This window comes from Streptomyces sp. NPDC037421, from assembly GCF_055602105.1.
This window is the reverse complement of record NZ_JBVJWV010000042.1, coordinates 1-53,658: the sequence shown is the minus strand read 5'-3', so window position 1 is coordinate 53,658 and position 53,658 is coordinate 1. Positions and strand designations below refer to the sequence as shown.

Genomic DNA, 53,658 nt, shown 5'->3' with positions numbered 1-53,658 from the left:
GGTATTGTCGGCAACTACCTCACTGCTTGGGGCCGGAGGGCTCCACCCCAGCGAACCCCCCCCCCCCCCCCGGGCCCTTCACGCGTCCTGCCGCGGCCCTACTGGCGGGGGAGCGGCTTGCCCGACGTGGCGTCGACCACCTTGCGGTCGCCCAGCGGCTGCTGGAGCGTCGCCGTCAGCGCCATCTCCTGCGCGATCATGATGCAGGCCTGGCCGGGCTTGTTCGGGGTGTCCGTGATCTTCACCAGGACCGAAGCCGCCTCCTCCCGCGCCTCCAGGGCGTAGGTGCTGCACACCCCGCCCCAGAAGTTCACCGTCAGGGTCCGGTCGGCCTGGGCGTACGAGAACCCGGGCACGGTGTGCGGCTTCGGGGGCACCGCGGTGCCGGCGTCGTCCGCCGCGGCCGGCTGGACCACCGTGCGGCCCGGCTTGCCCTGCGAGCCCGCCACCTCGAACAGCCAGGCCGGTACGAGGCCCCGCCCGCCGTCGACCGTCCCCGCGACCAGCCCCAGTACGGCCCCCCGCACGCTCTCGGTCCGCGGCGGCTTCATCGGCCGCGGCTCCGGGTTGCAGGGCAGGGTGTCCGTCGCGCCCGTCGGGGTGTCCGGGGTCAGCGGCACCGAGGTCGCGCAGCCGCTCGGCCCCGGGCCGGTGCCGTCGCCGCCGCCCTTCGCCGCCGCGTTGAGCCGCTCCAGGGCCTCGGCGGCCCCGACCACGGCCTGCTCGCCCGCGCGGACCGGGGCCTTCAGCTCCCCGCTGCCCGCCACCACCGCGCCGTCGGCCCCGACGCTGATCTTGCTGGACCACCCCTGGGTCGGGAGCCCGCCCACCACCGGGTCGGCGCTGACCACCCGGACGGAGCCCTGGGTGAGGCGGGCGTCCACCTTGGCGTCGCCCTGCCCGGCGGCCGCGAGCACCGGGGCCGCGGCGGCCTTCGCGGCCTGCTCGGAAACGGGCTTCGCCGCGCCCGCGCCCTCCTGGGGGAGGGTGGCCGGGCCGCAGGTGTCCTTGCCGCGCACGCAGTCGTCCCCGACGCCGCCGCCGGCCTGGTAGCGGGAGAAGGTCCAGGTGCCGGGGGCCTTGCGGGTCACCGTGAGCCGGGGCCCGGAGCCGTCGGCGGCCTCACCGGCCTGCCAGGTGTCGCCGACCAGCCGGGGCACGCCGGAGACGCCGAGCGCCTTCGCGAGCCGGGCCACCTCGTCGGAGGCGACCTCCCCGGACGCGGCGAAGGCGGGCGCGGTGCCCGGCCCGTCGGGCAGCTTCACGTCCGCCCGGTACGTCACCGGCCCGCCGGAGGGGTCCGGCTCCCCGGGGGCGATGCCGGGGCCCGTCGGGGACCCGGCCGAGCGCGGCGCGACGGCCGCGCTGTCAGCCGTACGGGCACCGCTTCCCGAGGCGTCGCCGTACGCCGTCGAAGCCCAGTACGCCGTACCACCGCCGGCCAGCAGGACGGCGGCCGCGATCGAGCCGACGGCCCAGGCGGGCCGCCGTCGTGTGGCGCGTGATGTGTCGGGTTGTTCGCTGGTCACCGCATCGCTCCTTAGCGTGTCCCGCCGTACGTGATGCGGGTGTGACGCGGCGGCCGCGAAACCGGTTCCCCGGGTTCCCCCGGTCGGCCGGTCCGTCTCCTGCGGATCGTGCTCCCCCAGCCGCCGCTGGGAGGTGCCCGCAGCCCCGCGACGCCCGGCTGAACCGGCAGGATCCGAAAGAGGCGACCTCACACGGCCTAGTCGCCGTACGCGGCGGTACCCGCGATCAGCCGGGCGGAGGCGGGCGGGACGCTCACCCCGTGGATCTGCGAGGGCGCCACCCGCCCCGGCCCCGGCTCCCGCTCCACGGCCCAGTGCGGGGCCATCCGGGCGCAGTCGCCGAGCAGCCGTGCGAAGCCGGGCCGCGCGTCGGAGGCGTGGTCCGCGTACCCGAAGCCATCGGTATAGGTCATGAGGGCACCGTATGGGCGCCATCCTGGGCGAAGGAAGTCCTACTACGGGGTAGTTTCGCCGGGTCGGACCAGGGGCGCGGACCGGGTAGCGTTGAATGTCACCCGCCGTCATCCGCAGGAGCATCCACGCCGTGCGCATCGCAGTCACCGGCTCCATCGCCACCGACCACCTCATGACCTTCCCGGGCCGCTTCGCCGACCAGTTCGTCGCCGACCAGCTCCACACGGTCTCCCTCTCCTTCCTCGTCGACAACCTCGACGTGCGGCGGGGCGGCGTCGGCCCGAACATCTGCTTCGGCATGGGCCAGCTCGGCAGCCGCCCGATCCTCGTCGGCGCGGCCGGCTCGGACTTCGACGAGTACCGCGCGTGGCTGGACCGGCACGGCGTCGACACCGAGTCCGTCCGGATCTCCGAGGTGCTGCACACCGCGCGCTTCGTCTGCACCACGGACGCCGACCACAACCAGATCGGCTCCTTCTACACGGGCGCGATGAGCGAGGCCCGGCAGATCGAGCTCAAGGCCGTCGCCGACCGCGTGGGCGGCCTCGACCTCGTCCTCATCGGCGCCGACGACCCCGAGGCGATGCTCCGCCACACGGAGGAGTGCCGCACCCGCGGGATCCCCTTCGCGGCGGACTTCTCGCAGCAGATCGCCCGGATGGACGGCGAGAACATCCGCACCCTGATGGAGGGCGCGACGTACCTCTTCTCGAACGAGTACGAGAAGGGCCTCATCGAGTCGAAGTCCGGCTGGACCGACGAGGAGATCCTCTCCAAGGTCGGCACCCGCGTCACCACCCTCGGCGCGCAGGGCGTCCGCATCGAGCGCGTCGGCCACGAGCCGATCCTGGTCGGCTGCCCCGAGGAGACGGCGAAGGTCGACCCGACGGGCGTCGGCGACGCCTTCCGCGCCGGCTTCCTGACGGGCCTGGGCTGGGGCGTCGGCCTGGAGCGGGCCGCGCAGATCGGCTGCATGCTGGCCACCCTGGTCATCGAGACCCTGGGCACCCAGGAGTACACCCTGGCCCGCGCCCACTTCATGGAGCGTTTCACCAAGGCGTACGGCGAAGAGGCCGCCGCCGAGGTGCGCGCGCACCTGCCTTCCTAACGCGCCGCTCGCGCCGCCCGCTCCGCTGCGCCGGACTCCGTCCGTCGGCCTGCGGGGCGGTGCCGGTGCGTCCGGCCGGGGCCGGTGGGTGGGGTGCGGGGTGGGTGTGCCGCCGCGCGGGGCCGGAGTCCCCTACCCGCCCTTCGCCCGTTCCCCGGGGGCCGAACCGTGCCGGGACGGCACCCCATGGGTCACACGTCGCGGCGGACCCGGTACGCCACGCCCGTCCCGCGGGGGGTTTCGCCCAGGTAGGTGTGGCCGCGCATCGCGCACCACGCCGGGATGTCCAGGCGGGCCACCTCGTCGTCGGAGACGACCGTGACGGTCCCGCCGACCGGGACCGTGGAGATGGCCCGGGCCAGTTCGATCACCGGCTGCGGGCAGCGCAGCCCCAGCGCGTCGACCTCCACCGCGTCCGCCACCGGGGCGGCGGCAGCGGCCGGGTCCGGGACGCCGAGCTTCTCCCGTACGCCCGCCACCGCGCCCGGCAGTACCTCCAGGAAGCCGTTGACCTCGTCGGCGGAGGTGCCCGGCGGCAGGGAGACGCGTACGTTCCCCTCCGACAGCACCCCCATCGCCCGCAGCACGTGACTGGGGGTCAGCGTGGAGCTGGTGCAGGAGGAGCCGGAGGAGACGGAGTAGCCGGCGCGGTCCAGCTCGTGCAGCAGGGTCTCGCCGTCGACGTAGAGGCAGGAGAACGTGACCAGGTGGGGCAGGCGCCGGTCGGCGTCCCCGACCACCTCGACGTCGGGCACCAGCCGGACCACCCGCCGCCGCAGCCGGTCCACCAGGATCCGCAGCCGGGCCGCCTCCGCGTCCGCCTCGGCCCGCACCGCGCGCAGCGAGGCCGCCGCCGCGACGATGGCGGGCAGGTTGGCGAAGCCGGGAGAGCGGCCCGACTCCCGTTCGTCGGCGGGGCCTTGGGGGGAGAAGCGGACCCCCTTGCGGACGGCGAGCAGCCCCACCCCGGGCGGGCCGCCCCACTTGTGGGCGCTGGCCGCGAGGGCGGACCACGCGCCCTCCACCCGCCCCCAGCCCAGCGACTGGGCGGCGTCCACGAACAGCGGTACCCCGGCGGCCCCGCAGACCTCGGCCACCTCGGCCACCGGCTGGACCGTGCCCACCTCGTGGTTGGCCGACTGGAGACAGGCCAGAGCGGTGGTGGAGCCGAGCGCGGCTTCGTACCCGGCGGCCGAGACCGCGCCGAGCCGGTCCACCGGAACCTCCGTCACCGTGCCGCCGGCCGCCGCGTGCGCGTCCGCCGCATGGAGTACGGAGCTGTGCTCCACCGCCGACACGACCAGATGGCCGCCGGTGCGCCGCCGGCCCGCGAGCACGCCCGCCATGCCCGTGTGAACCGCGTGCGTCCCCGAAGGAGTGAATACGAGCTCGTCGGCGCGGCATCCCACCGCCTCCGCCGCAGCCTCGCGCGCCGCGTCCAGCAGCAGCCTTGCCCGCCGCCCCTCCCGGTACAGCCGGGCGGGGTCCGCCCAGCCCTCGTCCAGGGCGGCCTGGAGTGCCTGCCGGGCCACGGGGTGGAGGGGAGCGGCGGACGCGGTGTCGAAGTACGGCATCCGGCCACGGTAGATGGTGGCCGGCGGCCGGGCGGGACCCCGCCCCGGGCGGATCCGGTTCAGGGACCGTCAGATGCCGTCCTGAGCCCGCCGTTCAGGGCCGTTCGGCCCGTCCCCCGTACGGCGGATCCATCCCTTCGGGGGCAGTAGCGGCGCGTTGGGCACCCTCCCCGCGCGACCCCAAATAGCGTCCAGTAGGGTTTGGTCCGCATAAACATCCAAACCCCTGCCTGCGTCAGGGCCGGCGACCGACCCGAACACGGCCGCGGCCGGCCGCGCGGGCCGAGACTCTCGGGAAGGCGCTACGTGAGTCCCTACGGCTCCGACCGCTCGCCGCGGCGCCCGATGCGGCGGAAGCTGCTGCAGGCGCTGACTGCGGGCGTGGTCCTGGCGACCGCCACTGGTTGCTCGTACACCTGGAAAGACTTCCCCCGCCTCGGAATGCCCACCCCGGTCACTGAGGAGGCGCCTCGCATCCTCTCCCTGTGGCAGGGATCCTGGGCGGCCGCTCTCATCACGGGCATCCTGGTGTGGGGCCTGATCATGTGGAGCGTCATCTTCCACCGGCGTAGCCGGACGAAGATCGAGGTCCCCGCGCAGACCCGGTACAACATGCCCATCGAGGCGCTGTACACCGTGGTCCCGCTCATCATCGTCTCGGTGCTCTTCTACTTCACCGCGCGTGATGAGTCGAAGCTGCTCTCCCTCTCCGCCAAGCCGGCGCACACGATCAACGTGATCGGCTACCAGTGGAGCTGGGGCTTCAACTACGTCGAGAACGTCGACGGCGATGCCGCGACCCCGAAGGCGGGCGAGACCCCGAAGGAGCTCGCCTCCCTGCCGGACCGCTTCATCAAGGCCTTCCCCGCGGGCGCCGAAGGCGTCTACGAGAAGGGCGTCCCCGGCGACCGGAACCCGGACACCAACAACCCGGGGCCGACCCTCTACCTGCCCAAGGGCGAGAAGGTCCGCTTCATCCTGTCGTCGAACGACGTCATCCACTCGTTCTGGGTGGTGCCCTTCCTGTTCAAGCAGGACGTGATCCCCGGTCACACCAATGTCTTCGAGGTCACCCCGACCCAGGAAGGCACCTTCATGGGCAAGTGTGCCGAGCTCTGCGGTGTCGACCACTCCCGCATGCTCTTCAACGTGAAGGTCGTCTCTCCCGCGGAGTACAAGGCGCACCTCAAGGAGCTGGCGGAGAAGGGTCAGACCGGCTTCCTGCCGGCCGGCATCAAGCAGACTGACCCGGCCCGGAATGCGGAGACGAACAAACTGTGAGCATCCTCAACGAATCCCAGGGTGCCGCCGCAGCTGACTCGTACGAGAACGAGCTGCCGGTGCGGCGCAAGCAGCCGGGCAACGTGGTCGTGAAGTGGCTCACCACCACCGACCACAAGACCATCGGCACGATGTACCTGGTCACGTCGTTCGTGTTCTTCATCATCGGCGGGATCATGGCGCTCTTCATGCGCGCCGAGCTGGCCCGTCCGGGCACGCAGATCATGTCGAACGAACAGTTCAACCAGGCGTTCACCATGCATGGCACGATCATGCTGCTGATGTTCGCGACCCCGCTGTTCGCCGGCTTCGCCAACTGGATCATGCCGCTGCAGATCGGCGCGCCCGACGTGGCGTTCCCGCGGCTGAACATGTTCGCGTACTGGCTGTACCTCTTCGGCTCGACCATCGCGGTGGCCGGCTTCGTCACCCCCTCGGGTGCCGCCGACTTCGGCTGGTTCGCCTACTCCCCGCTGTCGGACGCCGTCCGCTCGCCGGGCATCGGCGCCGACATGTGGATCATGGGTCTGGCCTTCTCCGGCTTCGGCACGATCCTCGGCTCGGTCAACTTCATCACCACGATCATCTGCATGCGCGCTCCGGGCATGACGATGTTCCGCATGCCGATCTTCACCTGGAACGTGCTGCTGACCGGTGTCCTGGTCCTGCTGGCCTTCCCGGTCCTCGCCGCCGCGCTCTTCGCGCTGGAGGCCGACCGGAAGTTCGGTGCACACGTCTTCGACGCGGCCAACGGTGGCGCACTCCTGTGGCAGCACCTCTTCTGGTTCTTCGGACACCCAGAGGTGTACATCATCGCGCTGCCGTTCTTCGGAATCATCTCCGAGGTCATCCCGGTCTTCTCGCGCAAGCCGATGTTCGGTTACATCGGTCTGATCGCCGCGACGATCGCGATCGCCGGCCTCTCGGTGACCGTGTGGGCGCACCACATGTACGTCACCGGCGGTGTGCTGCTGCCGTTCTTCTCCTTCATGACCTTCCTGATCGCGGTACCGACCGGTGTGAAGTTCTTCAACTGGATCGGCACCATGTGGAAGGGCTCGCTGTCCTTCGAGACCCCGATGCTCTGGGCCGTCGGCTTCCTGATCACCTTCACCTTCGGTGGTCTGACCGGCGTCATCCTGGCCTCGCCCCCGATGGACTTCCACGTCTCCGACTCGTACTTCGTCGTCGCGCACTTCCACTACGTCATCTTCGGCACCGTGGTCTTCGCGATGTTCTCCGGCTTCCACTTCTGGTGGCCGAAGTTCACGGGCAAGATGCTGGACGAGCGCCTCGGCAAGATCACCTTCTGGACGCTGTTCATCGGCTTCCACGGCACCTTCCTGGTGCAGCACTGGCTGGGCGCCGAGGGCATGCCGCGTCGTTACGCGGACTACCTCGCGGCCGACGGCTTCACGGCGCTGAACACGATCTCCACGATCAGCTCCTTCCTGCTGGGCCTGTCGATGCTGCCCTTCATGTACAACGTCTGGAAGACGGCGAAGTACGGCAAGAAGATCGAGGTCGACGACCCGTGGGGCTACGGCCGTTCGCTCGAGTGGGCGACGTCCTGCCCGCCGCCGCGGCACAACTTCCTCACCCTGCCGCGCATCCGCAGTGAATCGCCGGCGTTCGACCTGCACCACCCGGAGATCGCGGCCCTCGACCACCTCGAGGACCACGCCCCGGCGAAGGCCGTCACCGGTGGCAAGGAGGCCGGCAAGTGAAGATCCAGGGCAAGATGTTCCTCTGGCTCTCCGTCTTCATCCTGATCATGACCGTCGTTTACGGCGTCTGGTCGAAGGAGCCGGTCGGAACCACCGCTCTCGCGCTGGCCTTCGGCCTGAGCGCCATGATCGGCTACTACCTGGCCTTCACGGCCAAGCGCGTGGACGAGATGGCCCAGGACAACCTGGAGGCCGACGTCGCGGACGAGGCCGGCGAGCTGGGGTTCTTCTCCCCGCACAGCTGGCAGCCGCTCTCGCTGGCCATCGGTGGCGCGCTCGCGTTCATGGGCGTCATCTTCGGCTGGTGGCTCATGTACTTCTCGGCCCCGATCATCCTGATCGGCCTGTGGGGCTGGGTGTACGAGTACTACCGCGGTGAGAACCAGAACCAGTAGCACCGGCAGTAGGCATCACACCGCGGTCCGCCGCGGTGCCTGAGGGGCCCGGACACCTTTTCGGAGGAGTCCGGGCCCCTCGTTTGCAGTCACCCCGCGCGCTGGATTTGTCATATCTTCATAGCGTTGGGCGCATGAACCACTCACCGCGTCTTTGGACGGTACTCAGCTGCTCCCTGCTGGTCGCGTCCCTCGGGGCCGGCGCCACCGCATGCGGGTCCGGCGACAACAACCCGCTGTCCGCCCGCCCGTACGACGCGGGCGACCAGGTCGTCTTCAACCAGCCCCCGGGCGGCCGCCCCACCGACCCGGACAAGCCGCTGGAGGTCACCGCCAAGGGAGCCGAGGCGCGGATCACCGACGTGATGGCCGTGGACACCCACGGCCGCCGCCTGGCGGGCGAACTCTCCGCCAAGGGCGACCGCTGGCACAGCACCGTCCCTATGGCCGCGGGCGTGCGCTACACGGTCGTCGTGAGCACGGAGGACCAGCGGGGAGCCCCAGGGCAGCGCACGCTGACTTTCGAGACCACCCCGGCCAAGAAGGTCCTCAAGGTCGAATTCGGCCCGGACGAGGGCAAGTACGGCGTCGGACAGCCCCTCACGGCCGAACTCAACGAGCCCGTCAAGGACAAGGCCGCCCGCGCCATCGTCGAACGGGCCCTGGTCGTCGACGCGCCGGCCGGCGTCGAGGGCGCCTGGCACTGGGTGGACGACAAGAACCTGCACTACCGCCCGAAGGATTACTGGCCCGCCCACACCGCCGTCTCCGTACGGAGCAACCTGGAGGGCATCAAGGTCTCCGACGAGCTCCACGGAGCCGCGTCCAAGCCGCTGAAGCTGGAGATCGGCGACCGCGTCGAGGTCACCACCGACGCCGCCTCGCACTACCTCACGTTCGAGCGCAACGGCGAAGTGATCAACACCATCCCGGTGACCACCGGCAAGCCCGGCTTCTCCACCCGCAACGGGGTCAAGGTGGTGCTCGGCAAGCAGTACTTCGTCCAGATGCGCGGCGACACCGTCGGCATCGGCGGCAGCGAGTACTACAACTTGCCCGTCTACTACGCCACCCGGGTGACGTGGAGCGGTGAATACGTGCACGCCGCGCCGTGGTCGGTCGGCTCCCAGGGCTACGAGAACGTCAGCCACGGCTGCACCGGCATGAGCACCGGCAACGCCGCCTGGTTCTACGAGAACATCACCGAGGGCGACATCGTCAGGGTGATCAACAGCATCGGCGACGACATGGACACCTTCGGCAACGGCTTCGGCGACTGGAACATGGAGTGGAAGGAGTGGCGCGAGGGCAGCGCCCTCCTGAAGGGCACCCAGGAAGGCCGCAGCTCCGTCGACCAGGCGCGGCTGCGCCCCACCGTCTGAGAGCCCCGCAGAAGGCCGTACGGGCCCGCGGGCGGCCGGACAGACCGGCCCGCGGGCCCCTCGTCGTGCAACCGGCGCCTCCGGCGCCCCAGGAGCCTCAGGCGGCCGGCGACAGCCGCGACCGGAGCAGCCCCGCCAGGGTGTCGGGGAAGTCGACCGGGTCCACCGGAAGGGTGACCGCCGCGTCCGCCCGGCTCCACGTGGCCAGCCAGGCGTCCTGGGGACGCCCCATCAGCAGCAGCACCGGGGGGCACCGGAAGATCTCGTCCTTGATCTGACGGCACACACCCATGCCCCCGGCCGGAACCGCCTCGCCGTCCAGCACGCACAGGTCGATGCCGCCCGCGTCCAGCTCCTTGAGGACCGCTGGAAGCGTGGCGCACTCCAGGAACTCCACCGGCGGCAGGTCCGCGGCGGGCCTGCGCCCGGCGGCCAGCCGCACCTGCTCCCGGGTGCCCGCGTCGTCGCTGTAGACCAGAACCCGCGCAGTCGCCCGCATTTCGTCCTCCACCTGGCCGTGAATCACGCTGATGATGCGCGGGATGCTACTCCGTCCGACCCGCTGTCAACATCGGTTCCGCAAGCCTCGCGACCGGTCTTCTGATGGGCCGTTCGGGCCTTGCACACCCCCCTGACACTCCGAACGGCACCCCCCGGGGTGAGGGCGGGATAAGCGACCGACATAATGTCGGTCGTGGCGACAGCAACGACAGTAGATACCGGGCACGCGCACCCGACGGTCAACCGGCCGAACCTCGTCAGCGTCGGAACCATCATCTGGTTGAGTTCCGAGCTGATGTTCTTCGCGGCCCTCTTCGCGATGTACTTCACCCTGCGATCCGTGACGGGTGCCGAGTACTGGACAGAGCAGGCCGAGGCCTTGAATCTGCCCTTCTCGGCAACGAACACCACGATCCTGGTGCTCTCCTCCCTCACCTGCCAGCTCGGCGTATTCGCCGCCGAGCGCGGTGACGTGAAGAAGCTCCGGACGTGGTTCATCATCACGTTCGTCATGGGTGCGATCTTCATTGGCGGCCAGGTGTTCGAGTACACCGAGCTGGTCAAGCACGAGGGCATGTCCCTCTCGTCCGGCCCGTACGGAACGGTCTTCTACCTGACCACCGGCTTCCACGGTCTGCACGTGACGGGCGGTCTCATCGCCTTCCTGCTGGTCCTCGGCCGGACGTACGCGGCCAAGAGGTTCACCCACGAACAGGCCACGTCGGCCATCGTCGTGTCCTACTACTGGCACTTCGTCGATGTCGTCTGGATCGGCCTCTTCGCGACGATCTACCTGATCAAGTAGCGAACACGTTCGCCGGGTACCGCTCGGCACACCGTCCAGAAACACCGACGCAGAAGATCCTGACACCGGGGTAATCCGTGAAAAAGCTCTCCGCACGACGACGCCATCCGCTGGCGGCGGTCGTCGTTCTACTCTTCGCGCTGGCGGTCACGGGGGGGCTGTACGCCGCCTTCGCGCCCGCGGGCAAGGCGCAGGCCGATGAAACCGCCCAGTCCCTCGCCATCGAGGAGGGCAAGAAGCTCTACGCCGTGGGCTGCGCAAGCTGCCACGGAACCGGCGGTCAGGGTTCCACTGACGGCCCCAGCCTGGTCGGCGTCGGCTCCGCGGCCGTCGACTTCCAGGTGAGCACGGGCCGCATGCCCGCCCAGCAGCCCGGCGCCCAGGTGCCGAAGAAGCCGAACATCTACACCCAGCCCCAGATCGACCAGCTCGCGGCGTACATCGCGTCGCTCGGCGCCGGCCCGATCACGCCGACCGCGAAGCAGTACGACCCGGCTGGTGCCGACATCGCCGCTGGTGGCGAGCTGTTCCGCAACAACTGCGCGCAGTGCCACAACTTCACCGGCGAGGGTGGCGCGCTGACCAACGGCAAGTACGCCCCGAACCTCGAGGACGTCTCGCCGAAGCACATCTACGAGGCCATGCTCACCGGCCCGCAGAACATGCCCTCCTTCCCGGACAGCACCATGCCGGAGAAGCAGAAGAAGGACATCATCGCGTACCTCGAGAACGTCAACGGCGAGAAGTCCACCAGCCCCGGTGGCCTCAAGCTCGGCGGCCTCGGTCCCGTCTCCGAGGGTCTGTTCGGCTGGATCTTCGGCCTGGGTGCGCTGATCGCTGTTGCCGTCTGGGTCGCGGCCCACACCGCTAAGGCCAAGAAGTCATGAGTAGCCAAGACATTCCCGAAGACAAGCACCTGCCGAGCGAGCAGGGCGACGCGCACCACGGTGCCGTAGCGGTCGCGGACGACCCGTTCGCGGACCCCGGCCTCCCGGTCCACAAGCCGCGCATCCAGGACATCGACGAGCGGGCCGCCAAGCGGTCCGAGCGCACGGTCGCGATGCTGTTCACGCTGTCGATGCTGGCCACGATCGGCTTCATCGCCTCGTACGTGGCCTTCCCGGTCGACAAGATCGTTTTCATCTTCCCCATCGGGAAGGTCAGCGCGCTGAACTTCGCGCTGGGCATGACGCTGGGAACGGCGCTGTTCTGCATCGGCGCCGGCGCGGTCCACTGGGCCCGCACCCTGATGTCCGATGTCGAGGTCGCCGACGACCGCCACGAGATCGCCGCCTCCCCGGAGGTCAAGGCGAAGGTCATGCAGGACTTCGCCGACGGTGCGAACGAGTCCGGCATCGGCCGCCGCCCGCTGATCCGCAACACGATGCTCGGCGCGCTGGCCCTGCTGCCGCTCTCCGCCGTCGTGATCCTGCGCGACCTGGGCCCCCTGCCCGAGGACAAGCTGCGCAAGACCCTGTGGTCCAAGGGCAAGCTGCTCATCAACCAGAACACGATGGAGCCGCTGCGTCCCGAGGACGTCCTGGTCGGTTCGCTGACCTTCGCCATGCCGGAAGGCCTGGAGGAGGACCAGCACGACTTCCAGGTCCAGATCGCCAAGGCCGCCCTGATGATCGTCCGCATCCAGCCGGATGACATCAAGGACAAGCAGGAGCTGGAGTGGTCCCACGACGGAATCGTGGCCTTCTCCAAGATCTGCACCCACGTCGGCTGCCCGATCAGCCTGTACGAGCAGCAGACGCACCACGTGCTCTGCCCGTGCCACCAGTCCACCTTCGACCTCTCCGACGGCGCCCGTGTCATTTTCGGCCCGGCCGGTCACGCGCTTCCGCAGCTGCGGATCGGCGTGAATAGCGAAGGCTTCCTCGAGGCGCACGGCGACTTCGAAGAGCCCGTCGGTCCTGCATTCTGGGAGCGCGGATGAGCACCTCAGACAACAACGGGCGCAACGCGTCGCGCGGCGAGCGCGTAGCGGACTGGGCGGACGGCCGCCTGGGAATCTACGGCCTCGCCAAGGCGAACATGCGCAAGATCTTCCCGGACCACTGGTCCTTCATGCTGGGTGAGATCTGCCTCTACAGCTTCATCATCATCATCCTCACGGGTGTGTACCTGACGCTGTTCTTCCACCCGAGCATGAACGAGGTCGTGTACCACGGCTCGTACGTGCCGATGCAGGGCGTCATGATGTCCGAGGCCTTCGCCTCGACCCTGGACATCAGCTTCGACGTCCGCGGTGGCCTGCTGATCCGCCAGATCCACCACTGGGCGGCGCTGATCTTCGTCGCGGCCATGGTCGTGCACATGATGCGCGTCTTCTTCACCGGCGCGTTCCGCAAGCCGCGTGAGGTCAACTGGATCTTCGGCTTCCTGCTGCTGGTCCTCGGCATGTTCACCGGCTTCACCGGTTACTCGCTGCCGGACGACCTGCTCTCGGGTACCGGTGTCCGCTTCATGCAGGGCGCCATCCTGTCCGTCCCGGTCGTCGGCACCTACCTGTCGATGTTCCTCTTCGGCGGGGAGTTCCCGGGCGGCGACTTCGTCGCGCGCTTCTACTCGGTGCACATCCTGCTGCTGCCCGGCATCATGATGGGCCTGCTGGTCGCGCACCTGATCCTGGTGTTCTTCCACAAGCACACCCAGTTCGCCGGCCCCGGCAAGACGAACAACAACGTCGTCGGCATGCCGCTGCTGCCGGTCTACATGGCCAAGGCCGGAGGCTTCTTCTTCCTGGTCTTCGGTGTCATCGCGGCCATCGCGGCGATCGCCTCGATCAACCCGATCTGGGCGCTCGGCCCGTACCGCCCGGACCACGTGTCCACCGGTGCGCAGCCCGACTGGTACATGGGTATGCCGGAAGGCCTCATCCGAGCCATGCCGGGCTGGGAGATCAACCTGTGGGGTCACACGCTCGTCCTGGGCGTGTTCGTCCCGCTGCTGCTCTTCCCGCTGGTCCTCGGCGCCATCGCCGTCTGGCCGTTCATCGAGTCCTGGGTCACCGGCGACAAGCGCGAGCACCACATCCTGGACCGCCCGCGCAACGTCCCGACCCGTACGGCCTTCGGTGTCGCCTGGATCTCGGAGTACATCGTGCTCCTCATCGGCGGCGGCAACGACATGTTCGCCCAGTACTTCCACCTGTCGATCAACTCGATCACGTGGTTCGTCCGGATCGGCTTCTTCGCCGTCCCGGTCCTGGCGTTCATCGCCACCAAGCGGATCTGCCTCGGCCTCCAGCGCCGGGACCACGACAAGGTGCTGCACGGTCGCGAGACCGGCATCATCAAGCGTCTGCCGCACGGTGAGTTCGTCGAGGTCCACGAGCCGCTGTCGCAGGCCAAGCTGCACACGCTCACCGCGCACGAGCAGTACAAGCCGGTCGAGATCGGCCCGACGGTCGACGAGAACGGTGTCGAGCGCAAGGTGACGCGCGGCGAGAAGCTGCGGGCGAAGCTCAGCAAGGGCTTCTACGCGGAGAACAACCAGATTCCGAAGCCCACGGTGGAGGAGTACAAGGAGATCCAGGCCGGACACGGCCACCACTGATCTCCGGCATGACCGCTTGAGGGATCGGTTCCGTCCGATCCTGGTGTCGCCACGGCGAGAGCCCCGTCCAGTCACTGGACGGGGCTCTTTGCCGTCTCCGGGGCTGGATAGGCTGAGATCCTTCCCATCGGACGTACGACCCCCGACGAGCTAGCAGGAGCTGACCATGAACGTTGCGACCCCGGCAGGCGGCGACAGCGTGGCGGCCCGCGGCTGGCCGGGCATTCTGGAAGCACTGGTCAGCCGTCAGGACCTGGCCAGCGAGGACACCGCCTGGGCGATGGAGCGGATCATGCGCGGCGAGGCCACGGACGCGCAGATCGCGGGCTTCGCGGTGGCCCTCCGGGCCAAGGGCGAGACCGTGGCCGAGTACACGGGGCTGGTCCGGACGATGTACGCCCACGCCAACCTGATCGAGGTGCCCGGGCGGACCGTGGACATCGTCGGCACCGGCGGCGACGGCGCCAAGACGGTCAACATCTCGACCATGTCCGCCATCGTGGCCGCCGGCGCGGGCGCCAAGATCGTCAAGCACGGCAACCGGGCGGCGTCCTCCGCCAGCGGCTCCTCCGACGTCCTGGAGAAGCTCGGCGTCAACCTGGCCCTCACCCCGGAGAGGGTGGCGCAGGTCGCCGAGGAGGCCGGCATCACCTTCTGTGCCGCGGTCGTCTTCCACCCGGCCCTGCGGTACGCCGCCTCGGCCCGCCGGGACCTCGGGGTCCGCACCGCGTTCAACGGCCTCGGCCCGCTCACCAACCCGGCCCGGGTCAAGGCCCAGGCGGTCGGCGTGGCGGACGCGCGGCTGGCCCCGATCATGGCCGGGGTGCTCGCCGAGCGGAACACCTCCGCCCTGGTCTTCCGCGGCGACGACGGCCTGGACGAGCTGACCACCACCGGGACCTCCCGGGTGTGGTGGGTCCGCGACGGCGAGGTCACGGAGCACGCCTTCGACCCGCGTGACGTCGGCATCGAGACGGTCGACATCTCGGCCCTGCGCGGCGGCGACCCGTCGTACAACGCGGACGTCGCCCGCCGCCTGCTGGCGGGGGAGACGGGCCCGGTCCGCGAAGCCGTCCTGCTGAACGCGGCGTCGGCCCTGGTCGCCCTGGACCCCGGCACGGGCACGCTGGAGGAGCAGCTCGCGGCCGCCATGGCCCGCGCGGCCGAGTCCATCGACTCCGGGGCCGCCCGTGCCTCGCTGGAGCGCTGGGTGGCGGCCAGCAACGCCTGAGCCCTGGCCGGGCGGTGCGAGCACGGCGTGAAGGAGGAGACCCCGGTCCACGATGTGGACCGGGGTCTTGTGCGTGCGGGATCTTGTGGCAGGATGCTCTCCAAGGTCACGAGTGACAGCGTTTAGGCCCCGGCTTGCTGTCCGGCAACCCTCCTTCCGTGGCGGGGTGCCCCGGGTGATGACCAGGCCGTAGGCAGCGAGGTCTACGGCAAGCGCGGATCCCTCGACACCAGGGGTCCTGGTCTCTCGAGGAGCGTTTTCCGTGAGCAAGCGAATGCGATAGGGCGACTCCGCCCCTTCTTCAACCCTCGGATCAGGGTCGTTTCCGCGTACCCCCGATCAGTCCGAGGACCTTCCCGTACCCCCGACGGCCGCCGCCGCGCCGCCGTACCCGCGTACGGGCACACCGAAGCCATTCAGCCCTGCCTGCCGGGAGATACCGCCATGTCCGCATCCCTGAACGCCGCCACCGCCGCATGCGCCACCGCCGCCGAGGTCCCCGCCTGTGACGGGCCGCTGCCGGTGCTCGGCCGGGACGTCACCGTCCCCCTCGTCACCGGCGGCGAGGTCACCTACGCCGCCCTCGACTACGCGGCCAGCGCCCCCGCGCTCCAGCGGGTCTGGGACGACGTCGCCGCGTACGCCCCGTACTACGGCAGCGTCCACCGCGGCGCCGGCTACCTCTCGCAGCTGTCCACCGACCTGTTCGAACAGAGCCGCGCCACCGTCGCCGAGTTCCTCGACTGCCGACCCTCCGACCAGGTGGTCTTCACCCGGTCCACCACCGACTCCCTCAACCTGCTCGCCGCAGCGCTGCCCGCCGACTGCCGGGTCTTCGTCTTCGAGACCGAGCACCACGCCTCGCTGCTGCCCTGGGGCGACGCCCGGGTCACCTACCTCAACGCCCCCCGCACCCCCGGCGAGGCCGTCGCCACCCTGGAGCGGGCCCTCGCCGACCGCGACCCGTACGGCCCGGCGCTGGTCTGCGTCACCGGTGCCTCCAACGTCACCGGTGAGCTGTGGCCGGTGAAGGAGCTCGCCGCCGCCGCGCACGCCCACGGTGCGCGGATCGTGCTGGACGCCGCCCAGCTGGCCCCCCACCACCCCGTCTCCGTACGGGAGCTGGACGTGGACTGGGTCGCCTTCTCGGGGCACAAGCTGTACGCGCCCTTCGGCTCGGGCGTGCTCGCCGGCCGCGCCGACTGGCTCCAGGAGGCCGAGCCGTACCTCGCCGGGGGCGGCGCCTCCCGCAAGGTGGCCCGTCGTGAGGACGGCGGCGTGGACGTCGAGTGGCACACCACCGCCGCCCGCCACGAGGCCGGCTCCCCGAACGTCATCGGCGTCTACTCCATCGCCTCCGCCTGCCGCGCGCTGCGTGAGGCGGGCTTCGAGAACCTGGTCGCCCGGGAGGAGCACCTCATCGCCAAGGTCCGCGAGGGCCTGGCGGAGGTCCCGGCCGTGCGGGTGCTGTCCCTGTTCGGGGACGACGCCCCGCGCGTCGGCGTCATCTCGTTCGTGGTCGACGGCTGGAACAGCTCGCACTTCGCGGCCGCGCTGTCCGCCGAGTACGGGATCGGGGTGCGGGACGGGCTCTTCTGCGCCCACCCGCTGGTACGGACCCTGCTGGGCAGCGAGCCGCAGGCCCAGGGGGAGTGCGGGGCGCCGGAGGCGGCGCCGGGGGAGCGGTCGCTGAACGCGATCCGGGTCAGCTTCGGGGCCGGTACCCCCGACGAGCACGTCGAGCGCTTCGTCCGCGCGGTCCGGGAGCTGGTCGAGGACGGCGCGAAGTGGCAGTACCGCACGGAAGAGGGCCGCTGCGTCCCGGCCGTGTAGCGCCGCTGAGGGAGCGCCGCCCGGGGCGGGGAGAGGTCCCGCGCGGCGGCGTCCCCGTACCGGCCAGGAGAGAGGGCTACGCGTCGAGGCCGATGGCGAAGGCGGCTTCGAGGTCGTGCTGGGAGTACGTGCGGAACGCGACGTGGGTGTCGGTGGCCTCGACGCCCGGGATCTTGCTGATGCGGCCCGGGATGATGTCCGCGAGGTTCTCGTGGCGGGCCACGCGGACCAGGGCGATGAGGTCGTACGTACCGGTGACGGAGTAGACCTCGCTGACGCTGTCCAGCTGCGCGATGGACTCGGCGATCTCGGGAATGCGGTCCACGCTGGTCTTGATGAGCACGATCGCGGTGATCACGGTTGGCTGTCTCCCTCGCCGGCAGTCACTGGTCTCCTCACTCTAGTCGTACGGCGATAACGGGCCCACGCGTAACAGAAGCCGAGCGAGAAGCCCACCACGTGGGCCAGGTAGGCCACTCCGGGACCGCTCTCCGCGCGGTGCGCCGCCAGCCACTGGAGGCCGAACCAGAACAGCAGCACGATCCACGCCGGGAAGCGCAGCGGCAGGAAGAGCAGGAACGGGAACAGGCTCGTCACCCGGGCCCGCGGGAAGAGGCACAGGAAGGCCCCCAGCGCCGCCGAGATCGCCCCGGACGCCCCCACCAGGGTCTGGTCCGAGGAGGCGTTGGCCGCCGCGTAGGCCGCCAGCGCGAGGTATCCCGTACAGACGTAGAACACGAGGAACGGCGTCCGGCCCATCCGCTCCTCCGTCATCGTGCCGAAGACGTAGAGGAACAGCATGTTCCCGAGCAGGTGCAGCCAGCTGCCGTGGACGAAGAGCGCCGTCAGCGGGGTCAGCAGCGGACGCCCGGCCCCCGAGAACAGCTCGTCCGGGACGACGCCCCAGTGCCGGAAGTACGCCGTCCCCGTCTCGATCAGCAGATCGCCCGTCCCGTAGGCCGGGTTCAGGCCAGAAGCCGGGCCGAGGACGAACACCGCGCAGCAGGCGGCGATCAGCGCGTACGTGACCACGGGGCCCCGGGCGGCATCGCACAGGGTCCGCCACTTTACGATCATGCGACAGAGCATGACGCAGGCGGACCCACCTGAGGGTGGTGCCAGGCCGTAGGGTTACGTGCTGCGGTCCGCCGACCGCGGTGTAGGGCTTTAATTGAATGAGCTACGAAGGAGAGAGCGGCCTGATGACGGTTCCCCTGCCGACCGACACCACCCGGTGGCGCTGCACCCTGTGCGGCAACCTCACGCGGTTCGATGTCACCCGATCGTCGAAGGTCGTGGAGTACGTCCACCTCGATCTTGCCGGGGAGCCCAAGGTCGAGGAGCGCGAGGTGGTCAGTGAGACCATCGACTCGGTCCGCTGCCGCTGGTGCAACGCGGTGGACCAGATCGAGCTCGTGGACAGGCCGGGCGCCGGCTCCTGACGGAGCCGGGCCCACAGTAGATCACGGTAGGGGTGACGGATTGTGGAGCCAGCAAGCGGCGCGAGGCCGGCCGACGCGGCCGGCGACGCCGCGGAGGTCCTCGACCGCCCGCTGCCGGAAGGCGTGCGGCGCCGGGTCGTCGCGATCGTCTCGGACGCCTTCGGCGGTCTGACGGTCGGGGACCTCCCGGCGCAGCTGCGCCAGTACGCCCGGTTCACCCCGACCCGGCGCGCCAAGTTCGCGGGCAACGCCATGGCCGCGGCCGTGGAGACCGACGGTGTCTTCCGCAGCCGGATCGCGGAGAAGCTGCGCGAGGCGCAGCCGGAGCTGGCCGGGGCCCTGGAGTCCGGGGCCCCGCCCGCCGCGGCGGACCCGCTGGACGTGGCGGCCGCCGCGTACGTGCTGCGCCCGGTCGGCTGGGTCAAGCTGGTGGCGTCCGCCGGTGAGGAGGCGCAGCGCGCCGACGCCGAGCGGGTCGGCGACGAGACCCGGCGGGAGCTGGAGCGGCTGCGCGAGGAGCTGGCCCACCTGAAGGAGGCCCAGCGCTCCGGGGGCGAGCAGGTGCGGGCCGAGCTGGAGGCCGCCCGCAAGGAAGCGGAATCGCTTCAGCGCAAGCTGCGCAGTGCCCTGAGCGACGTCAAGCGGGGCGAGGCCGCCCTGCGCAAGCTGGGCGGCGAGATCGACGGGATCCGCGGTGAGGCGGCGGCGCAGGTGGCCGCAGCCGAGAGCGAGTCCCGGCGCCTGAAGTCCCGCCTCGCGGAGGTGGAGTCGGCGCTGGAGACCTCGCGCCGGGCCACCCGGGAGGGGCGCAGCATCGAGGACATGCGGCTGCGGCTGCTGCTGGACACCGTGCTGGACGCGGCGGCGGGGCTGCGCCGCGAGCTGGCGCTGCCGCCGGTCTCGACGCGGCCGGCCGACACCGTGGACGCGGTGGAGCCGGGCCGGATGACCCCGAAGGACATCGCGGCGCGCGCCCTGTCGGAGACCGATCCGGCGCTGCTGGACCAGCTGTTGGCGCTCCCTCAGGCGCATCTGGTGGTCGACGGCTACAACGTGACGAAGACCGGGTATCCGACGATGCCGCTGGAGAAGCAGCGGCTGCGGTTGCTGGGCGGGCTGTCCATGCTGGCCGCGCAGACGGGTGCCGAGATGACGTGCGTCTTCGACGGCGCGGAACTGGCGGCGCCGGTGCTGCTCGCACCCCCGCGCGGGGTGCGCGTGCTGTTCTCCAAGGCGGGTGTGACGGCCGACGAGTTGATCCGCCAGCTGGTGCGGGCCGAGCCGCCCGGCCGGCCGGTGGTGGTGGTCTCCACCGACCGCGAGGTGGCCGACGGCGTGGCGAAGGCGGGCGCCCGGCCGGTGACGTCCGCATTGCTGCTCAAGCGGCTTTCACGCGTTTCGTGACCGCTGGGGCCGATGCCGGGATCGACGGCATAAGCGGAAGACGTACCGTCAGCTCCTCGGCACGCAGCGTGGGGTCTGGGTAAAGGAAGCGGAACGGCCGCGGGATTTTGCCGCCGGGGGTTTGAAGTGATCACGGGCGTGTCGCTAGGGTCCGCTCAAACCTTCGTGCGGTAGCGCACCCATTCGGGTGCGGGCGGAGGTGCCGCCGAGTGCGCCCGCACCGGTTTCCGGCGGCCCTAGGAAGAAGGAGCTCGCCCCCGTGGCGTCCCACCGTCGACCCAAGCAGCCGGCCCGCACCCGCGTGACCGTGCTCACCGCCACCGCCGCCGCGGCGGTCGCCCTCTCCTCGCAGTCCGCCACGGCCGCCCCCGGCGGACCGGACAAGGACGAGGTCAAGACCAAGGTCGACGCCCTCTACGAGGAGGCCGAGCAGGCCACCGAGAAGTTCAACGGGGCCCGCGAGCACCAGGAGCGGCTCGAAAAGGAGATCGCGCAGCTCCAGGACGCCGTGGCCCGCGACCAGGGCGAGCTCAACGACCTGCGCAACACGCTCGGTTCGCTGGCCGCCGCCCAGTACCGCGGCGGCGGCGTCGACCCCTCCGTCGCGCTCCTGCTCTCGGGCGACCCCGAGACCTACCTCGACAAGGCCTCCACGCTCCAGCAGTTGAGCGGCAGGCAGCTGGAGGCGATAGCCAGGATCCAGGCCAAGCAGCGCGCCCTCGCCCAGCAGCGCCAGGAGGCCGCCGGCAAGCTCGCCGACCTCGACGCCACCCGCAAGGAGCTCGGCGAGAAGAAGAAGGCGGCCCAGGACAAGCTCGCCGAGGCCCAGGCCCTCCTCAACACGCTGAGCGCGCAGGAGCGCGGCCGGCTCAGGGAGGAGGAGGCCAAGCAGAGCAGGGCCGGGGAGAAGGCCGCCCCCGCCGTGAGCGCCTCCGGCCGCGCCGGGGCCGCGCTGGCAGCGGCGAAGACCAAGCTGGGCAGCGCGTACATCATGGGCGCCACCGGCCCCAGCGCCTACGACTGCTCGGGGCTGACCCAGTGGGCCTACGGACAGGCCGGCGTCGGCATCAGCCGCACCACCTACACCCAGGCGAACGACGGCACGCGCATCGGCCGCAGCCAGCTCCAGCCCGGTGACCTCGTCTTCTTCTACGACGACCTGCACCACGTCGGCCTGTACGCCGGCAACAACATGACCCTGCACGCCTCCAACCCGCGCGGCGGCGTCAAGTACGAGTCGATGGACAACATGCCGTTCCAGTTCGGCGTCCGCGTCTGACCCCGGACGGGGGACGCTCCTTGCACCGCCCATCCGGGCGAATTGCGCGGACCCGCTCTGACCTCGCGCCCCGCCCATGACCTGCGTCTGAGGCGGGGCGACGGCCTGTGCGCTCCCCGGCGGTCGTTGGCCGGTGCGTGGCCGCGCGGCTACTGTCTGCCAGCGCGGAACCCGGCACACGGCCGTCCACGGGGGGCGGACCCGGGCCCCGCGCAGCGGAAGGGAGCGGTTCCCCATGGCGTCCCACCGCCGGACCGGGCTCAGCGGCCTCGACCGGAACACCAAGGTCACCGCCTTCACCGCCGCCGCGGCCGGCGCCGCCGTGGCCCTCACGGGCGCGCCCGCGCTCGCCTCCCCGGGGCTCCCCCAGGAACCCGCCGGCGGCGCCCGCGCCCAGGTCGACCGGCTCTTCGAGGAGGCGGAGCAGGCCACCGAGCGGTACAACGAGGCCGGCGAGAAGGCCGACGCCCTGCGCGCCGAGATCAGCCGGGCCCAGGACGCCGTCGCCCGCGGCCAGGACCGCATCAACACCATGCGCGGGGTCCTCGGCACCTTCGCCGGCGCCCAGTACCGCTCCGGCGGCCTCGACCCCACCGTCGAGCTGATGCTCTCCGACGACCCCGCCGCCTACCTCGACAAGGCCGCCGTCCTGGGCCGGCTCAGCGGCCGCCGGGCCCAGCAGCTGGGCGAACTCCGCGAGGAGCAGCGGCGGATCGGGCAGCAGCGCCAGGAGGCCTCCCGCAAGCTCGCCGAACTGGAGGCCCTGCGCACCGAGGTGGCCACCCAGAAGCGCTCCGTCACGGCGAAGCTCGCCGCCGCGCGCCGGCTGCTCAACGAGATGCCCTCCGAGGAGCGGGCCGACTTCGAGCGCGCCTCCCGCTCCGGCGGCCGGGGCCCCGTCGACGGCCTGCCCGGCCTGCCCTCCGGAGGCGGCCGGGCCTCGGGCCGCGCCATGGCCGCCGTGATGGCCGCCCGGGCCGCCGTCGGCCGGCCGTACGTGTGGGGCTCCACCGGCCCCTCCGGCTTCGACTGCTCCGGGCTGATGGTGTGGTCGTACCGCCAGGCCGGCGTCTCCCTGCCGCGCACCTCGCAGGCCCAGCGGTACGCGGGCCGGCAGGTGCCGCTCTCGCAGGCGCAGCCCGGGGACCTGGTGACGTACCGCTCCGACGCCAGCCACGTCGGCATGTACGTGGGCAACGGCCAGGTGGTGCACGCCCCGTACCCGGGCGCGCGGGTGCGGTACGACCCCGTCGGGATGATGCCGGTGTCCTCCGTGACCCGGCCCTGATTCCGGCCGTGCGTACGATCGGCGGATGATCCCGGTCCGCCGCCGCACCGCCGTACGCCTCCTCGCGCTCGCGCTGTGCCCGTTCCCGGCGGTGGCCGGCTGCGCGGACCCGGCGCCCGTCGCCCCCGCCGACGCGGCCGTACGGCGCGCCGTGGCCGACTGGTCGGCGTCCCCGCCCGCGCGGCTCGCCCGGATCCCGCTGGAGGACTGGTCGTACGGGGTCACCTCGGTCCGGCAGGACGGCGTACGGGCCTTCGCGCGCGCGGAGCTGCGCTACCGGCTCGCCGGCTACGACGCCGCACCGGCCTCCTCGGCCCGGGAGGTGGAGCTGACCCGGGACGGCACCGGCTGGCGGGTCACCGCCGACCGGCCCGCCCCCGGGGCGGTGGCGCAGCTGTGGGACCAGGGCGAGCCGGCCGCCGTACGCGGCGCGCACAGCCTGGTCCTCGGAGTCGGCCGGAGCCCGCAGGAGCTGTCCGCCCTCGCGGCCGAGGCCGACCGGGCGGTGCCGGCGGTCAGCGCCGCCTGGCCGGGGCCGTGGGCGGGGAGGGTGGTGGTCCTGGCCCCCGCGACGCTGGACGCGATGGCCGCGCTGCTGGGCCGGCCGGCCGGCACCTACCGGGGCCTGGGGGCCGTCACCACCGGCAGCACCGGGGGCGGGCCGGCCCCGGCCGACCGGGTCGTCGTGAACCCGGAGGGGTACGCGGGCCTTTCGGAGGCCGGGCGGCGGATCGTCCTCACCCACGAGGTCACCCACGTCGCGACCCGCGCCGCCACCTCGGCGCGGACCCCGCAGTGGCTGACCGAGGGCTTCGCGGACTGGGCGGCGTACCGGGGGACCCCCACCACCCCGGCGGAGGGCGCGCCCGAGCTGGCGCGCGCCGTGCGGCGCGGCGAGGTGCCGGGCGCGCTCCCCGACGACGGGGCCTTCGCCTTCGGCGGCGACCCTTCGGCGGCGGCCCGGGCGTACGAGGGCGCCTGGCTGGCCTGCCGGCTCGTCGCCGCCCGCTGGGGCGAGCCGGCGCTGGTACGGCTCTACGAGCTGGCCGGGCGCGAACCGCTGCCGGTGGCGCTGGAACAGGCCCTGGGGACGGACCTCCCCGGGATCACGCAGGCCTGGCGGCAGGCACTGCGGGAGGACCTGGGGTAGCCGTCGGGTACGTTGGCGGGGATGCACAAGACGCTGATCGTGACGAACGACTTCCCGCCGCGCCCGGGCGGCATCCAGGCCTTCCTGCACAACATGGCGCTGCGGCTGGACCCCGAGCGGGTCGTCGTCTACGCGTCCACCTGGAAGCACGGTGCGGAGGGCCGCGAGGCCACCGCCGCCTTCGACGCGGAACAGCCGTTCCCGGTGGTGCGCGACCGTACGACCATGCTGCTGCCGACGCCCCGGGTGACCCGGCGGGCGGTGTCCCTGCTGCGCGAACACGGCTGTGAGTCGGTGTGGTTCGGAGCCGCGGCCCCGCTCGGGCTGATGGGGCCGGCGCTGCGCCGGGCGGGCGCGCGGCGGATCGTCGCCACCACCCACGGGCACGAGGCCGGCTGGGCGCAGCTGCCGGCCGCGCGGCAGCTGCTGCGGCGGATCGGCGAGGGCACGGACACCCTGACCTACCTCGGGGAGTACACGCGTTCGCGGATCGCCTCGGCGGTGACGGACCGGGCGGCGGCACGGATGGTGCAACTCCCGCCGGGGGTCGACGAGAAGACCTTCCACCCCGGCTCGGGCGGCGCGGAGGTCCGGGCGAGGCTGGGGCTGTCCGACCGCCCGGTGGTCGTGTGCGTCTCCCGTCTCGTCCCGCGCAAGGGCCAGGACACCCTCATCGAGGCGATGCCGCGGATCCTGGCGGCGGTGCCGGACGCGGCGCTGCTGATCGTCGGCGGCGGGCCGTACGAGGCGGACCTGCGCGCGCTGGCCGCCGCGAAGGGGGTCGCGGACTCGGTGGTCTTCACGGGAGCCGTCCCGTGGGCGGAACTCCCGGCCCACTACGGGGCGGGGGACGTCTTCGCGATGCCGTGCCGGACCCGGCGGGGCGGACTGGACGTGGAGGGGCTCGGCATCGTGTACCTGGAGGCCTCGGCGACGGGCCTGCCGGTGGTCGCGGGCGACTCGGGCGGGGCGCCGGACGCGGTGCTGGACGGCGAGACCGGCTGGGTGGTCCGCGGCGGCGCCCCCGACGACGCGGCGGACCGCATCGTCACCCTCCTCCAGGACCCGGAACTCCGCGCCCGCATGGGCGAGGCGGGCCGCGCCTGGGTGGAGCGCCAGTGGCGCTGGGACCACCTGGCCGAGGGGCTCCGCGCCATCCTTTGATCCACGCGGTCCTCGCACCGCTCAGCGCCGGCGCGCTTCCCGGGCTTCGGGCCCGCTGCGCCAGCCTCCGGCCGTCGGGGCCGGGGCGGGGTCGGTTCGGTGGCTCGAGCCGGTGGGGGTGTGCGTGTGGTCGGCCGCTGCGCGGTGCTCGGCCCCTCCCCGCCCTTCACACTCCCCCGGACTCCGTCCGGGGGGACCCCCAGGCCTCAAAACGCCGGCGAGGCCATGTACGAGCCCCGTCGGCGATTGAGGTGCGGGTCCGGGCAGCGCCCTGGGGGCACCTCCCAGCGGTAGCCGGGGGAGGAACGGTGGAAGGGCGGGTAGGGGACCTCGCCCCGCGCAGCGGCACACCACCCGCGCCCGACCCACCGGCCCCAGCCAAGGGCCCCGCCCCCGCCCCGTGCGAGCGGAGTACCGACAAGAAGCGGCAAACGGCGGCATTTCCGGTCCGGCAGGGACAATCGCGGGCGGAATCTCGCAGACCGGAGGTCGTCCGCCCCCACCCGGTTACGGTCCACACATGTCTGACTGTTACTCACATGCGTGGCAGTGCGAGTTATGGCCGGTTGGGCGGAATCCGCTCATGATGCGGCCATGACACTCAACCTGACGCGCCGTCAACTCGGCCTCAATGCCCTCCGCGCCGCCGCGGCCCTCGGAATCACCCGCATCGGACTCGGCGCCGCCGCCGCGGCGGAGCCCCCCGCCGCCCCGTACGCGCCCGCCGTCGTCGTCGGCTCCGGCTACGGGTCCGCCGTCGCCGCGCTGCGCCTCGGCCAGGCCGGCGTCCGGACCGTCGTCCTGGAGATGGGGCGGCTGTGGGACACCCCCGGCCCCGACGGCAAGGTCTTCCCCTCCACCTCCGCGCCCGACCAGCGCTCCATGTGGTTCCGCAACCGCACCGAGGCCCCGCTCGCCCAGTTCCTCTGGCTCGACGTGGTCAACCGCGACATCAGCCCCTACCCCGGGGTCCTGGACCGCGTGAACCACGGGGACATGTCCGTCTACGTGGGCCGCGGCGTGGGCGGAGGCTCGCTCGTCAACGGCGGCATGGCCCCGACCCCCAGACGCTCCTACTTCACCGAGGTGTTCCCCGGCGTGGACGCCGCGGAGATGTACGGCACCTACTACCCGCGCGCCCGCGCCATGCTCGGCGTCAACGACGTCGACCCCGCCTGGTTCGAGTCCACGGAGTGGTACCGCTTCGCCCGGATCTCCCGAAAACACGCCCAGAACACCGGACTGAAGACCACCTTCGTGCCCAACGTCTACGACTTCGAGTACATGAAGCGCGAGGCCGCCGGCACCGCCGCCCGCTCGGCCCTCGCGGGCGAGGTCATCTACGGCAACAACCACGGCAAGAAGAGCGTCGACAAGACCTACCTCGCCGCCGCCCTCGGCACCGGCAACGTCACCATCGAGACCATGCAGCGGGTGGTCGCCGTACGCCAGGACCCGGCCGGGGGCTACGTCCTGACCGTGCACACCAGCGACCTCACCGGCCGCGTCACCCAGGTCCGCGAACTCGGCTGCCGGCAGCTCTTCCTGGGCGCCGGCAGCCTCGGCACCACCGAGATCCTGCTGCGCGCCCGCGAGACCGGCGCGCTGCCCGCGCTCAGCGAGAAGGTCGGGCTCGGCTGGGGCCCCAACGGCAACGTCATGACCGCCCGCGCCAACCACCTGTGGGACACGGTCGGCTGCAACCAGGCCACCATGCCCGCCCTCGGCATCGACGACTGGGACAACGCGGCCAACCCGGTCTTCGCGGAGATCGCCCCGCTCCCGATGGGCATCGAGCACTGGATCTCGATGTACCTGGCCATCACCAAGAATCCGGAGCGCGGCCGCTTCACCTACGACGCCGCGAGCGACACGGCGCGGCTGAACTGGACGCGGGACCAGAACGCCCCGGCGGTCGCGGCGGCCAGGAACCTCTTCGACCGCATCAACCGCCGCAACGTCACCATCTACCGCTACGACCTCTTCGGCGAGAACAAGGCCTTCGCCGACAACTTCACCTACCACCCGCTCGGCGGCTGCGTCCTCGGCGAGGCCACCGACGCCTACGGGCGGGTCAGGGGCTACCAGGGGCTGTACGTACTGGACGGCTCACTGGTGCCCGGCTCGCTCGGCGTGAACCCGTTCGTGACGATCACGGCCCTCGCCGAGCGGAACATGGAGCGGATCCTGGCCCAGCCCTGACCCGGACATCAGCCCCGGTACAGCGCGTCGATCTCGTCCGCGAAGTCCTTCGCCACCACGTTGCGCTTGAGCTTCAGCGACGGCGTGATGTGGCCGGACTCCTCCGTGAACTGGGAGCCCAGGATGCGGAACTTCCGCACCGATTCCGCCTTGGACACCGCCGCGTTGCCGTCGTCGACGGCCTTCTGGACGGCGGCGATCAGCTCCGCGTCCTCGCGCAGCTCCGCCGCCGTCACCCCGGCCGGCTTGCCGTTCTCCGCGGCCCACCGGCCGAGGAACTCCTCGTCGATGGTGACCAGCGCGGCCACGAACGGCCGCCCGTCGCCGACCACCATGCACTCCGCGACCAGAGCGTGCGCCCGGATCCGGTCCTCGATCACCGCGGGGGCGACGTTCTTGCCGCCGGCCGTGACGATGAGTTCCTTCTTGCGCCCGGTGATCCTGAGGTAGCCGTCCTCGTCGAGGGTGCCGACGTCGCCGGTGTGGAACCAGCCGTCCGTCATCGCCTCGGCGGTGGCCGCCTCGTTCTTCCAGTACTCCTTGAAGACGTGCTCGCCGTGCACCAGCACCTCGCCGTCGTCGGCGATGCGCAGCACGGAGCCGGGCAGCGGCTGGCCGACCGTGCCGATCTTCTGCTTGTCCCACGGGAGGAAGGCGGTGGCCGCGCAGGTCTCCGTCAGGCCGTAGCCCTCCAGGACCGTGAAGCCGATGCCGCGGAAGAAGTGGCCGAGCCGCTCGCCGAGCGGGGCGCCGCCGGAGATCGCGTACTCGCCGCGCCCGCCGAGGACGGCGTGCAGCTTGGAGTAGACGAGCTTGGAGAAGATCTTGTGCTTGAGCTTCAGGCCGAAGGACGGGCCCGAGGGGGTGTCCAGCGCCCGGCTGTACGCGATCGCCGTGTCGGCGGCCGCGTCGAAGATCTTGCCCTTGCCGTCGGCCTGGGCCTTGGCCCGCGCCGAGTTGTAGACCTTCTCGAAGACGCGCGGCACGCCGAGGATCAGCGTGGGGCGGAAGGACTGCAGCTCGTCGGTGAGGTTCTTGATGTCCGGTACGCAGCCCAGCCGGATCGGCGCCAGCACCGCCGCCACCTCCACCAGGCGGCCGAAGACGTGCGCGGCCGGGAGGAAGAGCAGCACGGAGCACTCGCCGGTGCGGAAGAGCGGCTTCAGCCGCTCCACCACGTTGCCGCACTCGGCGAAGAAGTTGCGGTGGGTCAGCACGCAGCCCTTGGGGCGGCCGGTGGTGCCCGAGGTGTAGACGATCGTGGCCGGGTCGTCGGCGACCGCGAGGGCGCTGCGCGCGTCCACCTCGGCGTCGGTGACCTCCGCTCCGGCGGCCTTCAGGAGGCCCTGGGCGTCCTTCTCGATCTCCCAGACCTCGCGCAGCTCCGGCAGCCGGTCGCGCAGGGAGGCCACGTTCGCGCTGTGCCCGGGGCTCTCCACGATGGCCGCGACGGCCCCGGAGTCGCCGAGGATCCACTGGATCTGCTCGGGGGAGCTGGTCTCGTACACGGGGACGGTGACGCCGCCCGCGGTCCAGATCGCGAAGTCGAACAGCACCCACTCGTAGCGGGTGCGGGAGATCAGGGCGACCCGGTCGCCGGGCTCGATGCCCGACGCGATCAGGCCCTTGGCGGCGGCCCGCACCTCGGCGAGGAACTCCACCGCGGTCACGTCCTGCCACCGGCCGTCGACCTTGCGGCTGATGACAGCGGTGTCTGGGTGCTGGGCGGCGTTGCGGCGGATGAGATCCGTCAGGTTCCCGTCCGACGGGACCTCGTAAAGGGCCGGAAGGCTGAACTCGCGCAAGACTGCTGCTCCTCTGGGCGCCATCGCCACCGTGTGGACCGACCGGACGTTACCCACCGGTAGTGGGTTCCCGATAGAGGGAACCGGCCAGATGTTCCGTGCGTCACATTCTGTACATCGCGATGCGCCGCAAGACCCGCCAATACGCTGCCGACAGTAGTCGACCGTGTTCGCGACTCGGAAGTAACCGCAGGTCCGGCCGCCTGCGACCCTCCCTCTACCCGGCCGGAGCCGGGCCCCCCTAGGGTGAGCGCATGGGTGGCAGGAAGAGTCGTACGCGGGTCCACGTCGTCAGCGACGTCCACGGCAACACCGAAGCGCTCGCACGCGCCGGAGACGGCGCCGACGCGCTCGTCTGCCTCGGTGACCTGGTGCTCTTCCTCGACTACGCCGACCACTCCCGCGGCATCTTCCCCGACCTCTTCGGCGTCGAGAACGCCCACCGCATCGTCGAACTGCGCACCGCCCGCCGCTTCGCGGAAGCGCGTGAATTCGGCCGCCGGCTGTGGGACGGACTCGACAGGGAACGGATGATCGAGGAAGCGGTGCGCCGCCAGTACGCGCAGATGTTCGCGGCCTTCCCCAGCCCGACGTACGCGACGTACGGCAACGTCGACATCCCCGGCCTGTGGAGCGAGTACGCCGGACCCGGGACCACCGTCCTCGACGGCCAGCGCGTGGAGATCGGCGGCCGCGTCTTCGGCTTCGTCGGCGGCGGACTGCCGTCACCGATGCGCACCCCCTACGAGGTCGACGAGGAGGAGTACGCCGCCAAGGTGGAGGCCCTCGGCGAGGTCGACGTGCTCTGCTCGCACATCCCGCCGGAGGTCCCCGAGCTCTGCTACGACACCGTCGCACGCCGCTTCGAGCGGGGCAGCGAAGCCCTGCTGGCCGCGATCCGCCGGACCAGGCCCAGGTACGCGCTCTTCGGCCACGTCCACCAGCCGCTGGCGCGGCGGGCCCGGATCGGCGCCACCGAGTGCGTGAACGTCGGGCACTTCGCCGCCACCGGAAGGCCCTGGGCCCTGGAGTGGTGACCTCCACACGCACGGTAGCCTGCACGCGGCGGCCGCGGGCCGCACACTTCCTCGAATCACTCCCCGGAGGAGCCACCGCGATGGCGGAACACACCAGCTCAAGCATCACGATCGACGCCTCCCCGGCCGACGTGATGGCCGTGATCGCCGACTTCGCCCGCTACCCGGAGTGGACCGGCGAGGTGAAGGAGGCCGAGGTGCTGGCCACCGACGCCGAAGGCCGCGCCGAGAAGGTCCGCCTCCTGCTGGACGCCGGCGCGATCAAGGACGACCACACGCTCGCGTACACCTGGAAGGGCGCCGACGAGGTCAGCTGGACGCTCGACAAGTCCCAGATGCTGCGGCAGCTCGACGGCTCCTACCGGCTGGCCCCGCTGGACGGCGGGCGCACCGAGGTCACCTACCAGCTGACGGTGGACGTCAAGATCCCCATGCTGGGCATGATCAAGCGCAAGGCGGAGAAGGTCATCATCGACCGCGCCCTGGCGGGCCTGAAGAAGCGCGTCGAGACCCCCCGCCCCTGACGCGCCGGGCCCCTTTCGAGGCGCCCGCGCGGCGCCCCGAAAAGGGGCCCGCGTCCGTACGGACCAGTGAAGAAAAGGCACGGCACCACCATGCAGACCCTCCTCGTCACCGGCCCCGGAGGGGCCGGCCGGAGCACCGTCGCGGCCGCGACCGCGCTCGCCGCCGCACGGGACGGGCAACGGGTGGTGCTGCTGTGCGCCGAGGACCCCTTCGGGGAGGGAAGCCCCGACCCCCGGCTGCGGATCGCCCGGATCGACTCCGGCGCGGAGTTCCGCACCGAGCTCGCCGCCCTCCAGGAACGCGGCGCCTCCCTCATCGGCATGCTCGGCGGGCGTCCCCTCGGCGCCGAGGAACTCACCGAGCTCCCCGGCGCCGAACAGTTCGCCCTGCTCCGCGCCCTGCGCCGGGCCGCCGCCGAACCCGCCACCGACCTCGCCGTCGTGGACATGCCCCCGCTGCACCAGGCCGTGGCCACCCTCGCCCTCCCCGCCCAGCTGCGCCGCTACCTCGCCCGGCTGCTGCCCGTCGAGCGGCAGGCGGCCCGCGCCCTGCGCCCCGTACTGGCCCAGCTGGCCGGAGTGCCCATGCCGGCGCAGTGGCTCTACGAGACCGCCGCGCGCTGGGACGAGGAGCTGGCCGCCGTCCAGGCCGTCGTGGAGGCCCCCACCACCCGGGTCCGCCTGGTCGCCGAGCCCGGCCCCGCCGCGGCCGCCGCCCTGCGCACCGGGGTGCTCGGGCTCGCCCTGCACGAGCTGCGGATCGAGGCCCTCGTGGCCAACCGGCTCGTGCCGCCGGCCGCCGCCGCGGCCGACGCCTGGGCAGCGGGGATCGCGGCGCAGCAGCGGGCGTTCCTGGCCGAATGGGGCCAAGACCTCCCCGTCCACGAGCTGGCCCACCTCGGCCGGGACCCCCGCGGCACCGACGACCTGGAGGCGCTCGGCACCGCCCGGGGAATCACCCCCGGCCCCGCCCCCGCGCCCGGCCCCGGCTGGACCGTCGAGGACCGGCTCGCCGACGACGGGGTGCTCGTCTGGGCGATCCCGCTGCCCCGCGCCCGCAAGAGCGAGCTCGATCTCGTCCGGCGCGGGGACGAGCTGCTCGTCGCCGTGGGACCGCACCGCAGGATCGTTCCGCTGCCCTCGGTCCTGCGCCGCTGCACCGTCTCGGGCGCCGCCCTCGCCGACGGCGCCCTCCGCGTCCGCTTCACCCCGGACCCGAGGCTGTGGCCGAGGGAGCGCTGAGACCCGTACCGCCGTTCGGGTACCGTCGAAGGAAGACCCACCGCAGCTGCCGCCAGGAGAGTCCGCCATGAGCGAGGCCACCGACCACCCCGCCGACGACGACGCCTGGGCGCGGGCCTGCGCCGAGGACCTCGCCGCCGAGAAGGAACGCCGCAGGTCGGCACGGGCCGGCGGCACGGGCACGGGCACGGGCACCGCCGCCGAGGAGCTGTTCAAGCTCTTCGAGGCCGTCGCCGACAAGGTCTCCTCCCTGAACAACCCGGCCGTCGGCGCCGCCGCCCAGGACGCCGTACGCCAGTTCGTCAACCAGGCCAAGACCGCCGCCAAGCCCGTCATCGAGCGCAACCCGGAGGTCTTCGGCCACCTCGCGGCCGCCGGATCCGAACTCCTCGCCGCCTACCGCTCCGCCGTCGAAGGCCACGAGCGCCGCTGGACCCACGACGAACCGCCCGCCCCCCGCAAGCCCTCCGACAAGGGCGACGAGGGCCCCGATACGGGCCCGGCCGAGCGGATCGATCTCGACTGAACCTCCGCCGGCCCCGTGTACGGTTGGCCGTGGCGGGGTTTGACCGGAAACCGAGGGACTAATGGGACTCACCATCGGCGTCGACATCGGCGGCACGAAGATCGCGGCCGGCGTGGTCGACGAAGAGGGCACCATCCTTGAGACGTACAAGGTGCCCACCCCGCCGACCGCGGACGGCGTGACGGAGGCGATCTGCGCCGCCGTCTCCGAGGTCAGCAGCAGCCACACCATCGACGCCGTCGGCATCGGCGCCGCCGGATACGTCGACGACAAGCGCGCCACGGTGCTCTTCGCACCGAACATCAACTGGCGGCACGAACCGCTCAAGGACAAGGTCGAGCAGCGCATCGGCCTGCCCGTCGTCGTCGAGAACGACGCGAACTGCGCCGCCTGGGGCGAATACCGCTTCGGCGCCGGCCAGGGCCACGAGGACGTCATCTGCATCACCCTCGGCACGGGCCTCGGCGGCGGCATCATCATCGGCAACAAGCTGCGCCGCGGCCGCTTCGGCGTCGCCGCCGAGTTCGGCCACATCCGGGTCGTCCCCGACGGCCTGCTGTGCGGCTGCGGCAGCCAGGGCTGCTGGGAGCAGTACGCCTCCGGCCGCGCCCTCGTCCGGTACGCGAAGCAGCGCGCCAACGCCACCCCCGAGAACGCGGCGATCCTGCTCGGCCTCGGCGACGGCACCGCCGAGGGCATCGAGGGCAAGCACATCAGCGAGGCCGCCCGGGCCGGCGACCTGGTCGCCATCGACGCCTTCCGCGAGCTCGCCCGCTGGGCCGGCGCGGGCCTGGCCGACCTGGCCTCCCTCTTCGACCCGTCGGCGTTCATCGTCGGCGGCGGCGTCTCCGACGAGGGCGACCTCGTCCTCGACCCGATCCGCAAGTCCTTCAAGCGCTGGCTGGTCGGCGGCGCCTGGCGGCCGCACGCGCAGGTACTGGCCGCGCAGCTCGGCGGCAAGGCCGGGCTCGTCGGCGCCGCGGACCTGGCCCGCCAGGGCTGACACCCGGCCCCCCGTTCGGCAGTGACTGCCCGCCGCGCCCCCTGTGGGAGCGGCGGGCAGCTGCGTATGTTCGGGGCATGCCGCACACGCTGCCGAAGTCTGTGACCGAGCCCGACGGTTCAGCCGTGATCCGGGCGCTCAGCTACAACATCCGCTCGCTGCGCGACGACGAGGAGGCCCTGGCCCGGGTCATCCGCGCCTGCGCCCCCGACCTGGTCCTCGTACAGGAGGCACCGAGGTTCTTCCGCTGGCGCAAGCACGCGGCGAGGCTGGCCGCCAAGACCGACCTCGTGGTGCTGGGCGGAGGAGCGACGGCCGCCGGGCCGCTGCTGCTCTGCTCGCTACGGGCCTTCGTGGAGCGGACCGAGGACGTGCTGCTCCCGCGCACCCCCGGACTGCACCGGCGGGGCTTCGCGACGGCCGTCGTCCGCTTCGGGGCCGCCCGGGTCGGGGTGGTCAGCGCGCACCTGTCGCTGGACGCGGGGGAGCGGCGCGCCCAGGCGGAGCTGCTGCTGGACCGGGCCGCCGCGCTGGGGGCACCGCACGTGATCGCGGCCGCCGACGTCAACGAGGCGGCGGGGGGTCCGGCCTTCGGCCGGCTGTCGGGGGCGCTCCAGGACTGCTGGACGGTGTCCCCCTGGGGCGGCGGCGACACCTTCCCGTCGGCGGCGCCGGACCGGCGGATCGACGCGGTGTTCGCGTCGCGGGGGGTGGAGGTACTGGCCTGCGGTGTCCCGGCAGGGCTCCCCGGGGTCACGCCCCCCGACCTCCGCGCCGCCACCGACCACCTCCCGGTCCTGGCGACGCTGCGGATTCCGGCGGGGTGACGCCGGTGGGGGCGCGCTACCTCCCCCTCGACCCGGTGGGGGCAGGTCAGTGGCTGCCCACCCGCCCCCGGGTGCGGGTGGGTGGGCGGAGGGCCGGATCCCCTCGGCCGGGCTCATCGAGGGGCGGGGGTTTCCCGTCAGTCCCATCGTCCTTCCGTGACGGGCCGGCCCGTCAAGGGCGCTCCCTTCGGTCGCGTCGCTACGCGATCGCCTTCGGCGACCCTTGACCGACCGTCCCGCCCCGGAAAAACGAAAGACTGCCGGGAAACCCCCAAAGAGACGGCACGGTCCATGGTCGGAGGGGCGGGTCTCTCAGCGATGAGGCGAGGAGCCGGGCGTCGGCCGGCTGGGCATCCGGGCCCGCCCAGCCCTGGTTCGGGGGCCTGGCTACCTGCACGAGAGGTTGATCAGAGCGACCTGCGGAGCCCCCAGGCGCGAGAGATCGCTACGCGCTCCTCACTTCTCAGCGGCTGGCGGCCGTCCGGGGCTGATACCTGCACCAAATGTTGATCAGGAAGAGGCGGGAAGCGGGTGGGCGCGTCAGATCGCTACGCGCTCTTCACTTATCAGCGTCCGCAGCATGTCTGTGGCCGCTGGCCTCAAGCCAAGAGGGCCGACGGCAGCGGCACGGGCCGACAGGAGCAACATCCGTCAGGGTCTGATGAGACAGTTGGTGAAGCCGTCGCGGATGAGAGACTCATATGCGGCATGCACGTCATCTGGTACGTCCTGGGCGATAGCGAATCCCTTCTTCGGGTACTCGATCACCCGTTGCAGGTCGCCGACCATCATGCTGATCACGGATTCCTCATCGCCCATGCCTTTGAGATAGGCATCGAAGGACAATGGGTCGGAAGCGCAGACCACTTCGGCCTCGGGCCACTGCTCGCGGCAAGTGGCGAAGGCTCGTCGCTCCATGTATGGCATGCCGATCAGCAGCACGGAATGGGGCCGGACCCCGGCGGCGGTGAGCGTCTCGCGGGCGAACGCGATGTTCTGCCCGGTGTTGGCGGCCTTCGGTTCGAGCAGCATCGCGTGGGCGGGTACGCCGAGCGCAAGGGCATGCTCGTGGAAGTGCACGGCTTCGCCACGGGGGAACACGCTGCTGGTGGCCGCGCTGTTGCCGCCGGTGAACACGAGGATGGGGAAGAGCCCGGTCTCGTACAAGTGGGCGGCGTAGGTGCTGACGCCGAGGTCGTTGCAACCCAAGGCGATGGCCGCGTCGCACGGGCGGAGTTCGTGACGCATGTGGTGGTAGTCCCAGATCAGCTGGGCCGCCTGCCGCTGATCCTCGTTGATTCCCTGCGGTCGTCCGTCTGCCACTCGTTGCTCCCTCGTCGGTGGTGTAGGGGTTTGAAGGCTCCCTCGCACGTCCGTCTGATCGCCTCGATGCTACGTAGTTGATGTCCGAGGTCGGACTGCGCGGCGATCTGTGCGGCTTCGTCGAGAAGGCGGAGCCCCTCGTCACGGGTGGCGGGATCGGTGCGCAGGATGTGGGCTTGAGCGGTGGTGAGCTGCACCCGTTGCATTGGGGACCGCACAGTGCTCGTGCTACAGGCGACGTCCAGGAAACGGAGCGCGGTGGTGAGGTCTCCGGCGTCGCGGCGGGCGAGGGCGAGTTTCTGGTGGGCCACCGACCAGTCGTCGGGTTCGGTGAGGTTCTCGAAGTCACGAGTCGCGGCTGTCATGACACGCGTCGCGTAGTCGTGCTGACCGTCCTTGCTCAGCGCGGTTCCCACCCACAATCGGGCACGCGCGCGGTCGCGAGGAGAGAGCCGGTCATCGACAGCCAGGGTTTCGTAGGCGCGAGCAGCGGTCTCCAGCTTGCCGGACATCTCCATGACGACCGCGAGGGACAGGTCGATCTGGGCTACACGGCGGGGGATGCCGAGGTGTGTGAAGACGGCGCGCGCACCGACATAGGAGTGCTGGGCGGACAGCAGTCCAACGAGAGTTCCCCGGTAGCGCTTGAGGTCGCCAAGCAAGGCGGTCGAGCGGGCGAACAGATACAGGCCCTTCTCGTCCAGCTCGGGGGTCTTGAAGCGGCTCAGCCACCGGCTGAGCAGGCTGTCGGCGAACGTGAATTCCTGCTGAGAGAGGGCCACCACGACCCGGTCCAGGTCATCGGCCCAGGATTCGTACTCCCAGGCCAGCGGGCCTGCGGGTGTCACCCGTCGGACTGCGGCTTCCGTTCCGGGCCATCCGGTTTCGGACAGGAACGTCTCGAACCGCAGATGGGCAGCCGTATCCGCACGGGCCAGAGCTGTATCAAGGATCGCCTGGGTGTCCGGGCGGGGCTCGGTTAATGCCTGGAGCTTCTCCCATTTGGAGATGGTCCGCACGCCGACACCGAGGTGTTCGGCGAACGCACGGATGCTCAGCCGCAGCGCGAGCCGGAGTGCCTTGGCCTCCAGCCCGGTCCAGTGGTGCACGGTCGCCACACGCCGCTCCTTTCTCACCGTCATCGAACCACGCCAGACCGACGAGGGGGGACGCAAGTGCAGCGGAAGTGCAACAAGCGTTCATTCCCGCACGGTTGGGACGAGTCCAGGCTGATGGGGTGACACCACTTACCTCTGGAGGAGTCGCCCCGTGACCGACCGCATCACGCACAGCTGCGTTTGCGAGGTGCCCAAGACCGCGCACGTGCCCGTCGTGAGGGTGGCAGCCACGTTCGAGCCCAGCAACGACCTACTAGACCGGGCCCAGGCAGGCTGGGAGCGCTTCCTCAGCACGCTCGAGGCGGTCTCCGATGAGTGAGTGCTACGAGTACGTCCCCCACCGTCTTCTCCGCCAGCGCGTCCGCGACATCGCCTCGGGCGTCGAGGGCGTGCTGATGGCGGTGATCAACGAGAACGTCTCGGACACCGGAATCGAGCGCTGGATGGAGCTGGCCTATATCCGGGGCGCATCCGGCCGCGAGTTCACCACCGCCGTCACCAATGTCGAACCCGCCCCAGCCCAGCCCCGGACGGCCGCCAGTCTCCGAGACCAGAGGAGCGCGTAGCGATCCGACGCGCCCGTCCGCTTCCCCCAGCGCCCTGATCAACATTTGGTGCGGGTATCAGCCCAAGACGGCCGCCGGACGCCGAGAAAAGAGGAGCGCGTAGCGATCTGACGCGCTTGGGTGCTCCCCACGGGGCTCTGGTCGGCATGTGGTGCAGGTAGCCGGGCCCCCGGCCCGGGACCACGGATCAAGGCCGCCCGGATGCCCGGCGGGCCGGCCCCCGCTTCCTCCCGCATCCCTGAGAGACCCGTCCCTCCCCCCTCTGCCCGTGCCGTTCTTTTGGGGGTTTCCCGGCAGTCCTTATGTCTTTCCGGGGCGGGACGGTCGGTCAAGGGTCGCCGAAGGCGATCACGAAGTGACGCGACCGAAGGGAGCGCCCTTGACGGGCCGGCACGACACGGAAGGACGATGGGACTGACGGGAAACCCCCAAACCAGCTCTGACACCGCCCAGGGGGACACCGCTCCCCACCCCACCGGCCCGCACCCGGGGAGGCGGGTGGGCAGACACCGCCCGGCCCCCACCCCTCGAGGGGGAGATGGCGGGCCCGCGCCGCAAGCCGCGTACCCTCGACGGCCCTACACCACCGCGCCCCGCCCCGGATCGTCGTCGTCCTCGTCGCCGTGCGACATGCGGGCGATCAGGGTGGCGAAGCCGCCCAGGAAGCCGCCGATGCCCAAGGTGGTCAGCCACCACGTCATGTCCCACTGGAACAGCACCGCCAGCAACAGCAGCACCGGCCCGCCGATCACCGCCAGCCACGCGAACTTCGCCGTCGTGTCCGCCTCCGGCAGCTCCGGTTCCGGCGGGACGAAGTGGCCCTCGTCCGCCGGCTCGGCCGGGGTGTGGTCCCGCGGGCCCGGTGTGGGGGCCGGCACGGGCACGCTCATGCCCGCGCCCACGCCCGGGGCGAACGTGATCGAGCTGCCCAGCTCCGGCTTCGGCTCCGGCTTCGGCTCGGGCTTCGGCTCCGGAGCCGGCTCGGCCGCCGGGGGCTTCGGCTCGGGCTTCACGTCCTCCTCCGGCAGCATCAGGTTCTCGATCGGCCGGAACGGCCTCGCCCCCGGCGGGTCCGGTGGTTCCTGCCCGTACCCGGCGACGATCGCGGCCCACGCCGCTTCCTCGTCCAGCGGGGGAACACCCCCGGAGGACTCCTCGTGCTCAGCCACCGCTGGCCGCCCCCTCCCTGCCGACACTCTTCGCGAGCCGCCCGATGAACGCGTAGCTGTCCGCGAAGATCCGCTCCGCGTCATGGTCCAACGTCGCCACGTGGTAGCTCTGTTCCAGCAGGGTCTCGGTGACGTCGGTCGACGACACGCGGGACAGGATCCGCGCCGAGTCCACCGGGGGGACCACGTGGTCCTGGGGGCTGTGGAGCAGCAGTACGGGCTGTGTGACCTGCGGCAGCTCGGTGTCCACCAGCTGGAAGAACTTCCGCAGCGAGTGCGCGGCCTTGGTCGGGACCCGGTCGTAGCCGACTTCCTCCGAGCCGGGCTTCGCGATGTCGCTGGCGATCCCCGGCGTCGACCGGATGAAGTGCTTGGCCACCGGAAGGGCGAACGCCAGCGGGTCGTGCACCTTGTTGGCCGGGTTGACGAGGACGATCCCGCTGATCACGTCCCCGTGCCGGGCCGCCAGCCGCAGGGTCAGCGCGCCGCCCATCGAGAGCCCGAAGACGAAGACCTGCTCGCACCGCTCCAGCAGCTCGCGCAGCGCCCGGTCGACCTCCGCGTACCAGTCCTGCCAGCCGGTGAGCTGCATGTCCTGCCAGCGCGTCCCGTGCCCGGGCAGCAGCGGGAGCGAGACGGTCAGCCCGCGCTCGGCCAGGTACTCGGCCCAGGGGCGGAGCGACTGAGGCGAACCGGTGAAGCCGTGGCAGAGAAGCACGCCGACCTCTCCGCCCTCGTGGCGGAACGGCTCTGCTCCAGGGAGGACGGGCACCAGGGTCTCCTTCGAAGGGTGGGGGGTGCGTTGCGCTGTGTGACTTCACCGTACGCGACCGGGATGACACCAACCAGGGCCGTCGGGCGCTCCGCGCGGGCCCACGGGATATGGTCTGTTCGACAGACACAGGAAGGCTTTCGAGTTGATCTACGGCGCAATGAAGTTCTCCATCGGGGGTTCCCTGAAGCTCGCCTTCAGGCCGTGGGTGGAGGGCCTCGAGAACATTCCCGCCGAGGGGCCGGCGATCCTCGCGAGCAACCACCTGTCCTTCTCCGACTCCTTCTTCCTGCCGGCCGTCCTGGACCGGAAGGTGACCTTCATCGCGAAGGCCGAGTACTTCACCTCCCCGGGGGTCAAGGGCAAGCTGACGGCGGCCTTCTTCAAGGGCGTCGGCCAGCTCCCGGTGGACCGCTCCGGCGCGCGCGGCGCGGGCGAGGCCGCCATCAAGAGCGGCATCGAGGTCATCGAGCGCGGGGAGCTGTTCGGTATTTACCCCGAGGGGACGCGTTCACCCGACGGCCGCCTCTACCGCGGCAAGCCGGGCGGTCTGGCCCGGGTGGCGCTGGCCACCGGCGCGCCCGTGATCCCGGTCGCGATGATCGACACCGAGAAGATCCAGCCGCCCGGCAAGGTGGTCCCGAAGCTGATGCGTCCGGGCATCCGGATCGGCAAGCCGCTGGACTTCAGCCGCTACCAGGGCATGGACGGGGACCGCTTCATCCTCCGCTCGGTGACCGACGAGGTCATGTACGAGATCATGAAGCTCTCCGGCCAGGAGTACGTGGACATCTACGCGACGGCCGCCAAGCGGCAGATCGCGGACGCGGAGAAGGCGGCCAAGGAGAGCGGCAAGGCGGCCGACAAGGCGGCCAAGGCCGAGAAGGCCGAAGCGGAGAAGGCCGAAGCCGAGAAGGCCAAGGGAGAGACGGGCGCGGAGTAGCGCGCGCGGCGGGCCGGCCGGGAGGCCGTGCCCGCGGGAACGGGGCGGGTGGGGGAGATGGCGAAGCGCGAGCGCGTCGTACGGATGTCGGTCGAGCAGCCGTTGTGGCGGGCCCTGACGGCGTACCGGCTGCTCACCATGGTCTACGCGGTCCTGCTGTTCGCCGCGGCCTACCGGAAGTTCGACCAGCCCCGGGTCGCGGTCGGCTACCTCGCCCTCCTCGCCGTTTGGACGCTGGCCACCCACCGCCGGGTGGCGAACGCGGCCAGCTGCACCAAGGGCTTCCTCGTCGCCGACCTCGCCGTCGCACTGACCGGCATCCTGCTCACCCCGCTCGCCGACACCCACGAGCGGATCACGGGGGGCGGCCCGACCCTCCCCAGCATCTGGACCGCCGGCTCGGTCCTGGCCTTCGCCCTCAAGGGCGGCTGGCGCTGGGCCGGCTTCGCCTCGACCTTCGTGGCCGCCGCCAACCTCGTCATCCACGGCGGCGACCCGACCCGGGACGCGCTGCACAACGTGCTGCTGGTCTGGGTCGCCTCCATAGCCATCGGCTACGTCGTCGAGGTCGCCCGGGCCAGTGAGGCCACCCTCGCCCGCGCCCTGGAGATCGAGGCCGCGACCCGCGAGCGCGAGCGCCTCGCCCGCGACATCCACGACGGGGTCCTCCAGGTCCTCGCCATGGTCCAGCGGCGCGGCACCGAGCTGGGCGGCGAGGCCGCCGAGCTCGGCCGGATGGCGGGCGAGCAGGAGGTGGCGCTGCGCACGCTGGTCTCCAGCGGGCTGGTGCAGCCCTCCCGGGTCTCGCGCGACGGGTCGCTCGGCGCGCTGGTGGACACGTACGAGGTGGAGGAGCCCGGCGCGGACGAGGCCGACCTCGACCTGCGCTCCCTGCTGGCCCCGCACGCCGGCTCCCGGGTGAGCTTCGCCGAGCCGGGCACCCCGGTGGTGCTGCCGGCGCCCGCCGCGCGGGAACTGGCGGCGGCGGTCGGCGCGGCCCTCGACAACGTGCGCAAGCACGCCGGGGAGGGGGCCAGCGCCTGGATCCTGGTCGAGGACTGGGGCGACGAGGTGATCGTGACCGTACGGGACGACGGCCCGGGCATCCCGGCCGGCCGGCTCGACCAGGCGGAGGGCGAGGGGCGCATGGGCGTGGCCCTGTCCATCCGCGGACGCCTGCGCGACCTCGGCGGCAGCGCCGAGCTGGTGTCCGTCCCCGGACAGGGCACCGAAGTGGAACTGAAAGTACCGAGGGGGAGGACCCAGTGAACGACGACAGCAGCGAGCTCCAGGACATCAAGGTGATGGTCGTCGACGACCATCCGATGTGGCGGGACGCGGTGGCCCGCGACCTGGCCGCCGCGGGCTTCGACGTCGTCGCCACGGCCGGCGACGGGCCGGAGGCGGTACGCCGGGCCCGCGCGGCGGCGCCGCGGGTGCTGGTCCTCGACCTCAACCTGCCGGGCATGCCCGGGGTGCAGGTCTGCAAGGAGCTGGTCGGCGCCGATCCCGCGCTGCGCGTGCTCGTCCTGTCGGCCAGCGGGGAGCACGCCGACGTGCTGGAGGCGGTGAAGTCCGGGGCGACCGGCTACCTGCTGAAGTCGGCCGGGGCGCAGGAGCTGATCGACGCGGTCCGCCGCACGGCGGCCGGCGACCCGGTGTTCACGCCCGGCCTGGCCGGCCTCGTCCTCGGCGAGTACCGGCGCCTGGCCACCGACCCGGCGCCGGCCGCCCCCGACGAGCCGAAGGCCCCGCAGCTGACCGACCGGGAGACCGAGGTGCTGCGGCTGGTGGCCAAGGGGCTGTCGTACAAGCAGATCGCGGAGCGGCTGGTGATCTCCCACCGCACGGTCCAGAACCACGTGCAGAACACCCTCGGCAAGCTCCAGCTGCACAACCGGGTGGAGCTCGTCCGGTACGCCATAGAGCGCGGGCTCGACGACGCGTAACCCGTTCGTACGTCGTACTTACTTCCACCCCGCTTCCCCGTACGAGTGAACGGGGCGTACACAACGCCCCGTGTTTTCACCGGAATCGGGCTCTCCGGCACCCTTGCCGTGACCTGCGTCACCACTAGCGTGACCGTCATGGCGAAGGGAGATTCCATGAAGGTCGGAGTGCTCACCGGCGGCGGCGACTGCCCCGGACTCAACGCGGTGATCAGGGGCGTCGTCCGCAAGGGCACGCAGGAGTACGGATACCGGTTCGTCGGCTTCAAGGACGGCTGGCGGGGGCCCGTCGAGGGGGACACCGTCCCGCTGGACATCCCCGCGGTCCGGGGCATCCTGCCCCGGGGCGGCACCATCCTCGGCTCCTCGCGCACCAACCCGTTCAAGACGGAGAACGGCGTCCGCGCCATCAAGGAGAACCTCGCCAAGTTCGAGGTCGACGCGCTCGTCGCGATCGGCGGCGAGGACACCCTCGGCGTGGCCGCCCGGCTCTACGAGGAGTACGGCGTCCCCTGCGTCGGCGTACCGAAGACCATCGACAACGACCTCTCGGCCACCGACTACACCTTCGGCTTCGACACCGCCGTGGGCATCGCCACCGAGGCCATCGACCGGCTGCACACCACGGCCGAGTCCCACATGCGGGTCCTGGTCGTCGAGGTGATGGGCCGGCACGCCGGCTGGATCGCCCTGCACTCGGGGCTGGCGGGCGGCGCCAACGTCATCCTCATCCCCGAGCAGCGCTTCGACGTGGACCAGGTCTGCGCCTGGGTGACCTCCCGCTTCAAGGCCAGCTACGCGCCCATCGTGGTGGTCGCGGAGGGGGCCATGCCCAAGGACGGGGACCTGGTCCTCAAGGACGCCGTCTCCCGCGACTCCTTCGGGCACGTCCGGCTGTCGGGCGTGGGCGAGTGGCTGGCCAAGGAGATCGAATCGCGGACCGGCAAGGAGGCCCGTACGACGGTCCTCGGGCACATCCAGCGCGGCGGCACCCCGAGCGCCTTCGACCGCTGGCTCGCCACCCGCTTCGGGCTGCACGCGATCGACGCGGTGCGCGACGGGGACTTCGGCAAGATGGTCGCGCTGAAGGGGACGGACATCGTCCGAGTGCCGATCGCGGAGGCCACCGCGAAGCTGAAGACGGTCGACCCCGCGCTGTACGAGGAAGTCGGGGTCTTCTTCGGCTGACGCCTGAGCGGACCCGGGCCACGGGTCGTATCGTGACGAAACGACCCGTGGCCGACCTGTGGGGAGCGAGCGTGGAGATCCTGGCCTTCGGCGTGACCGCCGACGAGAAGCCCCTCCTGGAACGCGCCTTCGAGGAACACTTCGAGGGGCGGCACGAGGTCCGCTGCCTCGACGTCTTCCTCGGCGAGGACACCGCGCCGATCGCCGCCGGGTACGAGGTCGTCTCCTCCAGCGTCAACGCCGAACTGCACGGCAGGGTCCTGCGCACGCTGGCCGCCGGCGGCACCCGGATGATCGCGCAGCGCTCGACCGGCTTCAACAACATCGACCTGGACGTGGCCCGGCAGCTCCGCATGACCGTCAGCCGGGTCTCGTACTACTCCCCCTACTCGGTGGCCGAGTTCGCCTGGACCCTGGCCATGGCCGTGAACCGGCGGATCGTCCGCGCCTCCAACCGCACCCGGGACTTCGACTTCCGCCTGAACGGGCTGATGGGCCGCGACCTGCGGGGCCGCACGGCGGGAGTCCTCGGCACCGGCAGGATCGGCGAGGCCTTCACCCGGATCGCCCACGGCTTCGGCATGAACCTGCTGGGCTGGGACATCGCGCCGAACCCGGCGTGCGTGGAGCTGGGCATGGCGTACGTGGACAAGGACGAGCTGTTCGCGGCCGCCGACCTGATCAGCCTGCACGTGCCGCTGCTGGAGTCCACGCACCACATCGTCGACGCGGCCGCGCTGAAGGCGATGCGGGACGACGCGGTCCTCGTGAACTCCAGCCGGGGCGGGCTGATCGACACGGAGGCCCTGGTCGCGGAGCTGCGGGCGGGCCGCTTCACGGGGGTGGGCCTGGACGTGTACGAGGCGGAGGCCGGGGTCTTCTTCACGGACCGCTCCCTGGAGGCGGTCGAGGACGACACCCTGGCCCGGCTGGTCACCTTCCCGAACGTGCTCGTCACGTCCCACCAGGCGTACTACACCGTTGACGCGGTCGGGCAGATCATCGCGGCGACGGTCGCGAACGTCGCCGACTACCTCGCGGGCCGCCGCTCCGAGAACACCCTGGTGCCCGGCGCGGGCTGAGCCCCGGGGCGCCTGCGGCGGAGACCCGGGGAACGGTGGAAGGGCGGGCAGGGGGCCGGCCCCGCAGGGCAACGGCCGGCCCCCACGGGCTACGCCGACCCGGCGGCGGCCCCCGTCACCGACCGGACAAGGGCGGACACGACCCCCGCCCCCCGCAGGGTGAGCACCGACTCCGGGTGGAACTGGACGCCCGCGAAGCCCCGCGCAGCGCACCGCAGCGCGTGGACCTCGTCCGTGACGGCGTCACGGGACACCTCCACCCCGTGCGCGGACAGCTCGGCCTCCGCCTCCGCGTCACAGGCCGCGGTGTACGTGTTGTAGAAGCCCACCACCTCCGGCGTGCCGAAGAGGTCGACCCTCACCTGCGCCCCCTGCGCCGGCTCGGCCTTCCGCACCAGCGGCAGCCCCAGCTCCGCCGCGATCAGCTCGTGCCCGAGGCACACCCCCAGCAGCCCCCCGCGGTGGGAGGTGAGCAGCTCCCGCGCCAGCCCGCGCAGCATCCGCATCTTGGGATCGGCCGCGTCCGCCGGGTTCCCCGGCCCCGGGCCGAGGACGACCGGGCCGTCCCAGGCCAGGGCGAGGGCCCGCAGCCCGGGGTCGTCGTAGCGGCGTACGGTCACCTCCAGCCCGGCCACCCGCAGCACGTGCGCCAGCATCGCCGTGAAGGTGTCCTCCGCGTCGATCACCAGCGCGTGCCCGCTCACCACGGCCGGCCGCTCCTGCATGCGGAGCCAGAACGGCGCCAGGTCCGCCCGCCGCGAGGCGAGGGCCGCCTGCACCCGGGGGTCGTCGGCCAGCCCGGTCCCGTCGAAGGCCGGCCGGGGCGCGCCCGGCCGTACGCCCAGGGCTGCCAGTACCCCGGCGGCCTTGGCGTGGGTCTCCGCCACCTCGCCGAGCGGGTCCGAGTGGCGGACCAGGGTGGCCCCGACCGGCACCCGCAGCGCGCCGTCCGGGGCGATGTCGGCGGTGCGGATCAGGATGGGGGAGTCCAGGGTCTGGGCGCCGGACGCGTCCAGGCCGAGCAGTGCCAGCGCGCCCGCGTAGTAGCCGCGGCCGCCGTTCTCGTACCGCTCGATCACCCGGCACGCGTTCTGTACGGGCGAGCCCGTCACGGTCGCCGCGAACATGGTCTCCCGCAGTACCTCCCGGACGTCCAGCGAGGAGCGTCCGCGCAGCTCGTACTCGGTGTGCGCGAGGTGGGACATCTCCTTCAGGCGGGGCCCGACCACCACTCCGCCCATGTCGCCGACCGTGCACATCATCTTCAGTTCCTCGTCGACCACCATCGACAGCTCCTCGGTCTCCTTGCGGTCGGCGAGGAAGGCGAGGAGCGACTCGGCGGTCGGGCCGGAGGCCGGGTAGCGGTAGGTGCCGCTGATCGGGTTCATCACGACCGTGCCGCCGGACATCCGCACGTGCACCTCCGGGCTGGCGCCGACCAGGGTGCGGTCCGGGGTGTGGACCACGTACGTCCAGTACGCGCCCCGCTCGCCCTCCAGCAGCCGCCGGAACAGGGCCAGCGCGTCGGCCCGGCCGAAGCCGTCGATCCGGCCCTCGTAGGTGCGCCGGATCACGAAGTTCGCGCCCTCGCCGCGGCCGATCTCCTCGCGGACCACCCGGTCGACGGTGGCCGCGTACTCCTCGTCGGGGACGTCGAAGCCGCCGCCGTCCACCCGGACGCCGTGGTCCGGGAGCCCGGCCAGCGCGGCGGCGAGCGGGATCTCGTACGCCTCCTCGGCGGCCAGCACGGCCAGCGGCGTGCCGTCGTCGCGTACGTCGAACCCGCGCTCGCGGATCTGCCGGAAGGGGACCAGGGCGAGGGTGGGGAGCTCCCGTACGGGCAGGTCGGCGAGCCGTCCGGCCTCGTGGACCGGGCCGAGGAGCACCTCGACGGTGTCGTGGTCGCGGCCCGGGGTGCGCCGGCGCAGCAGTGCGAAGGGCGGCGCGGAGTCGTCGAGGAGCCGGCCGAGGTCGAAATCGGGCCGGGGTGCGGGGCAGGGCGTGGGGCGGGTCATGGGCGTCCTTCCGGTGGGGTGTCGGAGGGAGGGACGGCCCGTGTCGGCACACGCAGAAGGCCGCCCCTCGGGGCGGCCTTCGCTTCGCTCGTGTCAGTGGGTACGCGAGAGGAGTGGACCGCCGGGAGCGGGCCACCACCAGTTCAGGTCGGTGTGCGCGTACATGGGAGGCACCCTAGCCCACCGGGACGCCGTCCCGCTGCATCTGACTTTTTCCGACATATGAACCTTGCATTCCGTTAATCCCCGGCCCCCGGGCCTTCGAACGACACCGTCTCATCAGGTGGGCGTCCGGCCGGACACGGCGAATGACGACGTAATGTGTACGAGGTGACCGTGAACGCTGAAAACCACGCCCTCGCCGCCAAGGCGACCTGGCGAGACCTTCCCGCGGCGCAGCAGCCTTCGTACCCCGATGCCGAGGCCCTGCGCGCTGTCGTCGCGGACCTCGAGTCGTATCCTCCGCTCGTCTTCGCGGGCGAGTGCGACCAGCTGCGCGCCCGTCTGGGAGCCGTCGCCAAGGGCGAGGCGTTCCTGCTCCAGGGCGGCGACTGCGCCGAGGCCTTCGACGCCGTCTCCGCCGACCACATCCGCGCCAAGCTGAAGACCCTGCTCCAGATGAGCGCCGTCCTCACGTACGCGGCCTCCGTGCCCGTCGTGAAGGTCGGCCGTATCGCGGGCCAGTACTCCAAGCCGCGCTCCAAGGACACCGAGACCCGCGACGGCGTCACCCTGCCGACCTACCGCGGCGACTCCGTCAACGGCTTCGCCTTCACGGAAGAGGCCCGCGTCCCGGACCCGGAGCGGCTCAAGCGCATGTACCACGCGTCGGCCTCGACGCTGAACCTGGTGCGCGCCTTCACCACCGGTGGCTACGCCGACCTGCGCCAGGTGCACGCCTGGAACCAGGACTTCGTGAAGTCCTCCCCGTCCGGGCAGCGCTACGAGCAGCTCGCGCGGGAGATCGACAACGCCCTGAACTTCATGAAGGCCTGTGGCACCGACCCGGCCGAGTTCAAGGCGGTGGAGTTCTACTCCTCGCACGAGGCGCTGCTGCTGGACTACGAGGGCGCCCTCACCCGTACGGACTCGCGTACCGGCAAGCTGTACGACACCTCCGGCCACATGGTCTGGATCGGTGAGCGCACCCGCCAGCTGGACCACGCCCACATCGAGTTCTGCGCGCAGATCGCCAACCCGATCGGCATCAAGCTCGGCCCGACCACCACGGTCGACGAGGCGCTGACGTACGTCGACCGCCTGGACCCCGAGCGCGAGCCGGGCCGGCTGACCTTCGTCGTCCGCATGGGCGCCGACAAGGTCCGCGACAAGCTCCCCGAGCTGGTCGAGAAGGTCACCGCGTCCGGTGCGACCGTCGCGTGGGTCACCGACCCGATGCACGGCAACACCTTCGAGGCGGCCTCGGGCCACAAGACGCGCCGTTTCGACGACGTGCTCGACGAGGTGAAGGGCTTCTTCGAGGTCCACAAGGCCCTGGGCACCCACCCGGGCGGCATCCACGTCGAGCTCACCGGTGACGACGTCACCGAGTGCGTGGGCGGCGGCGACGAGATCTTCGTCGACGACCTGCACCAGCGCTACGAGACGGCCTGCGACCCGCGGCTCAACCGCAGCCAGTCCCTGGACCTGGCCTTCCTGGTCGCCGAGATGTACCGCGACCAGTAGGCGCGATCAGTAGGTACCTTCCTACGACGATGGGGCGCGGATCGATGTGATCCGCGCCCCATCGTCGTACCGGGGTCTTTTAGGGGACCCTAACTTTGGGTACGGTTAGGTAAGCCTCACCGAATAGGGGATGGCCTGCCGAACCGTTCCGCTCCAGGGAGGTGAACCGCGTGTACGTCTGCTCTTGCTTCGGTGTCACCGACAAGCAGGTGAAGGAACACGCGGCCGCCGGGGCCTGCACCCCCCGCCAGATCGCCTCGGCCACCAAGGCCGGCACCGACTGCGGATCCTGCGTGCGCACCATCCAGGGCATCCTCGGCCGTGGGGCCTGCCCCCGCCGGGAGCTGCTGGAGAAGGGCAACGCCGCGGCCGTCCTCGCCGCCGACCCGGGACCGGCCTCCGGGCCGGAGCTGGCGGAAGCCGCCTGAGGGCCGTCGGCTAGCTCGGCTGCTCGATGAGCTGCGCGATGTACAGCGCCTCACCGAGGGACTCGATGAGCTCCAGCTGGGTGTCGAGGTAGTCGATGTGGTGCTCCTCGTCCGCCAGGATCTCCTCGAAGAGGCGGGCGGACGTGATGTCGCCCTTTCCGCGCATGACCTCGATGCCGCGCTTGAGGCGGTCGATGGCCTCGACCTCCACCTGCCGGTCCGCCTGGAACATCTCCGTGATCGTCTGTCCGACGCGCACGTGGAAGAGGCGCTGGTAGTTCGGCAGACCGTCGAGCATCAGGATGCGCTCGGTGATCTTGTCCGCGTGCTTCATCTCGTCGATGGACTCTTCACGCGTGTACTTGGCGAGCTTCGTCCACCCCTTGTTGTCCTGGATGCGGTAGTGCAGCCAGTACTGGTTGATGGCCGTGAGCTCGCCGGTCAGCTGCTCGTTGAGGAATTCGAGGACCTCGGGGTCGCCCTGCATCGCAGAGGCTCCTTCCAGGCAATGTCAGCTAGTGAGTGGGCAGTGCGCGCATCCTTGCACTGCCGTCCGGGGGCGTCCAGTAAGTGCCTCCTTAGTGGGAGTTGCCGTGACTTGCCCGAATAGGGTCGTACCTGGTCGTGACCACCCCGCCACGTCTGTCACCATGGAGGCATGGGTCAGCCGGAAAGCCGGGAATCTCCGGGAGCAGAGCAGGTCGAGCTCCCTCCGGGGCAGCGGTTGCAGAGGGGTTGGCCCGTCACCCACTACGGTCCCGTGCCCAAGTTCAAGCCGGACCGCTGGGAGTTCCGCGTCTTCGGCGCGACCGCCGACGGCGAAAAGCACTGCTGGAACCACGAGGAGTTCGCGGCCCTGCCGTTCGACTCGGTCGTGGCCGACCTGCACTGCGTCACCAAGTTCAGCATGACGGGCGCCGAATGGGGCGGCGTGCTGGCGCGTACCGTGCTGGACCTGGCCCCGCCGGCCCCGCAGGTCACGCACGTGATGGTGTGGGCCGAGTACGGCTTCAGCTCCAACATGAGACTGGCCGACTTCGCCTCCGACCGGACCGTCTTCGCCACCCACATGGGCGGCGAACTGCTGACGGCCGAGCACGGCTTCCCGCTGCGGCTCGTGGTCCCGCACCTGTACGCCTGGAAGGGTCCCAAGTGGGTCCGCGGCGTCGAGTACATGACCGCCGACCGCCGGGGCTTCTGGGAAGAGCGCGGCTACCACAACATCGGCGACCCCTGGCGCGAGCAGCGTTACTCGTACCAGGAGGAACCGGGCGACGGCCCGGAGCTGTAGCCGCCGCCGTGGCTCACGGGCCGTCGCGGGTCGGAGGTACCCCCCGGTGGTACCTCAGTGGTGGTACTGGTGGACGACGGCGTGGCCCTTGCCGCGGCCGATCATCCACTTGTTGACCGGGGTGGTCAGGACGAAGGCGACGACGAGCGCGATCGCCAGCACCGTCCAGAAGAGCGGGTCCGACAGGTGGGCGTCCATCGCGCCGGGCCACAGGGCGATCACCCCGTTGTCGACCAGCTCCATGACCGCGATCGAAAGGGTGTCCGCGGCCAGTGCCACCCGGACGGCCGAACGGAAGTCCACGCCGGCGGCGAGGATCCCGCGCAGGGTGAGCGCGTAGCCGAAGAAGAACGCGAGGACGATCGCCAGGATCATCGTCGGAACGTTCCCCCAGCCCAGCGCGGTACCGACGATCATGCCGAGCACCTCGCCGATGGCGCAGCCGGTGAGGCAGTGCAGGGTGGCCCGGGCCGCCATGGCCCAGCTGACCTCGCCGCCGTGGGCGTGGGTGTGGGCGCCGTGGGTGCCGTGGGCGGTGTGGTCGCCGTGCCCGGCGTGGGTGCCGTGGCCCTGGTGGCCGCCGTGGTCCTGGTGCTCGGTTCCGTGTTGCTGGTGGTGTGCGTGCTGCTGGTGGTGTTCGTGGTTCTCGTGCTGCTCCATGACAACCCCCGAAAGCCTTAGGGGAACGCCTGGTAGCGGTCCCGTCGGTACGACAGAACCGTATACCCCCCTAGGGTATTCCTCAACAGATCTTCAGGGGGTCAGTGGAGGTCGCGGAGCTCCTTCAGCAGCGCCACGTCGGCCGCGTGGCCCTCCTTGCCGCCCGGCGTCTCGATGATCAGCGGTACGCCGTCCATCTCGGGGTGCGAGAACAGCTCGGCGAAGGCGTCGCGGCCGATGTGGCCCTGCCCGATGTTGGCGTGCCGGTCCTTGTGCGCGCCGACGCCCTCCTTGGAGTCGTTGGCGTGGATCAGCTTCAGCCGGCCCGCGCCCACCGTCTCCACCAGCAGGTCCAGCGTCTGCTTGGTGCCGCCCGGCTCGGCGAGGTCGTGCCCGGCCGCGAAGACGTGGCACGTGTCCAGGCAGATGCCGAGCTTCGGGTGGTGGTCGAGCGCCTCGAAGTACGGGCCGAAGTCCCAGGTGCGCGAGCACAGCGAGGAGCCCTGCCCGGCCGTGGACTCCAGCAGCAGGAACGGGTCGTCCTCGTGCGTCAGCTCGTCCAGCAGCGGCAGCATGTGCTCCCTGACCTGCGCGTACGCCGCCTCACGCGGGCGGCCCCCGGTGGCCGAGCCGGTGTGCACGACCACCCCGAGCGCGCCGATCTCCCGGCCCCGGCGCAGCGAGTGGCGCAGGGACTCCACCGACTTCTCGACGGTCGCCTCGGTGTGCGAGCCGAAGTTGATCAGGTACGGGGCGTGCACGTACGCCGGGACCGACTCTTCGGCGCACTGGGCGCGGAACAGCTCGTCCTGCGCCGGATTACCGGTCGGGGTGGCCCAGCCGCGCGGGTTGGCGACGAAGACCTGCACGGCCTCCGCGCCCATCTCCCGGGCGTAGGTGAGGCCGACCGAGGCCAGCCCGCCGGCGACGGGGACGTGCCCGCCCACGGGATTGCGTGTCACTGGCTCTCAGAGTCCCTTGGTCTTGACGGTGATCGTGCTGCCCTCGGGCGCGCTCTGGCCGGCGGGCACCGACTGGGTGTCCACGGTGCTGCTGAAGGAGAGGAAGGGGCGGTCCACCTTCACCTTGAAGCCCAGGGCCTCCAGGGTCTTGCGGGCCACGTCCACGTCCTGGCCGGTGACGCTGGGGACCTGGACCTGCCGGGGTCCCTTGGACAGGGTCAGCGTGACCGTGTCGCCCGCGGCGGCCTGCGTGCCGGCGGCGGCCGACTGGTTGGCCACCGTACCGGCGGGGGAGGGGGAGTTGACCTGGTCGGGGGCCGTCGCCACCTTCAGGCCGAGCGCCTCCAGTGCGGCCCGGGCCTGGTCCGCGGACTGGCCCGTCACGCTCGGGACCTGCACGGGACGGCCCTTGCTGACGAGGAGCGCGACCGCCGAGTCGGGTGCCCGCTTCTGGCCGCCCGCCGGGTCGGTGCTGATCACCGAGCCCTGGGCGACGTCCTGGCTGAAGGCCTGCGAGACGATGCCGGGCGCCAGCCCCGCCTTCGTCAGCTCCTCCTTCGCCTCCTCCAGAGGCCTGCCCTTGAGGTCGGGCACGCTGACGACCTCGGGGCCGCGCGAGACGGTGAGGACGACCGCCCCGTTGCCGCGGATCTGCTTGCCGCCGCCGGGGCTGGTCTCCATGACCGTCCCGCGCTCGAAGGCCGCGCTGAACTTCCGGTCGACCCTCTTGATGCCCAGACCGGCGGCCGACAGCTCGTCGCGGGCCTGCGCCTCCGTCTTGCCGAGGAGGTTCGGGACCTTGGTGAACTGGCCGGAGCTGACGTACCAGACGCCGCCGCCGATACCGAGGACCAGCAGGACCGCGGCGATGACCAGCAGCATCCCGCGCCGGGGTGCCCGCCGCTGAGGGGCCTGGGCGGGGGCCTGCTGCTCGGGTACCGGCGGACGCTCCAGACGGGAGGTGTGGTGCACGGGCCCGGCCGGTCCCACCGGCCGCGGGATCACACTGGTGCGGTCCTCGGTCGCGGACCGCTCCTGCGCCCGCGCCTGCGGCGGTACCGCGTCCAGCTCGGCCTCGCTCAGCCGAGCCCGGGCCTCCCGGGTCAGGCCGAGCAGGGCGGCGGCGTCGTACGGGCGCAGCTCGGCACTGCGGGCGGCGGCGTGCGCCACCAGCTCGTCGAGGGCGGCGGGCAGCCCGGGGACTGCGGCCGACGGGGGCGGCACGTCCTCGTTGAGGTGCTGGTACAGAACCTGGGCCGGGGTGCCGCCGGTGTGCGGCTTGGAGCCGGTGAGCATCTCGTACAGGACGACACCGCAGGCGTAGACGTCCGCGCGGGTGTCGGTGATCCCGTCCTCGATCTGCTCGGGCGCGAGGTAGGAGACGGTGCCGAGCACGGAGCCGGTGGTGTTCGTCGCCGAGTCCACGGAGCGGACGAGGCCGAAGTCGGCGACCTTGACGCTGCCGTCGTCGCCGATCAGGACGTTCTCGGGCTTCATGTCCCGGTGCACGAAACCGGCCCGGTGCGCGGTGCCGAGGGCGGCGAGGACCGGCTCCAGGATGTCCAGCGCGGCCCGCGGCTGGAGCGCCCCGCGCTCGCGCAGGACGTCGCGCAGGGTGCAGCCGGAGACGTACTCCATGGCCAGGTACGTGTACGGCCCGTCCGTGCCCTGGTCGAAGACGGCCACGACGTTCGGGTGCGCGAGCCGGGCCACGGACTTCGCCTCGCGGATGAACCGGTCGACGAAGGCGGCGTCGGCGGCCAGGTCCGGGTGCATGATCTTGAGCGCGAGCACCCGGTCGAGGCGGGTGTCGACGGCCCGGTAGACCGTGGCCATGCCGCCGGCCGCGATACGGGCGTCGACGCGGTAGCGGCCGTCGAGCACGCGCCCGACGAGGGGGTCATCCAGGGTCGTATCCACCCGGCGATTCTACGAGCCGGTGAGTTTGAGCCGTCCGGGGCGTCCACGCTTGCAGCGCAGCCGTGACATGAGGGGGGTGGGGCGGGGGTGTACGAGGCGTGTGGCTCGGGCGCACCATCGTCCCCATCGAGGGGTGGGGGCCGGGCGGTGGTTGCCCACCCGCCTCGCTGTCTGCGGGGCGGGGAGCGGTATCCCCCTGGGCGGTCTCATGGCCGGTTTGGGGGTTTCCCGTCAGTCCCATCGTCCTTCCGTGTCGGGCCGGTCCCTCAAGGGCGCTCCTTCGTCGCGTCACTTCGTGATCGCCTTCGGCGACCCTTGACCGACCGTCCCGCCCCGGAAAGCCGAAAGA

50 protein-coding genes and 1 riboswitch are annotated in these 53,658 nt (G+C 71.5%); of the genes, 34 read left to right on the top strand and 16 right to left on the bottom strand.

The window, feature by feature from the left end; all coding sequences use genetic code 11:
- Positions 1-98 precede the first annotated feature (98 nt).
- Entirely contained in the window at positions 99-1,529 is a 1,431-nt protein-coding gene (locus ACZ7IF_RS35195) for a hypothetical protein (protein WP_470980227.1), read from the bottom strand.
- A gap of 197 nt (positions 1,530-1,726) precedes the next feature.
- A complete protein-coding gene (locus ACZ7IF_RS35190) occupies positions 1,727-1,942 on the bottom strand; it encodes a hypothetical protein (protein ID WP_470980224.1) in 216 nt (71 codons plus the stop codon).
- A gap of 131 nt (positions 1,943-2,073) precedes the next feature.
- Here ACZ7IF_RS35190 and ACZ7IF_RS35185 point away from each other — a divergent pair, with 131 nt between their 5' ends.
- Complete coding sequence (locus ACZ7IF_RS35185; protein ID WP_470980221.1) at positions 2,074-3,051, top strand: carbohydrate kinase family protein; 978 nt, start codon at positions 2,074-2,076, stop codon at positions 3,049-3,051.
- 191 nt (positions 3,052-3,242) lie between these two features.
- Here the strand turns inward: ACZ7IF_RS35185 and ACZ7IF_RS35180 are convergent, their stop codons facing one another.
- Complete coding sequence (locus ACZ7IF_RS35180; protein WP_470980218.1) at positions 3,243-4,625, bottom strand: aminotransferase class V-fold PLP-dependent enzyme; 1,383 nt, start codon at positions 4,623-4,625, stop codon at positions 3,243-3,245.
- A 306-nt stretch (positions 4,626-4,931) separates the two neighbouring features.
- Here ACZ7IF_RS35180 and ctaC point away from each other — a divergent pair, with 306 nt between their 5' ends.
- The 4 genes from ctaC to ACZ7IF_RS35160 all read left to right on the top strand — a co-directional run bounded on the left by ctaC (position 4,932) and on the right by ACZ7IF_RS35160 (position 9,410).
- The gene (gene ctaC, locus ACZ7IF_RS35175) at positions 4,932-5,906 is read left to right on the top strand and encodes an aa3-type cytochrome oxidase subunit II (RefSeq protein ID WP_470980215.1); all 975 of its coding nucleotides are present in this window, start codon (positions 4,932-4,934) and stop codon (positions 5,904-5,906) included.
- Entirely contained in the window at positions 5,903-7,633 is a 1,731-nt protein-coding gene (gene ctaD, locus ACZ7IF_RS35170) for an aa3-type cytochrome oxidase subunit I (protein WP_125818809.1), read from the top strand. Before ctaC ends, ctaD begins: the two co-directional genes overlap by 4 nt.
- Positions 7,630-8,028 (top strand): cytochrome c oxidase subunit 4, encoded by a 399-nt coding sequence (locus tag ACZ7IF_RS35165; protein ID WP_470980211.1) that lies wholly within the window; start codon positions 7,630-7,632, stop codon positions 8,026-8,028. The genes ctaD and ACZ7IF_RS35165 overlap by 4 nt, the downstream gene beginning before the upstream one ends.
- Before the next feature lie 134 nt (positions 8,029-8,162).
- Entirely contained in the window at positions 8,163-9,410 is a 1,248-nt protein-coding gene (locus ACZ7IF_RS35160; RefSeq protein ID WP_470980208.1) for a L,D-transpeptidase, read from the top strand.
- 97 nt (positions 9,411-9,507) lie between these two features.
- Here ACZ7IF_RS35160 and ACZ7IF_RS35155 read toward each other — a convergent pair whose 3' ends face one another.
- Positions 9,508-9,909, bottom strand: coding sequence for a DNA-binding transcriptional response regulator (locus ACZ7IF_RS35155; RefSeq protein ID WP_362468736.1), 402 nt, complete (start codon positions 9,907-9,909; stop codon positions 9,508-9,510).
- 186 nt (positions 9,910-10,095) lie between these two features.
- Between ACZ7IF_RS35155 and ctaE the strand changes: the two genes are divergently transcribed.
- From ctaE to ACZ7IF_RS35125, 6 genes are all read left to right on the top strand, one after another.
- Positions 10,096-10,716, top strand: a complete 621-nt coding sequence (gene ctaE, locus ACZ7IF_RS35150) for an aa3-type cytochrome oxidase subunit III (RefSeq protein ID WP_007263684.1) — start codon at positions 10,096-10,098, stop codon at positions 10,714-10,716.
- Between the two features lie 77 nt (positions 10,717-10,793).
- A complete protein-coding gene (qcrC, locus tag ACZ7IF_RS35145) occupies positions 10,794-11,603 on the top strand; it encodes a cytochrome bc1 complex diheme cytochrome c subunit (RefSeq protein ID WP_405981028.1) in 810 nt (269 codons plus the stop codon).
- Positions 11,600-12,658 carry a cytochrome bc1 complex Rieske iron-sulfur subunit gene (qcrA, locus tag ACZ7IF_RS35140; protein ID WP_470980204.1) on the top strand — a complete coding sequence of 353 codons (1,059 nt, stop codon included), beginning with the start codon at positions 11,600-11,602 and terminating at the stop codon, positions 12,656-12,658. The genes qcrC and qcrA overlap by 4 nt, the downstream gene beginning before the upstream one ends.
- Entirely contained in the window at positions 12,655-14,280 is a 1,626-nt protein-coding gene (gene qcrB, locus ACZ7IF_RS35135; RefSeq protein WP_470980201.1) for a cytochrome bc1 complex cytochrome b subunit, read from the top strand. The genes qcrA and qcrB overlap by 4 nt, the downstream gene beginning before the upstream one ends.
- 166 nt (positions 14,281-14,446) lie before the next feature.
- The gene (gene trpD, locus ACZ7IF_RS35130; RefSeq protein ID WP_470980198.1) at positions 14,447-15,511 is read left to right on the top strand and encodes an anthranilate phosphoribosyltransferase; all 1,065 of its coding nucleotides are present in this window, start codon (positions 14,447-14,449) and stop codon (positions 15,509-15,511) included.
- Positions 15,512-15,615: 104 nt separating this feature from the next.
- Positions 15,616-15,732: riboswitch (SAM riboswitch) on the top strand.
- Between the two features lie 223 nt (positions 15,733-15,955).
- Entirely contained in the window at positions 15,956-17,344 is a 1,389-nt protein-coding gene (locus tag ACZ7IF_RS35125) for an aminotransferase class V-fold PLP-dependent enzyme (RefSeq protein WP_470980195.1), read from the top strand.
- A gap of 76 nt (positions 17,345-17,420) precedes the next feature.
- Here the strand turns inward: ACZ7IF_RS35125 and ACZ7IF_RS35120 are convergent, their stop codons facing one another.
- Complete coding sequence (locus ACZ7IF_RS35120; protein WP_007263678.1) at positions 17,421-17,702, bottom strand: Lrp/AsnC family transcriptional regulator; 282 nt, start codon at positions 17,700-17,702, stop codon at positions 17,421-17,423.
- The gene (locus ACZ7IF_RS35115; protein ID WP_470980192.1) at positions 17,699-18,433 is read right to left on the bottom strand and encodes a rhomboid family intramembrane serine protease; all 735 of its coding nucleotides are present in this window, start codon (positions 18,431-18,433) and stop codon (positions 17,699-17,701) included. The genes ACZ7IF_RS35120 and ACZ7IF_RS35115 overlap by 4 nt, the downstream gene beginning before the upstream one ends.
- A gap of 113 nt (positions 18,434-18,546) precedes the next feature.
- Here ACZ7IF_RS35115 and ACZ7IF_RS35110 point away from each other — a divergent pair, with 113 nt between their 5' ends.
- The 7 genes from ACZ7IF_RS35110 (at position 18,547) to ACZ7IF_RS35080 (ending at position 27,273) form a co-directional block, all read left to right on the top strand.
- A complete protein-coding gene (locus tag ACZ7IF_RS35110; RefSeq protein ID WP_470980188.1) occupies positions 18,547-18,786 on the top strand; it encodes a hypothetical protein in 240 nt (79 codons plus the stop codon).
- A gap of 39 nt (positions 18,787-18,825) precedes the next feature.
- Positions 18,826-20,190 (top strand): NYN domain-containing protein, encoded by a 1,365-nt coding sequence (locus tag ACZ7IF_RS35105; protein ID WP_470980243.1) that lies wholly within the window; start codon positions 18,826-18,828, stop codon positions 20,188-20,190.
- Positions 20,191-20,449: 259 nt separating this feature from the next.
- Entirely contained in the window at positions 20,450-21,469 is a 1,020-nt protein-coding gene (locus ACZ7IF_RS35100) for a C40 family peptidase (RefSeq protein WP_470980185.1), read from the top strand.
- 235 nt (positions 21,470-21,704) lie between these two features.
- The gene (locus ACZ7IF_RS35095) at positions 21,705-22,757 is read left to right on the top strand and encodes a C40 family peptidase (protein WP_470980182.1); all 1,053 of its coding nucleotides are present in this window, start codon (positions 21,705-21,707) and stop codon (positions 22,755-22,757) included.
- A gap of 25 nt (positions 22,758-22,782) precedes the next feature.
- On the top strand, positions 22,783-23,907 hold the full coding sequence (locus ACZ7IF_RS35090) for a hypothetical protein (RefSeq protein ID WP_470980179.1): 1,125 nt from the start codon (positions 22,783-22,785) through the stop codon (positions 23,905-23,907).
- Between the two features lie 21 nt (positions 23,908-23,928).
- Complete coding sequence (locus ACZ7IF_RS35085; RefSeq protein ID WP_470980177.1) at positions 23,929-25,071, top strand: glycosyltransferase family 4 protein; 1,143 nt, start codon at positions 23,929-23,931, stop codon at positions 25,069-25,071.
- A 594-nt stretch (positions 25,072-25,665) separates the two neighbouring features.
- Positions 25,666-27,273, top strand: a complete 1,608-nt coding sequence (locus ACZ7IF_RS35080; protein WP_470980174.1) for a GMC oxidoreductase — start codon at positions 25,666-25,668, stop codon at positions 27,271-27,273.
- Between the two features lie 8 nt (positions 27,274-27,281).
- Here the strand turns inward: ACZ7IF_RS35080 and ACZ7IF_RS35075 are convergent, their stop codons facing one another.
- Positions 27,282-29,078, bottom strand: coding sequence for an AMP-dependent synthetase/ligase (locus ACZ7IF_RS35075; protein ID WP_470980171.1), 1,797 nt, complete (start codon positions 29,076-29,078; stop codon positions 27,282-27,284).
- A gap of 254 nt (positions 29,079-29,332) precedes the next feature.
- Here ACZ7IF_RS35075 and ACZ7IF_RS35070 point away from each other — a divergent pair, with 254 nt between their 5' ends.
- From ACZ7IF_RS35070 to ACZ7IF_RS35045, 6 genes are all read left to right on the top strand, one after another.
- Positions 29,333-30,115, top strand: coding sequence for a metallophosphoesterase family protein (locus ACZ7IF_RS35070; protein ID WP_470980169.1), 783 nt, complete (start codon positions 29,333-29,335; stop codon positions 30,113-30,115).
- A gap of 80 nt (positions 30,116-30,195) precedes the next feature.
- A complete protein-coding gene (locus tag ACZ7IF_RS35065; protein ID WP_007263665.1) occupies positions 30,196-30,639 on the top strand; it encodes an SRPBCC family protein in 444 nt (147 codons plus the stop codon).
- A gap of 90 nt (positions 30,640-30,729) precedes the next feature.
- Positions 30,730-31,881, top strand: a complete 1,152-nt coding sequence (locus ACZ7IF_RS35060) for an ArsA family ATPase (protein WP_470980240.1) — start codon at positions 30,730-30,732, stop codon at positions 31,879-31,881.
- 67 nt (positions 31,882-31,948) lie between these two features.
- Positions 31,949-32,407, top strand: a complete 459-nt coding sequence (locus ACZ7IF_RS35055; protein ID WP_470980167.1) for a DUF5304 domain-containing protein — start codon at positions 31,949-31,951, stop codon at positions 32,405-32,407.
- A gap of 61 nt (positions 32,408-32,468) precedes the next feature.
- Positions 32,469-33,410, top strand: coding sequence for an ROK family glucokinase (locus tag ACZ7IF_RS35050; RefSeq protein ID WP_007263662.1), 942 nt, complete (start codon positions 32,469-32,471; stop codon positions 33,408-33,410).
- Between the two features lie 77 nt (positions 33,411-33,487).
- Complete coding sequence (locus ACZ7IF_RS35045) at positions 33,488-34,237, top strand: endonuclease/exonuclease/phosphatase family protein (RefSeq protein WP_470980163.1); 750 nt, start codon at positions 33,488-33,490, stop codon at positions 34,235-34,237.
- Positions 34,238-34,888: 651 nt separating this feature from the next.
- Here ACZ7IF_RS35045 and ACZ7IF_RS35040 read toward each other — a convergent pair.
- Together ACZ7IF_RS35040 and ACZ7IF_RS35035 are read right to left on the bottom strand one after the other, a co-directional pair.
- Entirely contained in the window at positions 34,889-35,560 is a 672-nt protein-coding gene (locus ACZ7IF_RS35040) for a YdcF family protein (RefSeq protein ID WP_470980160.1), read from the bottom strand.
- Positions 35,503-36,678 (bottom strand): helix-turn-helix domain-containing protein, encoded by a 1,176-nt coding sequence (locus ACZ7IF_RS35035; RefSeq protein WP_470980157.1) that lies wholly within the window; start codon positions 36,676-36,678, stop codon positions 35,503-35,505. Before ACZ7IF_RS35035 ends, ACZ7IF_RS35040 begins: the two co-directional genes overlap by 58 nt.
- A gap of 151 nt (positions 36,679-36,829) precedes the next feature.
- On the opposite strand from ACZ7IF_RS35035, the gene ACZ7IF_RS35030 reads away from it, so the two are divergent.
- Positions 36,830-36,997: a hypothetical protein gene (locus ACZ7IF_RS35030; protein WP_470980154.1), complete on the top strand. Its 168-nt coding sequence runs from the start codon at positions 36,830-36,832 to the stop codon at positions 36,995-36,997.
- Positions 36,990-37,244: a hypothetical protein gene (locus ACZ7IF_RS35025; protein WP_470980151.1), complete on the top strand. Its 255-nt coding sequence runs from the start codon at positions 36,990-36,992 to the stop codon at positions 37,242-37,244. Before ACZ7IF_RS35030 ends, ACZ7IF_RS35025 begins: the two co-directional genes overlap by 8 nt.
- A gap of 578 nt (positions 37,245-37,822) precedes the next feature.
- Here ACZ7IF_RS35025 and ACZ7IF_RS35020 read toward each other — a convergent pair.
- Both ACZ7IF_RS35020 and ACZ7IF_RS35015 read right to left on the bottom strand, forming a co-directional pair.
- Positions 37,823-38,413, bottom strand: a complete 591-nt coding sequence (locus tag ACZ7IF_RS35020) for a hypothetical protein (protein WP_470980148.1) — start codon at positions 38,411-38,413, stop codon at positions 37,823-37,825.
- The gene (locus ACZ7IF_RS35015; RefSeq protein WP_470980146.1) at positions 38,406-39,185 is read right to left on the bottom strand and encodes an alpha/beta hydrolase; all 780 of its coding nucleotides are present in this window, start codon (positions 39,183-39,185) and stop codon (positions 38,406-38,408) included. Before ACZ7IF_RS35015 ends, ACZ7IF_RS35020 begins: the two co-directional genes overlap by 8 nt.
- 160 nt (positions 39,186-39,345) lie before the next feature.
- Between ACZ7IF_RS35015 and ACZ7IF_RS35010 the strand changes: the two genes are divergently transcribed.
- The 5 genes from ACZ7IF_RS35010 to ACZ7IF_RS34990 all read left to right on the top strand — a co-directional run bounded on the left by ACZ7IF_RS35010 (position 39,346) and on the right by ACZ7IF_RS34990 (position 44,347).
- Positions 39,346-40,128 carry a lysophospholipid acyltransferase family protein gene (locus ACZ7IF_RS35010; RefSeq protein ID WP_362473179.1) on the top strand — a complete coding sequence of 261 codons (783 nt, stop codon included), beginning with the start codon at positions 39,346-39,348 and terminating at the stop codon, positions 40,126-40,128.
- A 57-nt stretch (positions 40,129-40,185) separates the two neighbouring features.
- Positions 40,186-41,397, top strand: a complete 1,212-nt coding sequence (macS, locus tag ACZ7IF_RS35005) for a MacS family sensor histidine kinase (RefSeq protein ID WP_470980143.1) — start codon at positions 40,186-40,188, stop codon at positions 41,395-41,397.
- 35 nt (positions 41,398-41,432) lie between these two features.
- Complete coding sequence (locus tag ACZ7IF_RS35000) at positions 41,433-42,077, top strand: response regulator (RefSeq protein ID WP_470980236.1); 645 nt, start codon at positions 41,433-41,435, stop codon at positions 42,075-42,077.
- 156 nt (positions 42,078-42,233) lie between these two features.
- On the top strand, positions 42,234-43,265 hold the full coding sequence (locus ACZ7IF_RS34995; RefSeq protein ID WP_470980233.1) for a 6-phosphofructokinase: 1,032 nt from the start codon (positions 42,234-42,236) through the stop codon (positions 43,263-43,265).
- Positions 43,266-43,336: 71 nt separating this feature from the next.
- Positions 43,337-44,347, top strand: a complete 1,011-nt coding sequence (locus ACZ7IF_RS34990; protein WP_470980230.1) for a 2-hydroxyacid dehydrogenase — start codon at positions 43,337-43,339, stop codon at positions 44,345-44,347.
- Positions 44,348-44,436: 89 nt separating this feature from the next.
- Here ACZ7IF_RS34990 and ACZ7IF_RS34985 read toward each other — a convergent pair whose 3' ends face one another.
- Positions 44,437-46,362, bottom strand: a complete 1,926-nt coding sequence (locus ACZ7IF_RS34985; protein ID WP_470980140.1) for an anthranilate synthase family protein — start codon at positions 46,360-46,362, stop codon at positions 44,437-44,439.
- A gap of 321 nt (positions 46,363-46,683) precedes the next feature.
- On the opposite strand from ACZ7IF_RS34985, the gene ACZ7IF_RS34980 reads away from it, so the two are divergent.
- Together ACZ7IF_RS34980 and ACZ7IF_RS34975 are read left to right on the top strand one after the other, a co-directional pair.
- Positions 46,684-48,048 carry a class II 3-deoxy-7-phosphoheptulonate synthase gene (locus ACZ7IF_RS34980; RefSeq protein WP_470980137.1) on the top strand — a complete coding sequence of 455 codons (1,365 nt, stop codon included), beginning with the start codon at positions 46,684-46,686 and terminating at the stop codon, positions 48,046-48,048.
- 161 nt (positions 48,049-48,209) lie between these two features.
- Entirely contained in the window at positions 48,210-48,476 is a 267-nt protein-coding gene (locus tag ACZ7IF_RS34975) for a (2Fe-2S)-binding protein (RefSeq protein ID WP_470980134.1), read from the top strand.
- Between the two features lie 10 nt (positions 48,477-48,486).
- Here the strand turns inward: ACZ7IF_RS34975 and bfr are convergent, their stop codons facing one another.
- The gene (gene bfr, locus ACZ7IF_RS34970) at positions 48,487-48,963 is read right to left on the bottom strand and encodes a bacterioferritin (protein WP_388935547.1); all 477 of its coding nucleotides are present in this window, start codon (positions 48,961-48,963) and stop codon (positions 48,487-48,489) included.
- Between the two features lie 171 nt (positions 48,964-49,134).
- On the opposite strand from bfr, the gene ACZ7IF_RS34965 reads away from it, so the two are divergent.
- Positions 49,135-49,767, top strand: a complete 633-nt coding sequence (locus ACZ7IF_RS34965; RefSeq protein ID WP_470980131.1) for a sulfite oxidase-like oxidoreductase — start codon at positions 49,135-49,137, stop codon at positions 49,765-49,767.
- A 54-nt stretch (positions 49,768-49,821) separates the two neighbouring features.
- On the opposite strand, the gene ACZ7IF_RS34960 is transcribed toward ACZ7IF_RS34965, so the two are convergent.
- From ACZ7IF_RS34960 to pknB, 3 genes are all read right to left on the bottom strand, one after another.
- Entirely contained in the window at positions 49,822-50,427 is a 606-nt protein-coding gene (locus ACZ7IF_RS34960; protein ID WP_470980128.1) for a DUF4396 domain-containing protein, read from the bottom strand.
- 101 nt (positions 50,428-50,528) lie between these two features.
- Positions 50,529-51,389 (bottom strand): deoxyribonuclease IV, encoded by an 861-nt coding sequence (locus tag ACZ7IF_RS34955; RefSeq protein WP_470980125.1) that lies wholly within the window; start codon positions 51,387-51,389, stop codon positions 50,529-50,531.
- A 6-nt stretch (positions 51,390-51,395) separates the two neighbouring features.
- Complete coding sequence (pknB, locus tag ACZ7IF_RS34950; protein ID WP_470980122.1) at positions 51,396-53,309, bottom strand: Stk1 family PASTA domain-containing Ser/Thr kinase; 1,914 nt, start codon at positions 53,307-53,309, stop codon at positions 51,396-51,398.
- Positions 53,310-53,658 lie beyond the last annotated feature (349 nt).

Excerpts from the sequence above, each read along its gene's own strand:
- ACZ7IF_RS35155 (WP_362468736.1), bottom strand. The coding sequence starts at position 9,909 with ATGCGGGCGACTGCGCGGGTTCTGGTCTACAGCGACGACGCGGGCACC.
- ACZ7IF_RS35125 (WP_470980195.1), top strand. The coding sequence starts at position 15,956 with ATGTCCGCATCCCTGAACGCCGCCACCGCCGCATGCGCCACCGCCGCC.
- bfr (WP_388935547.1), bottom strand. The coding sequence starts at position 48,963 with ATGCAGGGCGACCCCGAGGTCCTCGAATTCCTCAACGAGCAGCTGACC.
- ACZ7IF_RS35190 (WP_470980224.1), bottom strand. The coding sequence starts at position 1,942 with ATGACCTATACCGATGGCTTCGGGTACGCGGACCACGCCTCCGACGCG.
- ctaE (WP_007263684.1), top strand. The coding sequence starts at position 10,096 with ATGTCGGTCGTGGCGACAGCAACGACAGTAGATACCGGGCACGCGCAC.
- ACZ7IF_RS35110 (WP_470980188.1), top strand. The coding sequence starts at position 18,547 with ATGACGGTTCCCCTGCCGACCGACACCACCCGGTGGCGCTGCACCCTG.
- ACZ7IF_RS35080 (WP_470980174.1), top strand. The coding sequence starts at position 25,666 with ATGACACTCAACCTGACGCGCCGTCAACTCGGCCTCAATGCCCTCCGC.
- ACZ7IF_RS34960 (WP_470980128.1), bottom strand. The coding sequence starts at position 50,427 with ATGGAGCAGCACGAGAACCACGAACACCACCAGCAGCACGCACACCAC.
- ACZ7IF_RS35065 (WP_007263665.1), top strand. The coding sequence starts at position 30,196 with ATGGCGGAACACACCAGCTCAAGCATCACGATCGACGCCTCCCCGGCC.
- ACZ7IF_RS34985 (WP_470980140.1), bottom strand. The coding sequence starts at position 46,362 with ATGACCCGCCCCACGCCCTGCCCCGCACCCCGGCCCGATTTCGACCTC.
- ACZ7IF_RS35060 (WP_470980240.1), top strand. The coding sequence starts at position 30,730 with ATGCAGACCCTCCTCGTCACCGGCCCCGGAGGGGCCGGCCGGAGCACC.
- ACZ7IF_RS35025 (WP_470980151.1), top strand. The coding sequence starts at position 36,990 with ATGAGTGAGTGCTACGAGTACGTCCCCCACCGTCTTCTCCGCCAGCGC.
- qcrB (WP_470980201.1), top strand. The coding sequence starts at position 12,655 with ATGAGCACCTCAGACAACAACGGGCGCAACGCGTCGCGCGGCGAGCGC.
- ACZ7IF_RS35115 (WP_470980192.1), bottom strand. The coding sequence starts at position 18,433 with ATGCTCTGTCGCATGATCGTAAAGTGGCGGACCCTGTGCGATGCCGCC.
- ACZ7IF_RS34965 (WP_470980131.1), top strand. The coding sequence starts at position 49,135 with ATGGGTCAGCCGGAAAGCCGGGAATCTCCGGGAGCAGAGCAGGTCGAG.
- ACZ7IF_RS35050 (WP_007263662.1), top strand. The coding sequence starts at position 32,469 with ATGGGACTCACCATCGGCGTCGACATCGGCGGCACGAAGATCGCGGCC.
- ACZ7IF_RS34995 (WP_470980233.1), top strand. The coding sequence starts at position 42,234 with ATGAAGGTCGGAGTGCTCACCGGCGGCGGCGACTGCCCCGGACTCAAC.
- qcrA (WP_470980204.1), top strand. The coding sequence starts at position 11,600 with ATGAGTAGCCAAGACATTCCCGAAGACAAGCACCTGCCGAGCGAGCAG.
- ACZ7IF_RS35045 (WP_470980163.1), top strand. The coding sequence starts at position 33,488 with ATGCCGCACACGCTGCCGAAGTCTGTGACCGAGCCCGACGGTTCAGCC.
- ACZ7IF_RS35095 (WP_470980182.1), top strand. The coding sequence starts at position 21,705 with ATGGCGTCCCACCGCCGGACCGGGCTCAGCGGCCTCGACCGGAACACC.
- trpD (WP_470980198.1), top strand. The coding sequence starts at position 14,447 with ATGAACGTTGCGACCCCGGCAGGCGGCGACAGCGTGGCGGCCCGCGGC.
- ACZ7IF_RS35000 (WP_470980236.1), top strand. The coding sequence starts at position 41,433 with ATGGTCGTCGACGACCATCCGATGTGGCGGGACGCGGTGGCCCGCGAC.
- ACZ7IF_RS35085 (WP_470980177.1), top strand. The coding sequence starts at position 23,929 with ATGCACAAGACGCTGATCGTGACGAACGACTTCCCGCCGCGCCCGGGC.
- ACZ7IF_RS35070 (WP_470980169.1), top strand. The coding sequence starts at position 29,333 with ATGGGTGGCAGGAAGAGTCGTACGCGGGTCCACGTCGTCAGCGACGTC.
- macS (WP_470980143.1), top strand. The coding sequence starts at position 40,186 with ATGGCGAAGCGCGAGCGCGTCGTACGGATGTCGGTCGAGCAGCCGTTG.
- ACZ7IF_RS35010 (WP_362473179.1), top strand. The coding sequence starts at position 39,346 with ATGAAGTTCTCCATCGGGGGTTCCCTGAAGCTCGCCTTCAGGCCGTGG.
- ACZ7IF_RS35090 (WP_470980179.1), top strand. The coding sequence starts at position 22,783 with ATGATCCCGGTCCGCCGCCGCACCGCCGTACGCCTCCTCGCGCTCGCG.
- ACZ7IF_RS35055 (WP_470980167.1), top strand. The coding sequence starts at position 31,949 with ATGAGCGAGGCCACCGACCACCCCGCCGACGACGACGCCTGGGCGCGG.
- ACZ7IF_RS35160 (WP_470980208.1), top strand. The coding sequence starts at position 8,163 with ATGAACCACTCACCGCGTCTTTGGACGGTACTCAGCTGCTCCCTGCTG.
- ACZ7IF_RS35180 (WP_470980218.1), bottom strand. The coding sequence starts at position 4,625 with ATGCCGTACTTCGACACCGCGTCCGCCGCTCCCCTCCACCCCGTGGCC.